Below are 56,699 nucleotides of genomic sequence, written 5' to 3'. Positions count from 1 at the left end.
CCCTGGCCTTCAGGCGTGGAGGGAGAGGCACGACGGCGGCGCCCGGGTCGCGTGCCCAGGCGCCGGATTCATGGGTTAGAGTATTAACGTCCAGAAATGGACTGGGCCGGAAGGTGCCGACGCTCTGCGTTTGGACCTCCGGTTGGGGCCTTTAGCTCAGTTGGTAGAGCATCGGACTTTTAATCCGTGGGTCGTGGGTTCGAACCCCACAGGGCCCACCCGCGAACGTGGTAATCCCCCGGCAGCCGCTCTGGTTGCCGGGGGATTTCTGCATTCCGGGACTACATGCCGGCAACCCGCGGCCCAGCGGAGGCCGGCAGCCACGCGGCACCCGCGGCAACGTCCGTGAAGCGCCGGCCGATCAGGGCGTACCCCGCCGGGTCCGGATGCAGCCGGTCCGGCAGGTGGGCGGCGTCGGCGGCGCCGAAGAGTTCCAGCCCGTCCACGTAGTGGAGGTTGCCGTCGTCGGCCTGCCGCTGCGCCACGGCGCCGGCGATGATGTCCCGGGCATCCTGCAGGGTGAGCAGCCCGTCGTTGGGCCGGCGGGGAAGGTCCGTGGCCAGGAAGGCGCCGTCCACCAGCCGGGACGGGCCCGGTCCCTGCTCGTGCTCCGGGCAGTGAATGGGGGAGATCAGCACCAGCGGCGTCTCCGGGTGGCCGTCCCGGATGGTGTCCAGGAACCCGTGCAGGGCCGGGGCGAAGGTCCGGCGCCGCAGGCTGGCGCTGTTGATGATGTTGATGCCCACCTTCAGTGTGATGAGCCCGGCAGGCTGGTCCCGGATGGTCCGCGCCACGAACTGGTCGAGGTGTGCGGAGCCGGCCAGCCCCAGGTTGAACAGGTCCAGGCCCAGGTTCCGGGCGGCGATCACCGGCCACACGCCCAGTGGCGTGTCCGCATGCGAGGCCTGGCTGATGGAACTGCCGTAATGGACCCATCGCGGTTCCCGGCGTGGCGCCGGCCGCAGCGGCTCCCCGGCGCGGACAGCATGGATCCTGAGCCGGCCGCGGTGCGGCAGCCACACGGAAACGGTCCGGCGGCGGCGGGGGCCGGGGAGCTCGAACCGCAGCACTGAGGGGGCGCCCGGCGTCAGGACCGGAGGGCGGTCGGGAAAGGTTTCCACCACGTCCCCGTCGCTGACCAGGCGGCTTTCCTCGAACCCGTCCGGGCCGGTGACGCTGATGGCTGCGGGCTGCAGCGGACGCCACCGCCAGGCGGCGGACTCCCGGATGAAGGTGGCCTCGATTTCCAGCCAGGCCGCCTCCGTCTCAAAGTCGAGCCGGACCCCGGAGGCTGTGGAATTGGCGTTGTGCAGGGCAACGTCGCCACCGAACTGCGCCTGCGCCCAGGCCGGCAGCCGGCGGATCACGGTCCCCCCGGGCCCGTGGCTGACGTCCAGGGCGCCGCGGACCGCCGCTGCCGCGGCGGCGGGGGACAGGTCGGAGCTCACGCGCGGCCCCGCAAGATGGCGACGATGGCTTAGCTCCCCTGCCCGGCGCGGTACACGTGGACCAGCGCATTGGCGTGGCCGTGGCCCATGCCGTGCACGGACTTCAGCCAGGCCACCTGTTCCGCGTGCTTGAGCCCGGCCACGGCATCCAGCGCCGCCAGCCAATGCTCAGCAGGCTGGCCGTACTTGGCTTCAATGGAAGGGAAGTAGGACCGCGGGCCCTTGACGTTTTCGCTCATCCAGCCATTCCAGCACGGTCCGGCGGGGCGCGGGGAGCACCACGCCCCGCCGGCACCGGCAGAATAGGCACATGGCAAACAGCAGCAAGGGCAGGATGCCGCGTCTCGAGGACGTGGCTGACATCGCCGGGGTTTCGCACCAGACCGTCTCGCGGGTGGTCAACAACCACCCCAACGTCAGCAGCGCCACGCGGGAAAAGGTGGAAGCGGCAATAGCCCAGCTGGGCTACCGGCGGAACACGGCCGCCCGGAGCCTGGTCACCCGGCGCTCGCAGACCATCGGGGTGCTGGCCAGCGAGCTGTCCCAGTACGGTCCGGCCAACACGCTGCTGGGGGTGGAGCAGGCCGCCCGGGACGCCGGATATTTTGTCAGCATCGCCGCGCTGCGGGAGGTGGGCCGGGAGGCCATTTCCGACGCCGTGAACCACTTTATGGACCAGGCAGTGGATGGCATTGTGGTCCTGGTGCCGCACGCGGATACCCTGCTGACGCTGGAGGAACTGAACCTGCCCGTCCCGGTGGTGGCCGTAGGATCCGCGGGCAGCGGCGCGGTGAGCGGCGCCATGGTGGACCAGCGCCGGGGCGCCAGGATCGCCGTCGAGCATCTTATTGCGCAGGGGCACCGGCGGATCGGCCACTTGTCGGGGCCGCCGGACTGGACGGATGGGTCCGAACGCGCGGAAGGCTGGCGGGATGCCCTGCGCGACGCCGGCCTGCCGGACAATCTCCTGCTGGAGGGGGACTGGAGTGCCGGCAGCGGTTACGGGATCGGCCGGACCCTCGCTGCCGGGCTCACGGCGACGGCCCTTTTTGTGGGGAACGACCAGATGGCGCTGGGCCTGCTGCGTGCCTTCGCGGAGGCCGGGGTGAAAGTGCCCGACGACGTCTCCGTGGTGGGCTTCGACGACCAGCCCGAAGCGGGGTACTTCACGCCGCCGCTGTCCACCGTCCGGCAGGACTTCGAGGAACTGGGCCGGCGCTGCATCGACGCCATGCTGAAGGAGATCGAAGCCGGCGCCGGCGTCAGCTCCATCGTGGTGACCCCCGAGCTGGTGCTGCGGGCCAGCACGGCACCTCCCGCCTGACCCGTTCCGGCAGCCCTGCCGCTGAAATTCCCCACCTTTGAGGCGGCCGACGGCGTGTCCCGGCGACCCGCCGTCGTCACCGGGGTGCCAGGCGGCAAAGGTGGGCAGATTCAGCGCCACCGGGCGCCCGATGCCCTTGACTCACATCTTGTTAGCGCTCACAATAGTTTCAGGCCGCGAAGTGGCGGCAGCAACTGAAGGAATCTTCTTATGGACGCTGTGGAAGGCCGGGACGCTTACGTCGTCGGCGTGGATTATGGGACCCTTTCGGGCCGCGCCGTGGTGGTCCGCGTGCGGGACGGCAAGGAACTGGGCAGCGGTGTATTCGACTACCCGCACGCGGTGGTCACCGACGCCCTGCCCGCAAGCACCGGCGGATCCGCCAGGCTTCCCGGCGAGTGGGCCCTCCAGGTCCCCAACGACTACCGCGATGTCCTGCGCAACGCCGTCCCGGCAGCCGTGGCCGACGCCGGGATCGATCCGGCCGCCGTCGTCGGAATCGCCACTGACTTCACTGCCTGCACCATGGTGCCCACCAAGGCCGATGGCACGCCCCTGAACGAGGTGGCCGGTTTCGCCAACCGGCCACACGCCTACGTGAAGCTCTGGCGGCACCACGCGGCCCAGCCCCAGGCGGACCGGATCAACCAGCTCGCCGCGGAACGCGGCGAGGCCTGGCTGCCGCGCTACGGCGGACTGATTTCCTCGGAATGGGAATTCGCCAAGGGCCTGCAGCTGCTGGAAGAGGACCCCGGGGCCTACGCCGAGATGGACCACTGGGTGGAAGCCGCCGACTGGATCGTATGGCAGCTCTGCGGCCAGTACGTCCGCAACGCCTGCACCGCCGGCTACAAGGGGATCTACCAGGACGGCCGCTACCCCTCCGGGGACTTCCTGGCCGCCCTCAACCCCGGGTTCGAGGACTTCGTCAGCACCAAACTCGAACACACCATTGGCCGGCTGGGTGACGCCGCCGGCTACCTCACCGCCGAAGCTGCGGCCTGGACCGGACTGCCGGAAGGCATCGCCGTGGCCGTGGGCAACGTTGACGCCCACGTCACCGCGCCCGCAGCCAGGGCCGTTGACCCGGGCCAGCTGGTGGCCATCATGGGTACCTCCACCTGCCACGTGATGAACGGCACCGAACTCCGCGAAGTACCCGGCATGTGCGGGGTGGTGGACGGCGGCATAGTGGACGGGCTCTGGGGCTACGAGGCAGGCCAGTCCGGCGTTGGCGACATCTTCGGCTGGTTCACCAAGCACGGCGTCCCGCCGGCCTACCACCAGGCCGCCGCGAAGGCCGGCCTGGGCATCCACGAATACCTCACCGAACTGGCCGCCGCACAGGCCATCGGCGGGCACGGGCTGATCGCCCTCGACTGGCACTCCGGCAACCGCTCGGTCCTGGTGGACCACGAACTCTCCGGCATCGTGGTGGGCCAGACCCTCGCCACCAAGCCCGAGGACACCTACCGGGCACTTCTTGAAGCCACGGCCTTCGGCACCCGCACCATCGTGGACGCCTTCCGGGACTCCGGAGTACCCGTCAAGGAGTTCATCGTGGCCGGCGGCCTGCTGAAGAACCGGCTCCTGATGCAGATCTACTCCGACGTCACCGGCCTGCAGCTCTCCACCATCGGCTCCACCCAGGGCCCGGCCCTCGGCTCAGCCATCCACGCCGCCGTGGCTGCCGGAAAGTACCCGGACATCCGCGTGGCCGCCGCCGCCATGGGCGCCGAACCCGGCGAGGTGTACACCCCGATCCCGGAAAACGTGGCTGCCTACGATGAGCTGTTCCAGGAATACCGGACCCTGCACGATTACTTCGGCCGCGGCACCAACAACGTGATGCACCGGCTCAAGGCCATCCAGCGGCGGGCTGCCGGCCCGCTCCCGGCAGCCGGGGCGGACACTGAGGAAGTTGCCGGGGTGAACGCATGAGCGCCGCCGGAATCCTGGACGCCATTGCCAAAGTCCGCGCCGACGTCTGCACCCTGCACGCCGAGCTGACCCGGTACCAGCTGGTGGTCTGGACGGCGGGGAACGTCTCCGCGCGGGTCCCCGGCGAGGACCTGATGGTCATTAAGCCTTCCGGCGTCTCCTACGACGGGCTGGCCCCCGAGCTGATGGTGGTCACCGACCTTTACGGGGTGCCCGTGGCTGGCAACGCCGGGGCGGAATGGGGCAACCCGGCGCTGTCGCCGTCGTCGGACACGGCAGCGCATGCCTACGTCTACCGGCACATGCCGGAGGTGGGCGGCGTGGTCCACACCCACTCCACCTACGCCACCGCCTGGGCCGCCCGCGGCGAGGCGATCCCGTGCGTACTCACCATGATGGGTGACGAGTTCGGCGGGTCCATCCCGGTGGGCCCGTTCGCGCTGATCGGCGACGACTCGATCGGGCAAGGCATCGTGGAGACCCTCCGCGGCTCCAGCTCCCCGGCCGTGCTGATGCAGAACCATGGCCCGTTCACCATCGGCAAGGACGCCACCTCGGCCGTGAAGGCAGCCGTGATGTGCGAGGAAGTGGCACGCACCGTGCACATCTCGCGGCAGCTCGGCGAGCCGGTGTCCATCGACCAGGGCCACATCGACTCCCTTTACGCCCGCTACCAGAACGTTTACGGCCAGTAGTGGCCCGGCACCAACTTCCAGGAGAATCCATGTCCAACGCAGCAAGCACCTCCCTCAACGGCTTTGAGGTCTGGTTCCTCACCGGCAGCCAGCACCTCTACGGCGAGGATGTCCTCAAGCAGGTGGCGGCCCAGTCCCAGGAGATCGCCAACCAGCTCAACGCCAGCTCTTCGGTGCCGGTGCGGATCGTCTGGAAACCGGTCCTGACCGATTCCGACGCCATCCGCCGGACCGCGCTGGAGGCCAATTCGAACGATTCGGTCATCGGCGTCACCGCCTGGATGCACACGTTCAGCCCCGCCAAGATGTGGATCCAGGGCCTGGACCTGCTCCGCAAGCCGCTGCTGCACCTCCACACGCAGGCCAACCGGGACCTGCCCTGGGCGGACATTGACTTCGACTTCATGAACCTCAACCAGGCCGCCCACGGCGACCGCGAGTTCGGCTACATCCAGTCCCGCCTGGGCATCGCCCGCAAGACCGTGGTGGGGCACGTCTCCAACCCCGAGGTGTCCCGGCAGGTGGGGTCCTGGCAGCGCGCCGCCGCCGGCTGGGCCGCCGTCCGCACCCTCAAGCTCACCCGCTTCGGCGACAACATGCGCAACGTCGCCGTCACCGAAGGCGACAAGACCGAGGCCGAGCTGCGCTTCGGCGTCTCGGTCAACACCTGGTCCGTCAACGAACTCGCCGACGCCGTCCACGGGGCAGCGGAGGCCGACGTCGACGCCCTGGTGACGGAATACGAGGAGCTTTACGATGTGGTCCCGGAACTCCGCGCAGGCGCGGCCCGGCACGACTCGCTCCGCTACGGTGCGAGGATCGAACTTGGGCTGCGCAGCTTCCTGGAAGCCAACGGGTCCGCGGCGTTCACCACGTCCTTTGAGGACCTGGGCGCCCTCCGCCAACTGCCCGGCCTGGCCGTCCAGCGGCTGATGGCCGCAGGCTACGGCTTCGGCGCCGAGGGTGACTGGAAGACAGCCATCCTGGTCCGCGCCGCCAAGGTGATGGGCGGGGACCTCCCCGGCGGAGCCTCCCTGATGGAGGACTACACCTACCACCTGGAGCCGGGCTCGGAGAAGATCCTCGGCGCGCACATGCTGGAGGTCTGCCCGTCGCTGACCGCTGCCAAGCCCCGCCTGGAAATCCACCCGCTGGGCATCGGCGGCAAGGAAGATCCCGTCCGCCTGGTGTTCGACGCCGATGCCTCCGCCGGCGTCGTCGTCGCCCTGTCCGACATGCGCGACCGGTTCCGCCTGGTGGCCAACGCCGTGGACGTGGTGCCGCTGGACCAGCCCCTGCCCAACCTGCCCGTCGCCCGTGCCCTCTGGAAGCCCCAGCCGGACTTCGCCACCTCCGCCGTGGCCTGGCTCACGGCCGGCGCCGCGCACCACACGGTGCTGTCCACGCAGGTAGGGATGGACGTGTTTGAGGACTTCGCCGAAATCGCCAAGACCGAGCTGTTGACCATCGATGAGGACACCACCATCCGCCAGTTCAAGAAGGACCTGAACTGGAACGCCGCGTACTACAAGCTCGCCGGCGGGCTTTAGGGTCCGGTTTCGGCCCGGACGCCTAGCACCTCACCGGTGTGAGAGCGTCCGGGTGTCCGGCCAGTCGGCCAGGATCTCCGCGGCCACCATGGCTCCGGCGTTGTGCAGGTCGAGGGCCAGCTGCAGGCTCCTGCCGGCAAGGACCGCAAACGCGCGCGCCGCCGCAATCGCCGGCAGGGGAAACGCGGCGGGATCCGGCACAAAGAAAACCAAGGCGGCCGAAGCGCCCGGCCTGAGCCTGAGCCGGACCGCCAGCATGCTGCCGAACCCCGCCCCGGCCAGGCGGGTGGAGTAGCCGGGCCAGCGGATGTCGGCGGCACCCTGCAGGACCACCACCGGCGGCCCACCGGCCAGGACCTCCGCCACCGGCCCCTCGCCCGTTCCCGTTCCGGCGGCGGTGGCGGGAACGCCCCGGTCCAGCAGCGCCGCGGCCCTGGCTGACGTGCCGTGGCGGGCAACCGGACGGCCGGACCCGCTTACCACCAGTCCGCAGTCGAGCGCCGTCACGGACGCGGGATGAGCGGAAGATCCACCACCAATTTCCAGGATCACGGCGCGGGCAGCAGCCGCCACCAGCAGCTCGATGGAGCCGGTTAGATCATCGGCATCCGCCACCGGGTCCAGGAGCGCTTCCATGCGCTGGACGTCCGTGACGGTTGGGGCCGGACGAAAAAGAGGGCCGGCGACGGCTGGGGGAGAAGCCTCGGTCTCAAAGGCTTCCTCGTCGCCGGCCCCGTTCAGTACCCGGGCCAGATGGTCCGGGAAATCTGCGCGTACGTAGTGAGTCTGAATGGACCCCACACCCCCTCGTGAGCCAAGTACTCAGGCTGGGGAAACATCCCTGCCCTGAGATAGAACCTAATGCGGTATCCGGCGCCGGTGAATGGGTAAGCGGTACTCGACTTTGCTGCGGGGGACTACTTGGTCCGTGCTCCGCCGGGCAGTGCTTGACTCCGCGCCGGGGACCGTCAACAATATTTCTATAACGTTGTAAAACACAGACAAGGAAGTTTTTTCGTGACCACAGCAGACCAGTCCGCAGCGAAGATCACCATGGATCCCGCGTTCGCGGTGGGACCCGTCCGGCGGCGTACCTTCGGATCCTTCGTCGAACACCTGGGCCGGTGCGTCTACACCGGCATCTTCGAACCGGAGCACCCCACGGCGGACGAGGACGGCTTCCGCGGCGATGTCCTGGACCTGACCCGCGAGCTGGGCGTCTCCACCATCCGCTACCCCGGCGGAAACTTTGTCTCCGGCTACCGCTGGGAAGACGGCGTGGGCCCGGCCGGCCAGCGTCCCGTGCGGCTGGACCTGGCCTGGCACTCCACGGACCCCAACCTGGTGGGTGTGGACGAATTCGCCAAGTGGTCCGCCAAGGCCGGCGTTGAACCCATGATGGCCGTCAACCTGGGTACCCGGGGGACCCAGGAAGCCCTGGACCTGCTCGAATACTGCAACATCGACGGCGGAACGGACTTCTCCGAACAGCGCCGGAGCAACGGCGCCCCGGAGGGTTACGGCATCAAAATGTGGTGCCTGGGCAACGAAATGGACGGTCCCTGGCAGATCGGACACAAAAACGCGCAGGAATACGGCCGGCTGGCGGCCGACACGGCCCGCGGCATGCGAATGATCGACCCGGACCTGGAACTGGTTGCCTGCGGCAGCTCAGGCCCCACCATGGACACGTTCGGCGAATGGGAGCGGGTGGTGCTCACTGAAACCTACGACGTAGTGGACCTGATCTCCGCCCACATGTACTTCGAGGACTTCGGCGACCTGCAGGAACACCTGGCCTCCGGGCACCGGATGGAAACCTTCATCCGCGACATCGTCAGCCACATCGACCACGTGAAGTCGGTCCGGAAGTCCAGCCGCCAGGTCAACATCTCCTTCGACGAGTGGAACGTCTGGCACATGAGCCGCGACGAATCCAAGGTCCCCACCGGCAAGGACTGGCCCGTCGCCCCCGTCCTCCTGGAGGACACCTACACCGTGGCCGACGCCGTGGTGGTAGGCGACCTGCTGATCACCCTGCTCCGCAACACGGACCGCGTCCACTCGGCCAGCCTGGCCCAGCTGGTCAACGTCATCGCCCCCATCATGACCGAGCCGGGCGGCCGCGCCTGGAAGCAGACCACGTTCCACCCGTTTGCGCTGACGTCCCGGCACGCAGCCGGCACCGTGCTGCAGCTCGCCGTCGAATCCCCGCTGGTCAGCGGCGGAAAAACGGCCGACTTTGCCGCCGTCTCAGCCGTTGCCACCTACGACGCGGACAAGGGCGAGGCGGTGGTGTTCGCCGTCAACCGCTCCGCCACTGACGCGCTCAGCCTGGACGCCGTTGTGTCCGCGCTGGGGAACGTGAGCGTGGTGGAGGCGCTGACCTACACCAACAAGGACCCGTACTGGCAGGCCACCGCTGACGATTCCACCTCGGTGCTGCCCGCGGAAAACGTCACGGTCAAGGCCGACGGCGGCCGGCTCACGGCAGAGCTGCCCGCCGTGTCCTGGTCCATGATCAGGCTGTCCGTGGGTTCCTGACCCGGCACTGCACGGCCCGGCGCAGGCGTCCTCATGACGACGGCGGCCGCAGGTGGGAGGATGGACGGCATGGAGCTGCACATCACGGGGGATCCCGCCGCGGACAAGTTGTTGAGTGAGGACGCTTTTGCGTTGCTGACCGGAATGCTGCTGGACCAGCAGGTCACCATGGAATCCGCGTTTGCCGGGCCGGAAAAGATCCGGACCCGCCTGGGCTCGGTGGAACCGGCGGCCATCGCCGCCCACAACCCTGAGGCTTTTGTGGAGCTCTTCAAGGAACGCCCGGCTGTGCACCGGTTCCCCGGCTCCATGGCCGGCCGCGTCCAGGCGCTGGCGGAAGCCGTGCAGGGCGAGTGGGGCGGGGACGCCACCAATATCTGGACCCAGGACGGTCCCGACGGCGCAGAGGTGCTCCGACGGCTCAAGGCGCTGCCCGGATTCGGTGAGCAGAAAGCGCGGATCTTCCTGGCGCTGCTGGGTAAACAGTGCGGGCTTTCGGCGGCCGGGTGGCAGGAGGCTGCGGGCCATTACGGTGAGGCAGGTTCCTACCTTTCCGTGGCTGACATTGTGGATCCGGAATCCCTGGTCAAAGTCAGGGCCAGCAAGCAGGCCGCCAAGGCCGCAGCGAAGGCCGCCAAAGCCTGAGGACAGTGCCCGGGATGGGTGCCGGGCTGCCACTGTTGCGGCGGATTCGGTGCGGGCCCGCCGGTTCTGCAACGATGTATCCGGAACGCGGCAGGATCACACGAAGGAGCCCTTGATGGCGGTCACCATGAACGACGTTGCACGGGCGGCCGGTGTTTCGCTGAAAACTGTCTCCAACGTGTTGAACGACTACGAGTTCATCAGGCCCGCCACGAAGCAGCGGGTCGAGGATGCCATTGCCGAGCTGGGCTACGAAGCCAACCTCACCGCCCGGAGCCTGCGCTCCGGTAAGACCTCCATGCTGGGCCTGGTCCTGTCCGACCTTTCCGCGCCGTACTACGCGGAGCTGGCCTCCCGGCTGATGACGGCAGCCTCCCGGCGCGGCTACCGCGTCCTTGTGGAGCAGTCGGGCGCCGGGCAGGCCGCGGAACGCAAGGCCCTGCAGGGCCCCTTCCGGCAACTGACGGACGGCCTGTTGTTCACGCCGCTGGCGATGGACGCGGACGACATCTCCGCCCGGGTGGGCACCAAGCCCCTGGTGATGCTGGGCGAGCACGTGGTGGATCCGCGCTTTGACCTCGTGACCATGAAGAACCAGGAAGCCGCCGCCGCCCTCACCCGGCACCTGCTGGCGGGCGGCCGCCGCCGGATCGCCGTCCTCGGGGCACACGCGGACGAGACTGCCGGCGGTGGCGGGCTGCGGCTGACCGGCTACCGGGAAGCCCTCGCCGAGGCGGGTGTCCCCTTCGACCCCGCGCTTGTCACCAAGGGCGACTGGCGCCGCGACGCCGGGGCAGCCGCCGTGGCAGGCCTGCTGGATGCCGGGGTGGAGTTCGACGCCGTGTTCGGGCTGAACGATGCACTGGCCCTCGGCGCCATGCACGAACTGCTGATCCGGGGCGTGCGGGTGCCGCAGGATGTTGCGGTGGCAGGCTTCGACGACATCGACGAGGCCCGCTTCGCGTCACCCTCCCTGACCACCGTCTCGCCCGGCATGGACGAGATCGCCGAGCGGTCCATCAGCCTGCTGCTGGACCGGATCGGCGGGACCGAAACGGCGGCGTCCGGAGTCCACGTCGAGGCTGCGTTCGAGCTGAAGATCCGGGAATCTGCGCCCTAGCCGGGCCCTGGAGAGCGGCCCATTACACGCCTGAAACGTCCCCGAAACCTTTGACACTTAGTGTGGTGCCACCCACAGGCCGTTGAAGGGAAGTCCATGCATCTGATGCCGCGTGAGCAGGAGAAGCTCCTGATCGTGGTGGCCGCTGACCTGGCCCGGCGGCGCCAGGGCCGCGGACTCAAGCTCAACCATCCCGAAGCCGTGGCCATCATCAGCTACGAGCTGATCGAAGGGGCCCGGGACGGCCGCACGGTGGCCGACCTGATGAGCTACGGCACCACACTGCTGCGCCGGGAGGACGTGATGGAAGGTGTCCCGGAGATGATCCATGACGTGCAGATCGAGGCCACCTTCCCGGACGGCACCAAACTGGTCACCGTCCACGACCCCATCCGCTGAAGGGCACCGCCATGATTCCAGGAGAGTACATCCTCCGGCCTGAGCCGGTCACAGCAAACGCCGGCCGGGATGCGGTGGAGGCGCAGGTGGTCAACACCGGCGACCGGCCGGTCCAGGTTGGCTCGCACTTCCACTTCGCCGAAGCCAACGCCGCCCTCACCTTCGACCGCACGGCAGCATACGGCCGCCGCCTGGACATCCCCGCCGGCACCGCCGCACGGTTCGAACCCGGGGACTCCCGGACCGTCCGGCTGATCGCCCTGGCCGGCGCACGCGAGGTGTTCGGGCTCAGCAACGCCGTCAACGGCCCGCTCGACGGCGGCCGGCCCGGAACCGTGAAGGAACCCGCATGAGCTTCGAGATTCCCCGCCGGCAATACGCCGACCTGTACGGGCCCACCACCGGCGACCGGATCCGCCTGGCGGACACCGAACTGTTCCTCGAAATCGAGCAGGACCGCACCGTTTACGGCGAGGAGGTGGTGTTTGGCGGCGGGAAAGTGATCCGCGACGGCATGGGCCAGAACGGCCAGGCCACCCGCGATGAGGACGTCCCGGACACCGTGATCACCAACGCCGTGATCCTGGACAGCACCGGAATCTACAAAGCGGATATTGCCCTCAAGGACGGCCACATCCTCAAAATCGGCAAAGCCGGCAACCCGCAGATCACGGACGGCGTGGACATTGTGATCGGCGCCAGCACCGAGATCATCGCCGGGGAACGGAAAATCCTCACCGCCGGCGGCGTGGACACCCACATCCACTTCATCTCCCCGGACCAGGTCCCCACCGCCCTCACCAGCGGCGTGACCACCATGATCGGCGGGGGCACCGGCCCGGCCGAAGGCACCAAAGCCACCACCGTGACCCCCGGTAAATGGCACATCCAGCGGATGCTGCAGGCGTCGGAGGGACTGCCCATCAACATCGGGCTGTTCGGCAAAGGCCACGCGTCCGCCGTCGAACCCCTCGCCGAGCAGATCCGGGCCGGCGCGATCGGGCTGAAAGTCCACGAGGACTGGGGCTCCACCACATCCTCCATCGACATGTCACTCACCGTTGCGGACCAGTACGACGTCCAGGTGGCCATCCACACCGACACCCTGAACGAATGCGGGTTTGTGGAGGACACCATCCGGGCCATCGGCGGCCGGGTCATCCACACCTTCCACACCGAAGGCGCCGGCGGCGGCCACGCCCCCGACATCATTAAAATCGCCGGCATGCCCAACGTCCTGCCCGCCTCCACCAACCCCACCCTGCCGTACACCCGCAACACCATCGAAGAGCACCTGGACATGCTGATGGTGTGCCACCACCTGAACCCGGACATCCCGGAGGACGTGGCCTTCGCCGATTCCCGCATCCGCGCCGAAACCATTGCCGCCGAGGACGTGCTGCAGGACCTGGGCGTCTTCGCCATCACCTCCTCCGACTCGCAGGCCATGGGCCGGGTGGGCGAGGTGATCACCCGCACCTGGCAGGTGGCGGACAAGATGAAAAAGCAGCGCGGCGTGCTCAAGGACCCCGCCGGCGGAGTCCACGGCGCCGCTGCGGGCCTGGGCGCGGAAAGCGACAACTTCCGGCTCAAGCGTTACGTGGCGAAATACACCATCAACCCCGCCATCGCCCAGGGCATCGCCGACTCCGTGGGTTCCGTGGAGGAAGGCAAATTCGCTGACCTGGTCCTGTGGGATCCAGCATTTTTCGGCGTCAAACCTGAACTGGTCCTCAAAGGCGGGCAGATTGCCTATGCCCTGATGGGTGACGCCAACGCCTCCATCCCCACCCCTCAGCCGCGCACCATGCGGCCCATGTTTGCCACCTTCGGGAAAGCCCTGCAGCAGTCCTCCATCACCTTCCTGTCCCAGGCCGCCATCGACGCCGGCGTCCCCGCGGAGCTGGGCCTGGAAAAGGTCATCCGGCCGGTCTCCGGCATCCGCACCCTCACCAAAGCCGACCTCAAGTACAACGACGCCACCCCCGACATCCAGGTGGACCCGGAAACGTACCAGGTGACGGTCGACGGCGAGGACGTCACCTGCGAGCCCTCCGACGTGCTGCCCATGGCGCAGCGATACTTCCTCTTCTAACCCCGGGAGCCCCCGCATGATCATCGAAAAAGTCCTCGGCAACCTGCACGAACTCCCCGACCCACACACCTACGCCGGCCTCCACCACGAAAAAGTGGTGCTGCCCAGCGCACAGCTGGTCAAACGCATCCAGCGCGCCACCACCGACCACGGCAAGGAACTCGGCATCCGGCTGCCCTCCGGATCCGGGGACCTGCGCGACGGCGACATCCTGCACGTCTCCGGCAACAACCTGATTGTTGTCTCCGTCCTGCCCACCGACGTGCTGGTCATCGCACCCCGCACCCTCCACGAGATGGGCGTGGTGGCCCATTCCCTGGGCAACCGCCACCTCCAGGCCCAGTTCTTCGACTCGACCTCCGACTACGCGGCCGAGGTCATGGTGTGCGCCTACGACCACACCGTCGAGGACTACCTGCTCCACGTCGGCGTGCCCTACTCCCGGCAGGAACGCGTTCTGCCCGTGCCATTCCGCCATGCTGAGCACAGTCACTAGGTTCGGCGCCTTGTTGGGTGCGCTACGGGGTGTGGGGGGCTGTGCTGCTTCGGCGGGAGATAGGGGCCGTGCCCGTCCCCAGCCGCTCCCAACCCTCGCAAGCTCGGGTCGGGGCCCTCGCGGCAGTGGGCCCCCCGCGGTGCCCGCCACGCCGCGGCCCCTATCTCCCGCCTCCGCCGATCCGATTGGTCACCCATCGCCGGGGTACCCATCGTGACTTATCAGCTGGCTCTGCAGCAGCTTACTGACTCTGCGCTTCCTACTGGGGCTTTTGCCCACTCACTGGGGTTTGAGAGCTATGTCGACGCCGGGCTGGTTGCTGATGAGGCTTCTTTTGGGGCCTGGCTGGGGGCGTTTATTTCACAGTCGCTGACTTATTCCGATGGGTTGGCCATCCGGTTTTTGTATGAGGGGTGGAATGTTGCGGAGTTGGATTCGCTGTTGTCCGCTTCGCTGCTGCCGCGGCAGGTCCGGGAGGCCAGCGCCAAGATGGGCGGCCGGCTTCTGGAAATCGGCGGCGAAATCTTTCCTTCCGCTGAACTGGCGCTGTACCGGGACCTGGTGGGCGGCGGCCGCGCGGTGGGGCACCAGCCGCTGGCGTTCGCCGTCGTCGCCCGCTCCCTGGACGTGCCGCTGGCGGAGGCGCTGGCCGCCTACCTTTTCGCCACGGTGACGTCGCTGACGCAAAATGCCGTCCGCGCCATCCCGCTGGGCCAGAACGCCGGGCAGCGGCTCCTGCGGGAGGCGGCCGACGGCGTTGCTGCCGCCGTCGAACGCGTCAAGCACCTCACACCTGACGACTTCGGCGCCGTCAGTCCCGGCCTGGAAATTTTTCAAATGCGGCACGAGCGTCAACGTGCCCGGATGTTCATGAGCTAGCAGGAGGAAACCCATGAGTGAACCCATCAAAATCGGCATCGGCGGACCGGTGGGCGCCGGCAAAACCCAGCTGGTGGAGCGCCTCACCCGGCACATGAGCGGCGACATTTCCATGGCCGCCATCACCAACGACATCTACACCATCGAGGACGCCAAAATCCTGGCCGCCAACGGCATCCTCCCCGTGGACCGCATCATCGGCGTGGAAACCGGCGGCTGCCCCCACACCGCCATCCGCGAAGACACCTCCATGAACACCGCGGCCATCGAGGAGCTCAAGGCCCGCCACCCCGACCTGCAGGTCATCTTCGTTGAATCCGGCGGTGACAACCTCTCCGCCACCTTCAGCCCCGAACTGGTGGACTTCTCGATCTACATCATCGACGTGGCCCAGGGCGAAAAGATCCCCCGCAAAGCCGGCCAGGGCATGATCAAGTCCGACCTCTTCATCATCAACAAAACCGACCTGGCCCCCCACGTCGGCGCGGACCTCAACGTCATGGAGCGGGACTCCCGCGAGTTCCGCGGCGCCAAACCCTTCTGCTTCACCAACCTCAAAACCGACGAAGGCCTGGACGCCGTCATCGAATGGGTGCGGCGCGACGTCCTGATGCTCGACCTCGCGACATGAGCACCGGCAGTTCCGTCGTTGACTCACCTTGGGCGGCGCCCGCGGATGAAGGGCGCCGTGCCCGCTCCGCGGTGCCCGCCACGCCGCGGCCCCCTTCATCCGCGGCCGCTAAGCGCCCGGCGAGGGGTCAACTGGAGCTGGGCATCGAGATGCGCGGAGGAAGGTCGATCGCGTCCAGTCAGTACCATCGAGGTGCTCTTCGCGTGTTGCGGCCGCATTACCTTGATGGCTCCGGGCAGGTTTGCTACGTCGTTGTGAATCCTGGTGGGGCTTACCTTGGGGCTGACCTATTTTTGCTGGATGTTGAGGTCCGGGCCGGGGCTGATCTTTTGCTGACCACTCAGTCGGCTACCAAGGTTTACCGGACTCCCGGGTCGTTTGCCGAGCAGCGGATGGCCGTGCGGCTGGGGGAGGGCGCCAGGCTGGAGCTGATGCCGGACCAGCTGATCGCCTACCGCGAGGCCAGCTACCGGCAACATTCCGCGTTTACGGTCCGGCCGTCGTCGGCCCTGGTGATGGCCGAGGTGGTGACCCCTGGCTGGTCGCCGGACGGCGCCGCGTTCGGCTACGAGGAAGTCCGGCTCCGGAACGAGGTGCGGGTCCTGGCTGACGACGGCGGCTTGGAGCTTCTGCTGCTCGATAACCTGTTGATCCAGCCGCCGGCACGCGACGTCACGGGCCTGGGCTTTATGGAAGGCTTCAGCCATCTGGGCTCCCTGGTGGTGGTGGACGCACGGGTTGACCAGGCGCTCGCCGACGAGCTGCACCTGCGCACCGCCGGGTTCGACGCCTTGGCCGGTGTCTCACTCACCCGGACCGTGGCGGGAACCACGGGCCTGGTGCTGCGGGCCTTGTCTGACAGTACCGGTGAGCTCAACCGGCTGCTCGCTGCCTGCACCAACCTGCTCCGTGCGCGCTGGCACGGACAGGAACCCCTGAACCTGAGGAAGCACTGATGACCGCCATGACCCACCTCGCCACCTTCTACCGCGAGCGGGAAGCCCTGCCCATCCGGACCCGGCTGATGTTTACCTTCGGCGCCGTGGCCCTGCTTCATGTTGCCGCCGTTGTGCTGTTGCTGGTGGGCGGCGGCGGCGCGCCCGGCGGGCAGGTCCTCACCTTGGGCCTGCTGCTCACCGCCTACCTGGCCGGCGTCAAGCACAGCTACGACTGGGACCACCTGGCTGCGATCGACAACTCCACCCGCAAGTTCGTGGCGCAGCGCCAGGACCCGGTCAGTGTCGGCTTCGCGTTCAGCCTGGGACACAGCTCGGTGGTTACCCTTGCGGGGATCCTGGTAATCGCGGGCGCCGCCGCGGTGGGCGAATCCATGCAGGAGGGGACAACCGGCAACCTGGTGCTCGGGTTGATCGGGAGCGGCGTCTCGGGCCTGTTCCTGCTGGCCATGGGCCTGTTCAACGGATCAGCGTTCACCCGCTCCGCGCGCGCCTACCGCAGGGCCCGGGCCGGGGGCGCCATCGAGGCGCGCGACCTGGAGCCCGCGGGCCTCGTGGCGAAGCTCCTGGCCCGGCCGCTGGCCAGGGTGCGGCGGCCACGGAACATCTACGTGATCGGATTCCTGTTCGGGCTGGGGTTCGACACCGCCACGACCATCGGGTTGCTGATGATGACCACTGCCGCGTCCCTGGCCGGGGTACCACCCATCGCCCTGCTGGCCCTGCCGCTCGCTTTCACGGCCGCGATGACCCTCTGCGACTCCCTCAACGGAGTGGCGATGATGCGGATGTACCGGTCCGCGCTTGATGACCCGCAGCGCAAACTGGGTTTCAACGCCGCGGTGACCGGCATTTCAGCCGTCTCGGCCCTGTTCATCGCCGTGATCACGCTGGGCGGCTTCTTCGACGCCGCGTTTGCCCTGGACGATCCGCTGACCGGATGGCTGGGGTCGATCGACCTGGGCGAAGCGGGCCTGCTCCTGGTGGCCCTGCTGCTGGCCGTGTGGGCTGCGGCGGCGTTGCTGGGCCGCTCCGGAAACTCCCCGGCCGCCGGGCTCAGGCCGCCATCCCATCCTTGACCTGGGAGCGGTGCTGCCGGGTGGCCGCTGCCTGCCGGGGTGCCGACCGGCGCAACGTGACCCGGCCGCCGTCAGGCACTGTCGCATCCGCCACCAGGTGCACGCCGTGCCCGATCAGCACTCCAGCGCCGATCCGGGAGTGGCTGCCCACGTGTGCCCGGTTCCCGACAATCGACCCCTGGCCCACACGGACGCCGGCGCCCACCACGGCCCGGTCGCCGATCTCAGCGTCCCGGCCGATCCAGCTGCCGGCGCCGATCCTGGCGCCCGATCCCACGCGGGCGCCCTGCTCCACATAGGCCATGGCGCCGATGTGCGCGCTTTCGGCCACCATCGCGCCGGGCGCAACAAGCCCGCCGCCGTTGGCATGCCGGGCGTACCGGGTGATCTTGCCGGCGTCGTCTTCCACTGATTCAAATTTGGCGTTCATGTACTTCCTTGTCCATTCAATGGCGTACCAGACTCTCAGTTAACGGTCCGGAACCGTGAAGGATTCCCGGGACGGCAACGTTTTCCGGTGTCCGGCCCCACGGCGGGGGGTCTGTGTTTCCTGCGACGGGCTTCCTAGACTGGAGCCATGATCACTGTTGCCGGAAGCGTTGAAACCAAACTGTCCGCGGATAAGGCCTTTGCCTTCCTGAGCGAGTTCGAGAACACCAGCCAGTGGGACCCCAGCACGCCGGTCATGGACAAGCTGACACCCGGCCCGGTGGCAGTGGGCCACAAGTACCACGCAGAGGCCGAGTTCCGGGGAAAACGGCAGTCACTCGAGTACGTTGTGATTGAACTTTCCGCAGGCCATATCAAGCTCCGCGGCCACAACAAGACCGTCACCGCACTGGACACCATCGAGGTCCGGCCCGCCGGCACCGGGTCCGTGGTGGACTACAAGGCCGAGTTCAGCATCAACGGCCCGGCCAAAATCATCCAGCCACTCCTGAAACCGGCATTTATGTCGCTCCGGGACCCGGCGCTGGACGGAATCCGGGACAAACTCAACTCACTGGCCGGTGCCTGAGTCCCGCTGAGCCGGGCCGGTTAACCGCCGGGCCGCTTAACCTTCCAGTTGCCCGGCGGTCGCCGCCTCGAAAAATTCGCGGATCTCCCGGCGCGGGTCGATCGCCACGCTCACGTCGGCATCCAGGACCACGGTGGCGCGCTGGGCGCCGTATTCCGGCCACTCCGCTCCGGGCAGCACCGGGATCCCCGTCGCGGCGAAGGCTGCCCACGCGGAGCTCATCGTGTCGCCAAGGGCCTGCGGTGCCGTGCCCCTGGTGAGGAATGCCGACTCCGGTGAGTTGAGGTGCCGGAACACAAAGGCGATCTCCAACGCATGGCAGGAGCCCAGCCGGCCGCCCATGGCAGGGCTGGGCCAGGTAAACAGGTACGCATGGTTCCGGCCAGGGACAGTGCCGGCCGCAGCACTGCCGGCCCACTCCTCCCGGGCGGCCAGCAGGCGGTTGCTGGGCTGGCGGTACACCGAGTCCGCGATGGCAGCCTCCAGCAGCACCTTCCCGTCGGATGCTGGTGCAGCGCCGGGGGCCGCGGCATGGACCCGGCCCAGCGCTTCGGCGTAGCCCGCGGCATGGGCACGCGGGATTCCCGCGCCGGCCAGAACGGATGCCACCCGATCAGTGAACGCGGGTCCGGCCGGGTTGTCGGGCCGCAGTTGCACACTGAAGGAGCCTTCATTCAGGTTGGTCCCGATCAGCAGGTCAACCCCGCCGTTCAGCCCGGCCCGGACCGCCTCCAGCGGCGGCCGCGGCAGGGCCGGCGTGCCCACCGTGGGCTGGAACGGCAACGGCACGGCATATGACGACGCTGCCGTGCGCTGCACCAGCTTTTCCTGCGCGGCAAGGAGCTCCGCCACCGGAAAATCCAGCAGTCCGGCAGCGGACCCGCTGTCCAGGCCGCACAAGGACAGGAATTCCGTGGTGAGCCGCGCGGAATCCGCCGGGGTGCGGTACCGCTCGGCCGTGCCGCTCTGCATCACGGCCCGCCGGAAAAGACCGTCCGACGCCGGCATGCCCAGCACGGTGCCGATGGCTGCGGCGCCCGCGGACTCGCCAAAGACGGTCACGTTCTGCGGGTCGCCGCCGAAACCGGCAATGTTCCGGCGCACCCAGCGCAGCGCTGCCAGGATGTCCAGCAGGCCAACGTGGGACGAATCGGCGTACTCAGGGCCCAACAGCTCCGGCAGATGCAGGAAACCCAGCGCACCCAGCCGGTAGTTGACGGCCACCACAACGGCACCCGCGGCGGCAGCCAGGGCGCCGCCGTCGTACATGGCATCGCTGTTGGCGCCGCTGAGGTAAGCGCCGCCGTGGACCCACACCAGCACTGGTCGGTCAGACCCGGCCCCGGATTCCGGCGTCCACACGTTGAGGTTGAGGCAGTCCTCGCTCCAACGCCTGGGCGTGGAGCCCGGCGGTGCCTGCAGGTCGGGGTTCTGCGGCGCGGCGGGGCCGGGGCCGGCAGCGTCCCTGATGCCCGGCCAGGCAGGGGCGGGAACAGGCGGACGGAAACGCTGCCCGCCGGTGGGCGCGGCGTAGGGAATTCCGAGGAACCGGTGGACCAGGGTGCCGTCCACAGTGGCGGTGGTGCCTTGGACAGTTCCCTGCTGCGTGTGGGCAAGCTTCATGGGTGCCACGTTACGGGGTGGCCGCGGGTAGGGTGGAGTCACCGTTTGGCAGTGAGCGGCCATAGTGATGTGGCTTTCCTTAAAGACGGAGGGGAAAAATTCTTGGCTGACGCCGAATGCCCGGACAGCGGGCTGTTTGCTGCTGTGGCGGCGCATGTGCAGGACCTGGTCCTTGCCGACACCGATGCCGAGGGCCTCCTCGCAGCTGTCGCCGGTCATGCGGCCACCGCGCTGGGGACCCCGGAGTGCGGCCTCTGGTGCGGGATCAGCCTGGCCCGCCCCAAGAAGCCCCTGGTGGTGGTGGGAAGCGATCCGCGCGCCCGGCTCCTGATGCTCCTGGAAGGCAGGAACGGCGACGGGCCGGGGGTGGACGCGGACCGTTCAGGCGCCGGCGTCCTGAGCCCGGACCTGTCCCTGGAAGAGCGGTGGCCCGATTATGCCGGCGCGGCCCGCCGGCAGGGGATCGCTTCTGTCCTCTGCCTGCCACTGCAGCTCGACGACGACGCCACCGGCTTGGTCAGCATCTACAGCAGGCGCCGGGATGGGTTCGCCGACGGCGGCTTTGAGCGGGCCGAAGGTTTTGTGGCCCAGGCATCCAAGGGCCTCACCCTGGCGCTGCGGATGACCAAACTGCGCGAGACCCGTGACGGCATGAGCGCCGCCATGAAGTCCCGCACCGTGATTGACCTTGCCACCGGCGCCATCATGGCCCAGAACAAGTGCGACCAGGATTCGGCGTTCCGGGTGCTGCTGAACGCCTCCAACAGCCGCAACCTGAAACTCCGGGACGTTGCGGGAGCGGTCATCACCTCAGTGGCAGGTGAAGGCCGGGTCATTACCTACTTCGACGAGTAGGGATCCTGGAAATCCGTGGGGCGGCCGGCCAACGGGAAATCGCTGAGCGGCACCCTGCCCAGCAGGCTGTTGGCTGCGCAGTGCTCGTTGATGGCCTGCGCCAGGGCGTCCCTGTCCTTGGCGGGCAGCTTCAGGTTCCCCGCCAGGTAGGACCGGAGGTCCTGTTCCGGGGCATCGCCACCCAACGCGATGTATTCCAGCCAAAGGTGCGTCGGATCCAGGCCGTGTTCGGTGATGACACCGCCGGTCAGTACCTGCTGGTCCGCCTCATCCATGGTCCCGTCCTCAGTCTTGGAAAGTATAGATCGCAAGGCATTCGGAGCGGACGGGCCGATGGATGGGTGGACTTCCAAACTTTTTTCAGACCGGCTGCGATACTTGGTCCTGGGCCATCCGGCCCAGCCAGCGCGCGCTTTCCTTGGGGGTGCGTTGCTGGGTGGTCCGGTCCACGGCAATGAGGCCGAACTTGGGCCCGTACCCGAAAATCCATTCGTAGTTATCAAACGCTGACCAGGCGATATACCCTCGGACATCGATCCCGTCCGCGAGGCAGGACGCTACCCCGGCCACCGCGGTTTCTAGGTATGCCACCCTCTGGGCGTCGTCATCGGTGGAGAGCCCGTTCTCCGTGACGATCACGGGAACCCCTGCCACCCGGGCAGCCTCCCGGATGGTGGCTTCGAGAGCCTGCGGATAAATTTCCTCACCGCTTTGGTTGGTCGGGGCGCCGGCCGGAGCCGGCGCCAGGCCCCCGGCGCTGAATACCGTCCGCCCGTAGGTCTGGATCCCCACAAAGTCGTCGCCCCGCGAGGCCAGCAGGAAGCGTTCGTTGACGTCCCGGCGCACCTGGTCGGCCCGTTCGGCGCCGCCGTCCACGGACTGGATGTCCGAGTTGGCAAGGGTCCAGCCCACCAGCAGGTCCGGCCGGTGGGCCTTGATGGCGGCCGTTCCGGCCCGGTGCGCGGCGACGCCCACCTCGAAGGCCGCCTCAGAGGCTGCGAACTGGAAGTAGGAGACCTGCTCCGCCGGGATGCCCAGCTTTTCGCCGGCAGAGACCCACATGGGCAGGGAACCGCGCTGCCCGGGGGCTGCCACGGGAAGGCCGAAGTTGGCCAGGAGGGGGCCGAGGTTGGGTTCGTTCAGGGTGCAGGCCACGCCGATCAAATCACCCAGGTGGGCCATGACCCGGTCGCAGTAGCGGGCAAAGAGTTCAGGGGTGCGGGAGTCCTCCCAGCCACCGGCCTGCAGCAGCCACCGGGGGGAGGTGAAGTGGTGGAACGTGACCACCGGTGTGAGGCCGTGCTCGTGGCAGGCCAGCAGGACCCGCCGGTAGTGCTCCAGTTCCGCGACGGAAAAGAGCCCTTCGGCGGGTTCAATCCGGGCCCATTCCAGTGAGAAGCGGTAGCTGGTGAAGCCCAGCCCGGCGATCAGGGCGATGTCCTCACGGTAGCGGTGGTAGTGGTCGATCGCATCGCCGGACGGCTCCGCGAAGGACGTTCCCGGCAGGTGTTCCAGGAACCAGGCGTCGCTGTTGACGTTGCCGCCGTCCACCTGGTGGCCGGCGGTGGCTACGCCCCAGAGGAAGTCCTGCGGGAACTGGGATTGGGTGGCCATGTTGATCCTTTCGTAAGGGGCGCCCGCTGACGGGCGCCGGGCGTCGCTGCCCTTTTATCCATCCTCCGGCCCGGCGTGACCGGCGCCACAATACATTTTCAATCAATGACATTCTCATGTCCGCGGGAATTCGCTGCGGCTGATCCTTGAGGGGAGCCAGGCAGCTGCCGGCACACCACATGTTTACTTTCTCCGTTGTCCAACACGAATGCGAAGGCGCACCAATGAGACTTCAGACCACCAAGAGCCGGGGGAGCGCCGCCGTCCTGGCCGGCGCCCTGCTGATGGGTTCCCTGGCTGCCTGTGGCGGCGGCACCCAGACTGCCAACACGGCCGTTGACAAAACCACCCTGACCATCGGCGTGGAGAGCGACTCCGCGTCGTTCGGCTACGACCCCATCCGGGTGGCTGACGCCCAGCGTCAGTTTATGGAAGGACTTTACGACACCCTCCTGGACCTGCAGCCGGACGGCTCCGCCGGCCCCGGCCTGGCGTCCGCCTTCGCCTACAACGCGGACAGCACGGTGCTGACGCTGACCCTCAAGGAAGGTGTCACCTTCACCGACGGCTCCACCCTGGACGCCGCCCTGGTCAAGGCAAACCTGGACCGCCGCACGGACGCCGCGTTGAGCACCTACTCAGCCATCGCCAAGGGCGGGGCGCAGGAAATCAGCAGTGTCGACGTCGTCAGCCCCACCCAGGTGGCCATCACCTTCGCCAAGGCCCAGCCGGGCTTCGAGAAGAACCTGACCTCCACCATGGGCATGATCGTTGGCAAGACGGGCGTGGCCGACTCCGCCAGCTTGGCCACCAAGCCGGACGGCTCCGGCCCCTACACCCTTGATGCCAGCACAGTTAAGGGCAACAAGTACGTGCTGGTCAAAAACGACAAAAATGCCGACGCCGCCGATTACGCCTACAACAAGATCGTCTTCAGCGTCATCCTGGACCCGCAGGCCCGCGCCAACGCACTGGTCTCCGGCCAGGCCGACGTCGCCCAGCTGACCTCTCCCACGGTGGACTTCGCCAAGTCCAAGGGCGTGGGGGTGTCGCAGATCGGCGGCACCGTCCAGACCATGATTTCCTTCGACAAGACCGGCAAGACTGCTCCCGCCTTCGCGGAGGAGAAAGTCCGGCAGGCCATTCAGTACGCCATCAACCGCAAAGCCCTGGTGGACGCGCTCCACAAGGGTGACGTCCCGGCCTGGAACGCTTTGCCCAAGGATTCCGCCGGCTTCACCACGGAGCTGGATACCCGGTTTGCCTACTCCCCGGAAAAGGCCAAGAGCCTGCTCGCGGAAGCCGGCTACGCCAACGGCTTCGAGTTCACCATCATCGCCGGCGCCCAGACCCAGACCGACCTGCAGGCCATCCAGAAGGACCTCGCTGCCGTGGGCATCACCATGAACGTGAAGATGGCCGCCTCCACGGACGAGGCATTCGCCGCCGTCGCCACCACCCCGCTGGGCTACGCGCCGCTGACCTGGGACAACCCGCTGGGCCTGATGTACGGGGCCATCCTGAACGGCTTCACCAACGTCCAGAAGGCCACCGATGACCAGCTGTCCGCCGCCACCGGAGAGGTTGCCGCTGCCAAGGACGACGCTGCCCGGAAGACGGCACTGACCAAGCTCAACACCCGCCTGGTGGAGTCCGGCTGGATGATCCCGCTGTTCGAGTCCCTCTCCAATTGGGGCTACAACACCAAGAAGGTCTCGGAAGTGGAGTTCGCAGGCTCCAACTCCTACCCGCTGCTCTCGTCCTTCAAGCCCACCAACTGACACAACCCCGCCGGGCGCGGCTTCTGCGGAAGCCGCGCCCGGCCTGACCAACGGAGGTCACCATGGCATTGTTCGTCGCCAAGCGCCTGTTGATGGCGCTGGCCACCGTGCTGGTGGTTGCGGTACTGGCATTCCTGCTGGTGCACGCGATGCCCGGCAGTCCCGGAGCGGTTTCGCTGGGCGCCGGCGCCTCACAGGAAGCCATCGATGAGGTGAACCAGCGCCTCGGCTGGTCCGATCCATTGTTCAGCCAGTTCTTCCGCTGGCTGGGGGACGCGGTTCAGGGCAACCTGGGCACCTCGCTGATTGACGGCCGGTCCGTCAGTGCGGACCTGGCGTCCCGCCTGCCGGTCACCGCTTCCCTCGCCGCCGGCGCCACACTGCTCAGCGCCGTCCTGGGCATCGCTTTGGGCGTCACAGCCGCCGTCCGCGGCGGCCTGCTGGACCAGCTGATCGGCGGGTTTGTAGGGCTCCTCGTGGCCCTGCCGGCGTTCTGGATCGGCATCATCTTTGTGTACCTCTTCGCCGTCCAGTCCTCAGTCTTCCCCGCCACCGGCTACGTCCCGTTCGAGGTTTCCCCGCAGGACTGGGCGCTGTCCCTGGCCCTGCCGGTCATCACCCTGGCCGTGGGCGGGGCGGCGTTCATCGCCCGGCAGACCCGGGCCTCCATGCTCGAGGCGCTGCAGCAGGAACACATCCGGACGCTCCGCGCCACGGCCACGCCCACCTGGAAAATCCTCTATGTCCACGCTTTGCGCTACGCCTCGCTGCCCATCGTGGCCGGGATCGCGCTGCAGTTCATCGGCCTGTTCGGCGGTTCGGTCATCGCCGAGCAGCTGTTCGCCATGCCGGGCCTGGGCCAGGCCGTCCAGACCTCCGTCAGCACCCACGACGCCCCCGCCGTGCAAGGCGTGGTGGTGATCGCCACCGTGGTGGTGGTCGCCGTCAACCTGGTGCTGGAACTCGCCACCAAGTTCCTCGACCCGAAGTTGCGTGCCTCATGATCCCCAACGTTGCCCCCGCCCCAGCAGATTCCACCGCGACGCCGGCCCTTGCCCCGGCGGGCACCCCCGGAAAGGCAGCCCTCACCAGGTTCTCCCGGCACCGGCTTTTCGCCTCGCCGGGCGCCGTGGCCGGGCTCATCTGGCTGGCCGCCATAGTGGCCGCCTCCCTGACGGCGCCGCTCTGGCTGCCGTTCCGGACCGAGGACCAGGATTTCACCGCCGTCCTGTCCGGCCCCACCGCCGCGCACTGGCTGGGCACCGACGAACTGGGCCGCGACATCCTCAGCCGCATTTTCGCTGCCGCCGCCGGCACCCTGGGGACCTCAATGATCACGGTGCTGGTGGGCGTCGGCCTCGGGACCATCCTTGCCATGGCCGCGGCCGGGGCGGGCGACCGCGCCGAGGCGGTCATCAGCCGCGTCACGGAAGTCATGATGTCCCTGCCGGGAACCGTCATCATCCTGGCAGTGATCGGCGCCGTGGGCACCAACATCCCCCTCATCATGGCCATCCTGGGTGTCCTGATCTCCGCCGGCATCTACCGGGTGATGCTGGGCCAGGCGAAGTCCCTGCAGTCCCAGCTCTATGTGGATGCCGCCAAGGTGGACGGCATGGGTGCCCTGGGCATCAGCCTCCGCCACGTGTTCCCGGGCCTGGTCAACACCATTGTGGTCCAGGCCGCGCTGATCTTCGCCGTCGGCATGCTCATCCAGGCAGGCCTGGCGTTCATCGGCTTTGGCCCGCCCATCCCCGAGCCCAGCTGGGGCGGCATGATCCAGGGCGCTTCCCAGCACGTCTACGACGCGCCGTGGATGATGGTCCCCACCGGCGTGGTGCTGGCACTGACAGTACTGGCCGCCAACGCGATCGGCAACGCCCTGGGCAAGGCGCCCAACGCGGCCGCCTCCCACCTGCCCTCCGCCGCAGCGCGCCGTCAACGGGCCAAGGCAGTGTCCGCCGCGGGCGCCGCCGACGCGCCGGACGGCCTGGCGAAGGGCCTGCTCAGCGTCCGCAACCTCTCCGTAGGTGTGGACAACGGTGTCCGCCTGGTCACGGACGTCTCCTTCGACGTCGAGCAGGGCACCGTCCTGGGCCTGGTGGGCGAATCCGGTTGCGGCAAAACCATGACCGCGCTGGCGCTCCTGGGCCTGCTGCCCTCCGGCGTATCTGCAGCCGATGGCCGGATCCTTTGGAACGGCATGAACCTTGCCGCCGCCACGGACAAGGAAATGGAAGGCATCCGCGGCCGGGACATCGCCCTGATCTCGCAGGAACCCATGCGGGCGCTGGACCCCATGTTCACGGTGGGCTACCAGCTCACCGCCACCATCCGGCGGCTCCGGGGCATGGGCCGGAACGCTTCCCGCGCCGAAGCCCTCAGCCTGCTGGAGAAGGTGGGCATCGTGGACGCCGCCGGGATCCTGAAAACCTACCCGCACCAGATCAGCGGCGGCATGGCCCAGCGCGTTGCAATCGCCCTGGCCCTGGCCGGGAAACCCCGGCTGCTGGTGGCAGACGAGCCCACCACCGCCCTGGACGTCACCGTCCAGGCCGAGATTCTCTCCCTGCTCCGGGGCCTGGTCAAGGAAACGGGGATGTCCGTGGTGATGGTGACGCACGACCTTGGTGTGGTGGCGGACATCTGCGACCAGGTGGCAGTGATGTACGCCGGCCAGGTGGTGGAAAACGGCCGGACGGCCGACATCCTCGATGACCCGCGGCACCCGTACACCCTCGCGCTGCTCGCCGCCGACCCGCACGCCAACCACACGGACATGCCCGAGCGCCTCGCCACGATTCAAGGCCAGGTCCCGCAGCCCAAGGACTGGCCCTCCGGCTGCCGCTTCGCGGCCCGCTGCCAGTTTGCCGGCTCGGCGTGCCTGGCTCCGGTTCCGCTGCTGTCCTCCGGAACCGGCTCGGGCCTGGTCCGGTGCGTCAAGGCGGACGAACTTGCCGTCGAAGGCCTGGACTGGGTGGCCACCGACGTGGCACCCCACCGGCTGCTGGACCTGACCCCGGAACAGCTGAACGTCACCGAAAAGGACCTGGCATGAGCATTGAAACACCGGCCCGGCCCGGCACCACCACGGCGCCCATGCTGGCGGTCAAGGACCTTGTGGTCCGCTACGGCCGCGGCCGGAAAGCCGCGGCTTCCCCCGCGGCCGTGGACGGCGTCAGCTTCGACATCGCGCCCGGCGAAACCGTGGGCCTGGTGGGGGAGTCCGGCTCCGGAAAGTCCACCATCGGCAAAGCCATCCTGGGCCTGCAGAAGGTCTCCGGCGGATCCATCGCCTACCAGGGCACGGACATCACGGCCGCCGGGCCCGGCCAGCGCCGCGCGCTTGGCGGGGAACTCCGGGCCGTCTTCCAGGACCCCAACTCGTCCCTGAACCCGCGCAACACCGTGGGCGCTTCCCTGATGGAACCACTCAAGCTCCGCGGCGCCGCAGCGGCGGAGGCCCGGAGCAAGGCGGAAGACATGCTGGAACGTGTTGGCCTGCCGCGGGACGCGGTGGACCGGTACCCCAGCCAGTTTTCCGGCGGCCAGCGCCAGCGGATCTCCGTGGCCCGGGCCCTGATCTGCGATCCCAAGCTGGTGGTCTGCGATGAGGCCGTCAGCGCGCTGGACCTTTCCACCCAGGCCCAGGTGCTGAACCTGCTCGCGGACCTCAGGGACGAGCGGGGCCTGAGCTACCTCTTTATTGCCCACGACATCGCCGTGGTCCGGTTCCTCGCCGAACGGGTGGTGGTCCTCTACCGCGGCCAGGTGATGGAAAACGGCCCCGCCGATGAGGTCACCGGCAACCCGCGGCACCCCTTCACGCAGGCGCTTGTGGCGGCTTCGCCCGTACCCCGCCCCGCCGAACAGGCCGCCCGCCGCGAGGCTCGCGAATCCCTGGGCATCCGGACCGGCGCCGCAGCCACCCCAGCCCCCGGCGGGTGCCCGTTCCGGCTGCGCTGCCCCCTCGCCACGGATCTTTGCCGCGACGAACGCCCTGCCCTGCGCCGGGTGGGCGGCGCGGACGTAGCATGCCACTATGCCTGAACACCTTTTTCCACCCGCACTTTCAGAACGGATCCCCATGACTTCGACCCCGTGGCAGGCTGCCATGATCACGCCCACCCAGGAGTTCGACGGCGCCCCGCGGCTCCGGAAGGAGTTCGCCCTGGACACGGGCCACGGCGCCGTGGCCTCAGCCACCCTGCGGGCCACCGCCTTCGGCGTCTACGAGGCTTTCATCAACGGCAGCCCGGTGGGGGATGACGTCCTGAGCCCGGGCTGGAGCTCCTACGAATGGCGGCTCCGCTACCGCAGCTACGACGTCACTGCCCTGCTGGGACAGGAGAGCGTCCTCGGCGTGGAACTGGGGAACGGCTGGTACCGCGGCCGGCTGGCCTGGCATGGCGAGTCCAACCTGTACGGCAGTGAGCTGGGGTTTTTCGGCCAGCTGGACATCACCTTCGCGGACGGCCACGTCCAGACCGTCGCCTCCGATGACACCTGGCAGGCAGGCCCGTCCGCCACGACGTTCAACGACCTTTACGACGGGCAGGTTGTGGACGCCCGACGGGTCCAGCCAGGCTGGTCGGCTCCCGGGTTCGCGGCGCAGCCCGACGGCGGGTGGGCCGGGGTGCGGACCCTGGCGTTCGACGCCGGCCGGCTGGCAACGCCGGTTGGCCCGCCCGTGGTGCGTACCGGCGTCGTCCGCCCTGTGGAAATCCTTACCTCACCCACCGGCAAAACGCTGGTGGACTTCGGCCAGAACCTGGTGGGCTGGCTGAGGTTCACCGTCCAGGGCGAGGCCGGCGCCGCGATCACCCTGCGGCACGCAGAGGTCCTCGAAGACGGTGAACTGGGGGTCCGGCCGCTCCGCTCAGCGAAGGCGGCGGACACGTTGATCCTCTCCGGTGGCAGCGACTTCTTCGAGCCCACCAAAACATTCCACGGGTTCCGCTACGCCGAGGTCACGGGCTGGCCCGGCACCCTCACCACGGATTCGCTCGAAGCGGTGGTGGTGCACTCGGAGCTGGAGCGGATCGGTGAGTTCGAATGCTCCAACCCGCTGGTGAACCAGCTGCACAGCAACATCGTGTGGGGGCTGCGCGGGAACTTCCTCGACCTGCCCACCGACTGCCCGCAGCGGGACGAACGGCTTGGCTGGACCGGCGACATCGGTGTGTTCGCCCCCACCGCCGCGTTCCTCTACGACGTGCAGGGCTTCCTGCAGGACTGGCTGCTGGACCTCGCCGCGGAGCAGGAAGCCGCGGACGGGCTGGTCCCCATCACCGTACCTGACGCGCTGAAGTACTGCCCGCAGCCGCCCGAATTCCCCAAACCCGAGTCCTCCGCCCTGTGGAGCGAAGCGTCAGTCTGGGTGCCGTGGGCGCTGTGGGAAGCCTACGGCGACCTCGGCGTGCTGCGGAACCAGTACGCCTCGATGGCCTCGCACACCCGCCGGGTGGAAACGCTGCTGTCCCCCGAAGGGCTGTGGGACCAGGGCTTCCAGTTCGGCGACTGGCTGGACCCGGACGCCGCGCCGGACCAGCCGTGGGCTGCCAAGGCCGACACCGGTGTGGTGGCTACCGCCTGCCTGTACCGGACGGCCCGGATCACTGCGGAAACGGCCCGGCTGCTGGGCAAACCGGAGGAATCGGAGTACTTCGAAGCGCTCGCGGCCCGCGTGCAGAGGTCGTTCGCCAAGTACTACGTGGCCGCTGACGGCACCATCCACAGCGACTGCAGCACCGTGTACGCGTTGGCCATCGCGTTCGACGTGCTGGAAACCCCGGAACTGCGCGACTTCGCCGGCAACCGCCTGGCCCAGCTGGTCCGGAAGAACGGCTACCGCGTGTCCACCGGATTCGCCGGGACGCCGTTCATCACCCACGCGCTCACGGACACCGGCCACCTGGAAGACGCGTACCGGCTCCTCCTGGAGGAGCAGTGCCCGTCCTGGCTGTACCCCGTGACCATGGGTGCCACCACGGTGTGGGAACGCTGGGATTCGATGCTTCCGGACGGATCCATCAACCCCGGCGAGATGACCAGCTTCAACCACTACGCCCTGGGGGCCGTGGCGGATTGGATGCACAAGGTGGTGGGCGGCATCAGGCCGCTGGAGCCGGGCTACGCCAGGATCCTCATTGCCCCGCAGCCCGGCGCCGGCATCGACTGGGCCCGGACCAGCCTCGCGACGCCCGCGGGGCAGGTCCGGGTTGATTGGCGGATGGTGGACGGCCGGCTGGCCGTGGAGGCCACCGTCCCGGCCGGCGTGAGCGCCGACGTCGACCTGCCGGGCCGGGAACGGTTCACCGTCCAGGGCGGCAGCCACGTGTTTTAGCCCTTGACGGCGCCCTGCGTGACACCTTCCATGACCCAGCGCTGGCAGAACAGGTAGACGATGATGGCCGGCGCCATGGCCATCAGGTACGACGCGAAGGACACGTTGTAGTTGTTGCTGAACTGCGTCTGGAAGATGCTCTGCACCACTGGGAGGGTCTGCAGGGCGGGGTCCGAGGTGATCAGCGACGGCATCATGAAGTCGTTCCAGGAGGCCAGGAAGGCGAAGATCCCCACGGTGGCGCTCATGGGCGCCAGCAGCGGGAAAATGAGCTGCCAGAACGTCTGCCAGGTGCTGGCGCCGTCGATCCTGGCGCTTTCCTCCAGTTCCGCCGGGATGGAACGGAGGAACGCCGTGAACAGCAGGATGCTGAAGCTGAGCTGGAACATGATGTGCAGCAGGACCACGCCGGCGGGGTTGTCCAAGCCCACCAGGCCGGTCAGCTGGATCTGGGGGAGCGCCACCACGGGGAACGGGATGAACATCGCAGCCAGAAGGTAGAAAAACGAATACCGGAACAGTTTGCGGTCCCAGTTCCGGGAAATGGCGAACGAGGCGAGGGCGCCCAGGATGACGGTACCGGCGACGGTGCCGGCCGTGATGAGGACGGTGACGGCGAAGGCTGCAGGGAAGTTGGTCAGGTTCCAGGCGGTGGTGAAGCCTTCGAGGCTGAACGGTGCGGGCAGGGAGAAAGCGTTGCCGTCCACTGCCTGCGCCTGGGTTTTGAACGCCATGGAGATGGTCACGTACAGCGGCACCACAACGGTCAGCGCGCATAGCACCAGGATGGTGGTCAGTGGCCAGTTGGCCTTGTCGCCCCGGCTCCGGGGTGACGCTGCGGCGCGGCGGGGTGCCTTGGTGCCGGCGGCCGTCGCGGTTTCGGCGCCCTCGATGGCGGGGGTGTTGAGGATGGTCATCAGAGCGCGTTCCTTCCGCGGGTGATCCGGAGCTGGAGCAGGGAAATGGCCACCACGATGATGAAGAACATGGCGGCGTTGGCCATTTGGTAGGCGTAGTCGCCGCCGGTGAACCCGGTGACGATGGTCATGGGGATGCTCCGGGTGGCGGTGCCGGGGCCGCCGTTGGTGAGACCCACAATCACGTCATAGGCGTTAAGGAAGTTCTTGAAGCCCAGCAGGACGTTGATCACGATATAGCCGGCCACGAGGGGCAGCGTGATCCGGACCAGCTGCGCGAACTTGCCGGCGCCGTCCAGGTCGGCGGCCTCATAAACGTCGCCGGGGATTGCCAGGAGGCCGGCGATGTAGATCAGCAGCGTTCCGGGAATGGCCTGCCAGGTGGTGACCAGGACGACGCCGATCCAGGCCAACTCAGGATTGGCCAGGATGCTTTCACTCAGCCAGCCCACGCCGGCCGCCTGCCCCAGTTCCGGCAGCGAGTTGGAGAACAGGAAGTTGAAGACGTAGGCGATGATGATGCCGGAGATGACCATGGGGATCACGAAGACCGCGCGCAGGCTGGTCTTCAGCCTGATCTTGGCGGTGAGCCCCACCGCCAGGAGGAAGGCCAGGACGTTCACCAGGACCACCGTCACGGCCGCGAAACCGAAGGTGAACAGGTAGCTGGCCAGGACGGCGGGGTCGGAGAACAGGGCAACGTAGTTGATCAGGCCTACAAAGTCCCAGTCGCCGAACCCGATGGAGTTGGTGAAGCTGAAGAAGATGCCGATGATGGCCGGCAATGTGATGGAGAGGGTGAAGAGCACCAGGCTCGGGACGAGGAACGCGTAGTAGATCTTCTCCACTTTGCGTTTGGGGCGGGGGGTAAGTGTTGTTGCTGTCATCGCCTGTTCTTTCTGTCCGTCAGCGGCGGAGCGCCAGGCGCGCCCAGTCCGCGTCCAGGGTGCTCAGGGCTTGGGTGGCATCGCCGCCAAGGGCGATTCCCTGGATGTAGTTCTCGGTGGGAATGGTGAGCGGGATGGCCTTGGAGGGTCCCTGGTAGAAGTCCCCGGCCTCGAAATAGTCCCTCATTCCGGTGATGCGGGGGTCCGTGGCCGGTGCAGCGTCGGTGGTGGTGCCGTAGCCCAGTTGGGCAGCGTTGTATTTGTCCATCACGTCCTGCCGGAACAGGTAGCTGAGGAATTTCCGGGCTGCATCCTTGTGCCTGGATGCCTCGGGGATCCAGGCGGCGAGGTCGATGTTGACCCGCACCTCCAGGTCCTCCGGGTTTTCCGTCATGGGCAGCGGGAACGTGCCCAGTTCCAGGGACGGGGCGGTCTTGGCGATCTCACCGAAAGCCCACGGGCCCTGCAGGTACATGGCCGACTCACCCTTGGCGAACGCCAGGTTACCGTCGCCGTACCCCTTGCTGGCGGCGTCGGCGTTTGTGTAGTTGTCGATTAACTGCTTCATGCGGCTGACCGGCTCCTTGAAGTCCTTCTGGAAGGAGGCAGGGCTGTCCGGCCCAACCTCCGTGCCCAGTTCGTTCATGGCCTTGTAGAAGTCCGCCACGTCCACTTCGCCGCCTACGGTGTAATCGAACCAGCCCTGCGCCGCGGTCCAGGGGTCCTTGAACGTTCCATAGAAGGGGGTGATGCCGGCGGCCTTGAGCTTCTCGCAGGCAGCCGTAAGCTCCGCGGACGTGGTGGGGACTTCGATGCCCTGTTCCTTGAAGATCTGCTTGTTGTAGATCACCGATGCCGCCATCACGGAGTACGGCAGCACGCTGGTCCGGCCGGGGTAGGAGGCGTACTGGGTCACCAGGTCCTGGACTTCGGGGAGGATCCGGCCTGCTTCGGGCATGTCGCTGAGGTCGCTGAGGGCGCCCCGCTCCATAAAGCGGGCCATTTCCATGTTGTAGTTCAGCAGGCCCAGATCCGGCGGGTTTCCCCGGAGGAAGCCTGCCTGCAGGTTGGAGGACGAATCGAGGACGATCTCGACGTCGTCGTTGGCGGCGTTGTACTCCTTGATGAGTTCGCGGAAGTACGGGATTGCCTCGGGTTTGGAGAGGTGGAACCTCACGGTTTCCGGGGCGTCCGCGCTGCTGCAGGCGGAGAGGCCTGTTCCGAGCATCAGGACGCCCAGGAGTGGGGCGAGGATTTTTGCGCTACGGCGTCGGGGCACGGGGAGGATCCTTTCGGGGGCCGGTGTCGGCTCAGGTGTTGTTTCGGCTATTAGATTTAGCTTGCGAATCAACTGTCCTGCGACAATGATGCAGTACAGAACTGACGCGGTCAAGGATTGGCAGTGATGACGGACACAGGAATTGCCGCCCCGCGCGCCAGCCTGCAGGCAATGCTGAATTTTGTGTGGGCGGCGGAAGCCTTCGTGAGTACGGACGCGATGGCGGCCACGGGACTGACGCGTTCCACAGCCATCGAGGCGTTGGACGGGCTAATCAGCCTTGGCCTCCTTGAGGAGCTTCCCAATGCCCGCGCCACCGGTGAATACAGCAAGGGCAGGCCGTCGCGGCGGTTCGCCTTCCGCCCCGGGGCTGCCGTGGTGGTGGGCCTGGACGCGGGCCGGACCCACCTCACCACCACCATCGCCGACCTTTCGGGAAACCCCCTGGCGCGGCAGACCGTCCGGCTTGACGTTGACAGCGGCGCCGCGGAACGGCGGGTGGCCGTGGTGTCCGCCATCGATGCGGCCCTGCTCGAGGCCGGCCGGGAACGCAACGAGGTCCTTGCGGCCGGCGTCGGCGTCCCGGCGCCGGTGGATGCCGTTGGCGCATCGCCGCGCCAGGAGGGCGGCTTCTGGCAGCGGATGAATCCCGGCCTGCAGCAGCTGCTGGAGGAGTGGGTGCCTATTGTCCGGATCGAGAACGACGCATCGCTGGCCGCCATCGCCGAGGGCAGCGTGGGAGCGGCCGTCGGGCTGCGGCATTTTGTGGTGTTGCTCGCCGGGGACCGGCTGGGCGCGGGAGTAGTGGTGGATGGCCGCCTGCTGAAGGGCAAGCACGGCGGTGTGGGCGAGATGATGGCCTTCGACTACGTTTTTGGGGTTGAGTCGGTGGTGGGGATCGGCCTGCAGCTGGCCGACTGGGTCCGCGAAGCCAAGGCGGCCGGCGATCTTCCGCCCGGACATCCCCTGGCGCCGGTGGCAGCCGCGGACCTTACGGGCCGGATGGTCCTGGACCTTGCCCGATCCGGGGATGCCTGGACGCGGGCCCTGGTGGAGCGCGCGGGAGCGCTCCTCGCCCGGGTAACCGGCGTTTTTGGCAGCCTGTACGACCCGGAGCGGGTGATTGTGGCCGGGGCGGTGGTGGAGGGTCTGGATGAGGTGCTGGCCGTGGCGCAGGACTTGCTCCCCGGGGAAATCAACCTGCCGGCCCCGGAGCTGCTGCTGTCCGCGCTCGGCGCCACGTCCGTGGCCACCGGGGCCGTGCACGCAGCCCTCGAAGCGGCCCGCAGTGACGTCCTGCGATTGGGGCGCCCGGTCGCTTCCGCCCGGCCGCCCGGTGCGATGAACTAGGAGGACGCGCCGGCGGCCGGAACGCAATGTTCCGGCCGCCGGACTTCGTGTTGACGTGCCGCCTGGGCTTAGGCGTGCGCTGATTCCTGAAGGTATTCCTCATCTTCGGCGACGTTTGAGTTCCGGCCCAGGGCCAGGCCCACCATGGTGAGGACACAGGCCACCGTCAGGTAGATGGCCACGGGCAGCCAGCTGTTGTAGGCGCCCATCAGGAGGGTGAACATAAATGGCGCCACGGCGCCGCCGATGATTCCGGCAAAGGTGTACGCCAGCGAGCTGCCGGTGGAGCGGAGGCGCGGGCTGAACTGTTCCACCACGAACGCGGCCTGCGGGCCGTACATAAAGGAGTGGAACACCAGGCCCAGCACGGTGCCGATGATCAGGACCGTAGCGGACTTTCCCTCAAGGGCTATGAAAAAGACGAAGGCCCAGACGGAGGCGCCCACCGCGGCGATGCCGTAGACGAGGCGACGGTTGATCCGGTCTGAGACCGCGCCGGCCAGGGGCATGGTGAAGAGCTGGACGGCCGATCCGATCAGGACGGCCACCAAAACCTGGCCGCGGTCGAAGCCGAGCTTCTGGATGCCGTAGGTGAGTGTGAAAACGGTGCACAGGGCGTAGAGCACGTCCGGGCCGATGCGGCTGAGGATGGCTGCGGCGAGGGGCCGGCGCTGGGTGCGGAGGACTTCCTTGATGGGGGCGTTGGGCTTTTCGCCGCGGGCTTCGAGGGCCTTGAAAACGGGGGTGTCTTCCAGCCGCAGCCGGATCCAGAGTCCGAAGGCCACCAAAACTGCGGAGACCAGGAACGCAATCCGCCAGCCGTAATCCACGAAAGCTTCCTCGGACAGCATCAACGTCAGTACCGCCAGGGCGCCGTTGGCCATCAGGTTGCCGGCGGGCGGGCCGATCTGGGCGGCGGAGGCCCAGAAACCACGACGACGGGGATCACCGAATTCGCTGGACAGCAGCACGGCGCTGCCCCATTCGCCGCCCACGCCGACTCCCTGGGCGAAGCGGAGCAGCACCAGTGCGATCGGTGCGGCGATGCCGATGGTGCCGTAGGCGGGCAGCAGGCCGATCAGGAACGTGGCCACGCCGATCAGCATCAGTGTGATGACCAGGACCTTTTTCCGGCCGATCTCGTCACCCAGGCGGCCGAAGATGATGCCGCCGACGGGCCGGGAAATGTAGCCCACGGCGTAGGTGGAGAAAGCGAGGAGGGTGCCCGTAAGGGGATCTGCGGCGGGAAAGAAGATGAGCGGGAAAACGATGGCGGCCGCTGCCGAGTAGACGGCGAAATCGTAGAATTCAAGCGCGGTGCCCGTAAGGCTGGCGGCGAAGGCTTTGTACATATCCTTGCGGCGCACCACGGGGGCTGTGGTCTCAGGCGCCGGGGCTGGGTTGGTGGCCATGGGTGTCCTCCAGGGTGGATGCGTTGCTGCGGACCGCCGGGGCGGGAAGGGTGCCTGCGCCGCGGGCCGGGGAGTGCCGAGGGGCAGCGGTGGGGCGTTCCCGGCGGAGTACGGCTGCCGGGCAGTGCTGGTCAGGTTGTTGAACAATCTGAGGTTGTTGAACAATCTAATGTGAAGTGGGCCACTACGTCAAGGGGGTGGCTCCTGGCAGTGGGCGGCGCTCCGGCACGTCACGCGAAGCCTTCGGGCCGGGAACAGCAAATGCCCATGCGTGCAGGACGACTTGGCCCCGCCTTAAGGCCGAGGCGAATCCACCCGCCCCCGTTAGCCGTGACTGTTCACGTGGCGGCGATCAGGCGCGCACCTGTAGGCCGATGGGCTTATCCGACTTGCCGCCCAGTCACAAAAGCGATGTACCCGTTGCCTGAAGGCCTCAGGTTTTCGGGGCACTCCGAGCCCGCTGCTCGCCGCCCCAGCGTTCCAGTGCGTTGATCGCCTCGCGCAGGGTGAGGCCCTTATCGGTCAACGCGTAGGCCCGCGTGTTGTGCCGAAGGGGTAGGCGGGACAATAGGCCGGCGGCCTCGAGCTCACGCAGGCGGGTCGCAAGCATGTTGGTTGGCACTCCCAGGTCGCGCTGCAGATCGCCGTAGCGCTGCGGCCCGTCGAGCAGCCGCTCCACGATAAGCAGGGCCCACCGCGCTCCGACGACGTCGAGGGCCGCGGCGAGGTCGCTCACGCGGTCGGATCGACGTCCGGCTTCATCCAAAACGGCGAATAGTGGTAGCCGTCGGGGTCGTCGAACTGGCGCTGGTACATGAAGGGGTAGTCGTCGGTGTCGCCGATCCGCCCGCCGGCGGCGCCGGCGCGTTCGATGAGCCTGTCCACTGCCTCCCGGCTGCCGAGGTCGAAGGAGACGGTGACCTTCGAGGGGGTGTCCGGCCCGCCGACCAGCTCTTCGGCGCCACCGACGCTCGCGTACATCTCGCGGCTGCCGAGCATGACGTACTGCTCGGGCGCGATCGCGAAGCAGGACACGTTGTGGTCTGACATCTCGGTGTTGAGGTTCCAGCCAAGGGCGGTATAAAAGGCTGTGGAGCGCTCGACGTTCTCAACCGGGCAGGTGATGAAAAGGCTCATGACGCCATACTTGCATTTTGCAAGTATGGCGTCAAGACCCAGCCGCACTTTGCAACTTGCAACCGTAGCAGCCGGGCAGCCGTCGGCAACTATCAGCCCTGGCCGCGGAAGCTGCCCTCCGCTGACGGATCGGAGGAGAAAAGGCGAACCTCCGCTTTTGTCCCTCCGCGCACGGTGAGCAGGGTCGAGTCCCGCCATATTTCCCGGGCGCACCTATAGGCAACGCAACGGTTCCGGGGCGTGCTCTCAGCGCGCGGGGATCTCCGGGTACTGCTCCCGCGCGGCCCACGCGCTGCTCGTGGATATATTCCCCCGGATCGCCCACCGGCCCACGGCAGCGGCAGCCCCCACGGTTGCCCACAAACCCAGCAACCCCGGGTGCCAGCCCAGTCCCAGCAACCCGCCCAGCCCCCAAAAGACCAGGGTGGGCGCGGCAAAAAATGCACCGACATGGATCCACTGGCGCCGCACGGGACGGAGCAGGAAGGCCAATACCCACGCGAGCGGAGCGCCCGCCAAAAGGGCGGTCCCATAACCGTAAAAGAGCGCCAGCGGCACGACTCCCCAGCCTGTCCACGCGTCGGTCCCGGAGCGGAAGGCTGTGACCACGTGGGATATGGCGATGATGGTGGCCAACAGGCCCACCCACAGAGTGGTGGTGATCAGCCAGCCCTTGATGAAGGCAGGCGCCTGCAGGACCACCTGCTCTTTCGCCGGCCCCGGCACGTCCTCCCACGTCATGCCCCTAGCCTAGTGCCGGGCTTCAGCCTTCCGAATGGGTCCGCACGTCTGCGCTGGCTTCCGCCTTGTAACCCAGGTTCCTGGAGACGGCCCTGGCTGCCGCGCGCACCGCCGGGGCCAGGACGTTCGGGGGTGTGGCACCGTCCGGCACCACAATGGACAGCGCCGCCACCACGGTGCCTTGGGCGTCGAAGACCGGCGAGGCCACCGACACCGTGGTGGACGGCAAGGTCCGGCGGATCATGGCAATGCCCGTCCGGCGCACGTCGGACAATGTCCGGCGAACCTGCCCCTCCGGCATAACCGCCACGCCGGGTTCGAGTTCAGGTGGTTTGCGCAGCATGGTTTCCTGGAACTGCTGGTCAGCGCCGGCCAGCAGCACCAGCCCGATGGCCGTGGTCCGCAGCGGGGCCCGCCCGCCAACCCGGTAGGCCACCTCGGTAGCATCCTTTCCGGACAGCCGCTCGATCAGCACCGCCTGTTCGTTGTCCCGCACTGCCAGCAGCACGTGGTGCCGGGTGACCTCAAAAAGGTCCTCCAGGTAAGGCAAAGCGATTTCGCGTACCCCGTGCCCCCGCGGCGACAGGGATGCCACTTCCCAAAGCCTGACCCCCACAACGTACCGGCCGTCGTCGAGCCTCTCCAGCGCGCCCCACGCCACCAGGCGGGCGATCAGCCGCAGCGCTGTGGGGGCCGGCATGTCCGCGTGGCGCGCCAGCTCCGACAGTGTCAGCGCCCGGCGCCGGTCCGAAAAGACAGCGAGCAGGCTCAGGGCGCGGTCCACCACCGGTTCGCCCTGCTTGGGCCGCTTGCCGCGGGCGGGAGGAGCGTCTGAATCCGGAGGGACTGCCATGGCCGCCTTCGATGCTGGGGGATACGTGAGCTGTCCCACAATACTATTCCAACCAATGAAAGCTCCCTGTGGTGAAGATGCTGCGGGAACGGAAGCTGGAACTCCCAGCACCCCACGCCCAGGAGCCTGCCGCATGACCGCCACCAGTCTCGACGCCGACGTCGAACACGCCCTTTCCACGCTGCCGCTTGAAGACAAGGTTGCGCTGATCAGCGGCGACGGGCTCTGGTCCACCCGCGCGGACGCCCGGCTGGGACTGCCGCGGGTGATCGTGTCGGACGGTCCCGTGGGCGTGCGCGGGCACAGGGAGAACGAACAGCACGGCTCGGCCAACTTCCCGTCCGGAACCGGGCTGGCGGCGTCGTGGGACCGGAACCTCCTGGAGCGCATCGGACGCCAGCTCGCCGCCGAAGCCCGCCGCGCGGAGGTGGATGTGGTCCTGGGCCCCACCATCAACCTGCACCGTTCACCCCTGGCCGGCCGCAACTTCGAGTGCTATTCGGAGGATCCGCTGCTGACCGGCGACCTGGCCGCCGCGTACGTGACCGGCATCCAGTCCCTGGGGATCGGTGCCTGCCCGAAGCATTTTGTAGCCAACGAGGCCGAAACTGACCGGACGAAAGTGAACAACGTGCTCGCGGCCCGAACCCTTCGCGAGGCCTACCTGGCGCCGTTCGAAAATGTGGTCCGGAACGCGCGGCCGTGGATGGTCATGGCCGCGTACAACGGCGTCAACGGTGCGCCCATGACCGAGAACGCGCTGGTGGCGGAGCCGCTGAAGGGGGAGTGGGGCTTCGACGGTGCCGTGGTCTCCGACTGGCACGCCGTGTATTCCACCACCGGATCGGCGCTTGCGGCCACGGACCTGGCCATGCCCGGACCGGAGAAGCTGTGGGGTGCGGCGCTGGTTGAGGCCGTCCGGGGCGGGCAGGTCGCGGAGGCGGAGATCGACCGGAAAATCCGCCGCCTGCTGACGCTGGGCCGCAGGGTCACCGCCGGCCGGAACCAAGCGATTAACCCGTCCGACGCCGGTCCGCTGGCCCGGGCGACCGCCGCTGCAGGGACGGTCCTGCTGGAGAACCGGGACGGCATGCTGCCCTTGCGGCCGGCAGGGCCCACCTCGATCGCACTGATCGGGCCGGCAGCACTGGACCCCCGCACGCAGGGCGGCGGCAGCGCCTCGGTGTATCCCGACTACACGGTTCCACCCGCGGCAGGGCTCCGGAACGCGCTGGGCGAAGGCGTCCGGGTCACCACCACGCAGGGTGCCTGGCTCGCCGATGGCCTCCGCGAACCCCGGCCCGGTGAGTGCACCTTTGATGGCGCACCCGTGCAGCTGCGCTGGCTGGACGCTGCCGGTGCCGTCCTGGAAACGCAGGCAGGCCGGCTGACCACGCTGACGCGGGGCCGGACCGGCGTCCCCGCCGGGGCGGCCGCCGTCGAACTTTCCACCCTGTTCACCCCGCACCTGTCCGGGAGCTGGCAACTCGGCTACAAGGGGATCGGCCTGGGCGAGGTGACGGTGGACGGCGTTCCCGTAGCCACCGCCGATTCCAGGGACCGTGCCGGCAACCTCGAGGAGGTGCTCATTGGCGCCCCTGACGTCAGCGGCCCCGTTGAACTGACGGCGGGCACGGCCATCCACGTGGCCCTCCGCTTCACCTGGGCCGGCGACTTTATGCTGTTCCGCGTGGGGCTGGGTGTGGCCGAGCCCCGCCTCTCGCAGGACGCGGAAATTGCCGCCGCCGTGCAGGCCGCCCGGGAGGCTGAGGTGGCCGTGGTGATGGTGGGGACTTCCGGCGCCGTGGAAAGTGAGGGCTTCGACAGGACCTCCCTCCGGCTTCCCGGCGCCCAGGATGAATTGGTGGCCGCGGTGATTGCAGCCAATCCGCGCACCGTGGTGGTGGTAAATGCGGGCGCCCCGGTGGAAATGCCCTGGCGCCATGACGCGGCGGCGGTGCTGCTGGTCTGGTTCCCGGGCATGGAAATGGGCAACGCCCTGGCGGATGTTCTGCTGGGCGCAGTGGAGCCCGGCGGGCACCTGCCCACCACCTGGCCCGCGCTGCTGGCGGACGCGCCCGTCACCACTACCGCCCCCCGGGACGGCGAACTGGCTTATACGGAAGGAGTGCACCTGGGCCATCGCGGCTGGGCCCGGCAGGAGCCAGCCCCCGCGTACTGGTTCGGCCATGGGCTGTCCTACACCACGTTCGCCGTGTCCGCCTTTTCGCTGCGGCACGCGGGCGCCGGTGTTTCCGCTGTCCTCACCGTTAAGAACACCGGCACCAGGGCCGGCAAATACGTGGCGCAGGTTTACGCCTCGGCGCCCGGCTCCGAGGTTGACCGGCCGGCGTTCTGGCTGGCCGGTTTCGGGACCGTTCAGCTCGCCGCCGGGGAATCGGCCGACCTTGAGGTGCTCCTGCCCGTCCGGAGTTTCGAGTACTGGGACGAGGAAACGGGCTGGGTGCTGGAACCGACCCTGTTCCAGCTGGCCCCGGCCTCCGACGCCGGTCAGGCCGCCGGCGCCCTGGCCGGACCTCTGGCCGCCCACTGGGACGGGGCCATCGCATGACCCGCCCACTGGGACGGGGACCATCACATGACCCGCCCGCCCGCGCTGCGTGGCGTTGCACGAAGCACCGTGCCGCGCCCGCCCCGGCGCCTCGCCCTGGTTTTAGACCCGGCACCCAGCCTTTCGTTGCCGCCGCCGGCGGCAACCGGACCACAGCACCCGCAAGGAGCACCCCATGACGCACAGCGACACGGCTGTCCAGCCGTCCTTGAATGACCCGTCCTTGAATGACCCGGCCCTGAATGACCCGGCCCGCCCCGGCGGGGCCCCGGTCCCGCCGTTCGCCGTCTTTGACGCCCCCGGAATCCCGGTGGAGGTGTCGGACGTTTCCGCGGTGCACAGCGAAGTGACCTACGCCCGCATCCTCGGCTTCCGGTCCCTGAAAATGGACATCTGGCTGCCCCGGCACGCCACCGGCCCTGTACCGCTGGTGCTGTGGGTGCACGGCGGCGCCTTCCAACTGGGGGACCGGCGGGAACTGCCGCCCACGTTCGCCCCGGACTCGGTGTTCCGGCTGCTCAACGAGGCAGGCCTTGCCTGCGCCACGGTGGACTACCGGCACAGCCTCGAAGCACCGTTCCCTGCCCAGCTCCACGACCTCAAAGCCGCCGTCCGGTACCTCCGCGCCTTCGCCGGGGACCTGGGGGTGGATCCCGGCCGGTTCGGCGCCTGGGGCGAATCCGCCGGTGGGCACCTGGTGGCGCTGCTGGGCCTCACCGGCGACCGGGAGGACCTGCACGGCGGCCTTGGTGCGCAGGGGCACTCAAGCGCCGTGCACGCCGTCGTCGATTTTTACGGCGTCTCCTCGCTGGTGGACATCCCGCCCATGAACATGCCGGCCGGAATGTTCCCGGCGGCCCTGACCGCTGCCGTGCCGCCGGGCATGTCCCTGCAGCCCGAACAGATGCTGGTGGGCGGCTCCGCCGACCCGGCACTGCTGGCCGCTGCCAGCCCGGTCAGCTACGTGACCGCGGATGCAGCGCCGTTCCTGTTGGTCCACGGCGACAGTGACGGCCTGGTGCCGCATTCCCAGACGGACCTCCTGGCGGCTGCGCTCGCCGGCGCCGGGGTGGAGCACGAGGTGGTCACGGTCCAGGGTGGTGACCACTGCTTCTTCGGCGCCGAGGACCAGTTGGACGCCATCCTGGCCAACGCGGTGTCCTACTTCTCCCGGAAGCTCGGCCGGCAGTGACGGTGCCTGAGCCGTCGCGCCAACCGGAGACTGACACCGGCCCGGCGCCCGATGCAGGCTTCGCCCAATACCTGGCCTCGCCGGCCGGGCCCCTGGTCCTGGACTCCGGCGCGCTGCGGCTGGCCGGGCCGGACGTCCCCATCCGCACAGTCACCGCCGAAGGCAGGCACGGCCCCGTCAACATCCGGATCTACGGCCATCCTGCCGGCTCCGGCGCCGCTGGGCTGGTGTGGCTGCACGGCGGCGGGTTCGTCAGCGGCACCGTGGACATGCCGGAATCCGACTACCTCGCCCGGGTTTTAGCGGCGGCCGGCACCCCGGTGCTGTCAGTGGATTACCGGCTGGCACGCGATGGTGTGTGCTTCCCCGTCCCCCATGATGACGCCCTGGCCGGCTGGTTCTGGGCGCGCCGGAACGCCGAAAGCCTGGGTCTGGACCCCGGACTCCTATGCCTGGGCGGCGCCGGCGCCGGTGGCAACCTGGCGGTCGGGGCTGCGCTGTACCTGGTGGATGCAGGCAAACCGCTGCCCGCCAAGCTCCTGCTCGCGTACCCCTTCCTGCATCCGGACCTGCCCGCCCCGGCCGGCGGGCTGGCCGCGGACGTGATGGCCGGGCTGCCGCGCCAACTGCGGTTCACCCTGGAGGACTGCATCCGGACCGCCGAGAACTACGTGGGCGGACCGGTGAGCATGGCACCGTCCTACGCGATGCCCGGCTACGCGGACCCCGCGGGACTTCCACCCACCGCGCTGCTTGCCTGCGAGTTTGACGACGCCCGCGGCTCCGCCGAGGTGTTTGCCGCCGCCTTGGAACAGGCAGGCGTTCCAGTTTCCTACTTCCTGGCCCGCGGCGCCGTCCATGGCCACCTCAACCATGCGGCAGGTCTCCCCGAAGGTAGACCGGCGCTGGATTTCCTGGCTGCGGAACTGGCCCTGGCGGGCGCAGCGTGAGCCAGTCCGCGGCCGGCACCCCCGTGATCCCGGGGTTCTTTCCCGACCCCACCGTCTGCCGGGTGGGCGGGGACTACTACCTGGCCTCCTCAAGCTTCGAATACTTTCCCGGGGCGCCTGTCTTCCACAGCCGTGACCTCGTGGCGTGGGAGCAGGTGGGCAACATCCTGACCCGCCGCACCCAGTTCGCCGCGGGTGACCGCCGTGGGTCCGGCGGGATCTTCGGTTCAACGCTCCGCCACCACAACGGGCAGTTTTGGTTCATCACCACAAACATGAGCGACTTCGGCGGCGGCCACCTGCTGTTCCGTGCCACAGACCCGGCAGGGCCCTGGAGCGAGCCTGTCCAGATTGCCGGGACGCTGGGGATCGACCCGGACATCGCCTGGGACCAGGCGGGAAACTGCTACCTCACCTGGGTGGGTTTTGGCCCGGGTCCCGAAGCGTCGGGCATCGTCCAGGCCCGCCTCGACACTGCCGGCGGGCACCTGCTCGAAGCTCCCCGGAAGGTCTGGCAGGGCACCGGGCTGGCGTTCCCCGAAGGTCCGCACCTCTACCAGGTGGGGGACTGGTGGTACCTGATGCTGGCCGAAGGCGGCACCGAGCGGGGCCACGCGGTGTCCATCAGCCGCAGTACCTCACCTGCCGGGCCGTTCGAAGCCTGTCCCGGCAACCCCATCCTGAGCCACCGCAGCCTTGACACCCCGGTGCAGAACACCGGGCATGCGGACCTTGTGCAAAAGCCGGACGGGACCTGGGCTGCGGTGTACCTGGGCGTCCGGACCGGCGGGTCCAGCCCGGGATACCACGTCCTGGGCCGGGAAACGTTCCTTTCCGGCGTCACCTGGCAGGACGGTTGGCCCGGTTTCGACCAGGCCGGCTACCAGGTTCCGGCGTCGGACCATTCGTTTGTGGAGGACTTCGCCGCACCGGAACTGCACCCGCGCTGGGTATCACCGGGCGACGAACCGGCAGCGTTCACATCCCGCCCGGCGGCGGACGGCGGCCTGGAATTGGCTGCCGGCGGGCCGGACAGCCCGCGACTGCTGGCAACCCGCCTCCGGGATGCGGACTGGACCTGCCGGGCCGCGTTCCGTGCCGTCGATGCCGGCGCCGAACTGGTGCTGCGGATCGACAGCAGGCACTGGTACGCGGTCCGGCTGGGGCAGGGCCTGGTGCAGGCCGTCGCCCGGATCGGGCCCCTCACGCAGGAACTCGCGACGGCGGCCCCCCACCCGGGTGAAGCCGTGCAGTTGGAGATAAGCTCCGCGCCGCCCGCCCGGGCCGGGCAGCCCGGCCAAAACGTTGGACCCGACGAGGTGGTCCTCGGCTTCCGGCAGGCAGGACACCTCACCGAGCTGGCCAGGCTGGATGGCCGCTATCTTTCCACCGAGGTGGCCGGCGGCTTCACGGGCAGGGTCATTGGTGTGTCCGCGCTGGGCGGGCCGGCGGTTCTTGACCGGTTCGAGTATCTGTCCGCGGCTGCTGCGCCCGGAACCTGATCCACTGGCCTGCAGCCGGTGGGGTGCCGGCTGCCTGCCTGCAGGCAGCCGGTGGCGTGCTTCGTGACCGGATGCCGTCACGAACTGGCGGCCGGTGCCCGGCAGTGGCACCATAATTTGATGCTTGAGGCAACTAAATCCCCGTCCCGACCCGAAGAGGGACCCCTGAACCCCGCGTTGGCGGCCGAAGCCAGAATCGCCAGGATCGCGGTCACCGTGTTCCCCCTCCTGGTGGTGGCCGCCGGCCTGGCCGGGTTTTTTGCCCCGGGGGCCTTCAAGCCCATGGCGCCCAGTGTCCCGTACCTGCTGGGCATCATCATGTTCTGCATGGGCCTCACCCTGACGCCGCCGGACTTCGCTGCGGTGATCCGCCGCCCCTGGGCCGTGGCGCTGGGGATCGTGGCCCACTACGTGATCATGCCGGGTGCCGGCTGGCTGATTGCCACGGCCCTGAACCTGAGCCCCGAACTTGCGGTGGGCCTGATCCTGGTGGGCTGCGCACCGTCCGGCACCGCCTCGAATGTGATGGCTTTCCTCGCCAAGGGCGATGTGGCGCTTTCGGTGGCCGTGGCGTCGGTGTCCACCCTCATCGCCCCGATCGTCACCCCGCTGCTGGTCTTGTTCCTGGCCGGCTCCTACCTCCAGATCGATGCCGGCAGCATGGTCCTGGATATCCTGAAGACGGTGCTGCTACCGGTGGTCGCCGGGCTGCTGGCCCGGTTGCTGCTCAGGAAAGCCGTGGCGAAGGTCCTCCCCGCACTGCCCTGGGCGTCCGCCGTCGTAATTTCACTGATTGTTGCCATTGTGGTGGCGGGCAGCGCGGACAAGATCGTGGCCGCGGGCGGGATCGTGTTCCTTGCTGTGGTGCTGCATAACGGCTTCGGACTGGGGCTGGGCTACCTCGCCGGCAAGGTGGGCAGGCTCGATGCGCGGGCCCGCCGCGCCCTGGCGTTCGAGGTGGGAATGCAGAACTCCGGCCTCGCCGCCACGCTTGCCACCGCCCATTTCGGGGCCCTGGCCGCCCTGCCATCCGCCGTCTTCTCGCTGTGGCACAACGTTTCCGGCGCTGTTGTGGCTGCCTGGCTGGCGCGGCGTCCGCTGCCGGACCCGCAGGCCTGACCAAACAACGGACGACGGCGGCCTGCGCCGGCGGTGCCGACGCTGCGGGAAGGATAACTCCAGGGTAGGGGCGAGGGTTGTGCTCTGACCATGTGGTGGCAGGCCAAGCCCCGACCGTTCCGCGGACCTGCGGCTTAAGGGCAGAGCCGGACCAGGGCTTCGTGCAGGGCGGATTTCAGCCGCCATAAAGACGCCTGGAAACACGCCCTGGCCCAGAACGAAGGCTGGCGAGAGCAGCTCCCCGTGAAGGGCCGCTACCGGCGCGGCTCACTGTTCATCCGCTAGGCTCGATTTTGGTCCGCTGGGGGCCCTTGACTCTGTTATGGGGGCATAACCATCGTGGGAACTGTTAGTAGATCAACAACGTGGACAGGCCTGCGCCTGGTTCCGCCAGCGCTGCTTTTTGGGCTGCTGCTGGGGCTGGCGGGATGCACTTACGCGGGCGCGCCAACCCAGGAGGAACCGGCCACCGTCCGGGCCACGAACGCTGCAGTTGCGTCTTCCGCCGCTACGCCTGCCCTGGGTGGAGAAACCGTGCGGGACTCGTTTGGCAACGCGGACTTCTACACCACCGTCCCAGGCGATACCCTCGCGGCGGTGGCGAAGACGTACGGGCTATCCGAGGCGAAGGTCGCCGGCTTCAACGGACTCCAGCCCGGAACTCCCCTCGCTCCGGGGACACGGCTCCGGCTAATTCCGGCCGGTCCCATGCCGGGCGCCCAGGGCACTGCCACGATTGACGCAAACGGCATTCCAACGGGATACACGATAGAGCCCGAAGACAGCTTGGCGGGCATCACCTACAGGTTCAATCTGACCGCTGAGCAGTTGGCGGAAGCGAACAAGGTCCCGTTCACCTACGAAAAGGGGAACGTCTTTTTCATCCAGGCCGGCAAGGTCATCCAGCTGCAGAAGAATCCCGTGGACAGCCGCTCAGGGGCCGGTACAGGGGTCACCAACTCGTTCGGCCAAACGGTCTTCTACACCACGGCAGACGGTGACTCATTCGACAGCCTGGGTTACAAGTTTCGCTCGAGCACGGCACAGATCCTGATGTACAACCACTCGCTGTCCGTGGATCAGCCCATCCCTGCCGGTACGAAGCTTCGATTGATACCCGGCGAACTGAAGATCGAGGGCGCTCAGGGGACGTCCACCTCTGACGCCCAGGGCATTCCACTGACATACACCACCGCGCCGGGAGACATCGAACGCCAAGTTTCGTTCCGCTTCGGCGTGACTGACCTGCGCTCGGCCAATCATCCCAGCACAGGCACGGCCGGGGCCTGGTATGACTTCTCAGACCTGCCCAACGGCGAACTTGCGCCCGGGCAGACCATCAGTGTGGCGCTGGACAAGCCCATTAACAAACCCGGCCCCTGACGTTCGCCCGTTTGCAGTGGGCGCCCTGGGGAAGCGTCCAAATCGGGGTAACGCGGGCGCCGCCCAGTAACCAGCTACTGGGGCTCCGGGTCCCTCATATCAGCGGCCCTTCTCTCATCGGCGCTGAGGATGCCGTCACGAACAGCCGTTCTAATCACGAGGTAGAGAACATAGAAAAAGACGGCTGCAACCACCGCCGAGAGGATAACGAGATTCAGCGGACCAGCATCCATAATTTTCCCCCCAAGGATGTTCACATTCGTTCAGACCAGAATTAGCTTAGCGACAAGCGGGCTGACAGTAGCGTCAAAGCAACCAGGTGAGTGCCCGTTGAAGAATCTCCTCACCTGCATTTGGAAAGCGGCAACCGAGGCCTCGCTGCCTGCTCGGTAACCTAGGTAGAGGACAAAAAGGGGGCATTGTGGACGAAAATATTCAGGACCGACGGCGGATCGTCCGGGATTTCGGGGTCCGCATATCGATTCCCGCCGTGCTTTTCGCCGGGTTGCTTGTCTTTCTCATCTCCTCCCTACCGCTTGGTGTGCTTCCGCCTGCAGTGTTGGTCGTAGGAGCTGCTCTCCTGATCGGGGGCACCATCGGATTCTTCACGGGCGTTCGCGGGCCGCACTGGCCGATCTACGCTTCGATCTTGACCGGAACGGCGGTACTTCTCCTGCTGCCCGACCCCTGGCAGGGGCTCGCTCTCCTGCCGATCCCTGCATCGGCAGTCGCCTACGCGTTGGGTAAGGAGATCGCGTTCTTCCGGCTAAACCTTGGGCAAGCTGTTTCGCTGGCCGGCAAGTGACACTCTCGCGTCCATGGGCCCGGTAAGACGCCCATTGCTCGTACGTTGAAATGAGAAGGAATGGAACCTGCTGTAGGCATTTTTATGGTTATTGGTGTGGTCGGAATGATCTACGCAACGATGGCACATTACAAAAACCGGAAGTAGCACCCGCATCTGCTTGCTTGGCGCGTCCCCACGCTGGCTAATCGTGAGCTGTTGTCAATCGAGTGAGAGATGGGGGTAATACCGGTTTGCTTGAACCGTTCAATTGGGCCGCACAATGACAGCAGCGTCCGGTAAGGATCCCTGAACGGACGCCGGAGCGTGCGTTGATCCACCGGCTTACGGCCCACAGTCCAGTCGTGTACACATGGAACATGGGACTAGAGGTTCAAGAATCCGACCGGGAAAACTGTCTGTTCTGCGGCATCGTTGAGCGCGACACTGGAGACCAAATTTTCTTTGCCGACAATGATGTGGTGGCTTTTCTCGATATCGCTCCAGCGACTCGAGGACATACCCTGGTCGTGCCCCGCATACACGCGGCCAACGTGTTCGATGTGGGAGGTGATGAATTTTCAGCCACAATGCGAGGCGTCTGGAGCGTTGCCAGCATCCTCAAGCGACAGCTGAATCCCCAAGGAATGACCCTGATTCAGAGCAGCGGCGAGGCGGCCTGGCAGGACGTTTCTCACCTGCATGTGCACCTCATTCCTCGATATCAAGGAGACGGTCTCGTCCGCCCTTGGGGGCAGGTTCCGAGCCAGCCGGAGGCGGTTGGACAGACAGCTGATTCCCGCGCTCTAACAGGGGAATTGCGCCGAGCAAGCGGCTACGAGGAGTAACCGCTTGCTGCTGAAGGATTGTCCACGGGAAAGGTCCAGTCCCATGCTGGTTTGTGCCACCTGGACAGCCGTCATGCGGCCGGGCTGAAACACTGGAGCTATGGACATGCCTCTCGCCCGTGACTCTGGACATGTGGACCAAAAGAACATCTGTAACGTCGCCCGAGCCTTCGTGGAGGAAAACCATCCTGAAGCATGTGCCTCGATTCTCGGCGGAAGCGCTGCGGCGGGAACAGCAACGTCGACCTCGGATCTCGACATCGCACTGCTGTATCCGACCGGTCACTCCAACTACGCCCAGACCACCCGGTACCGGGGCTGGCTGGTAGAAACCTTCGTACATACACCGGAGAGCCTCCAGTTCTGGTACCGCAAGGAAGCCCAGGATCGTAGACCGGTGATAGCAGCGATATGCGCGAAGGGACTGTTTCTAACAGACGACGGAAGCGGTGCTGCTTGGCAAGAGGGAGCTCAAGCTGAAATGGCCCGAGGGCCTGAACCGCTCACAGACCAAGAACGAGATTCCCGTCGCTACAACCTCAGCGCTCTTGTAGACGACCTCGAAGGCAGCGAGTCGGCAGCGGAAGATCTCATACTGACTGCAGAGGTGCTCCGCGAGGCGGCCGATCTGTTGCTCCTCGAGAACGGGAACTGGCTCGGCGCCGGTAAATGGGTCATTCGCAGGCTCGCCCAGAGTGACCATCACTTGGCGGTCCGCCTGCTGGCATGGGCGAGGGACCCGAACCGCGACCCACAGAATCTCATAGCTCTCGCAAAGGAGGTACTCGGCATATCAGGTGGGTACCTCCAAGAAGGCTTTGTTCGAGGCGCCCTCTGACGAGACTCCCCAAATCATCCTCGCTGCCAATCCACATGGATGCCGGCCAGGGGCGCACAATTGCCTTGGAGCTAGGACGTGCTGAGGCGAAAGGTCACACGCGACAGCTCGGCGTCTTGGGGCATGGTTGGATAGTGCGACTGGAGGCCGGCAGCGTGATCGGCATCGAGGTCGATCAAACGGATCCGCTCCACTGAGAGAACCTCGCCCTCAGCGTGGGCAAAATCAGGGTGGTCCTCGAAGACGAATGTCGCAGGTCCCACCGTGATCGGGTCATCCCAGCGGATGGTTGTAGTCTTCTCGCCTGACATCACGGCGTCGTGATACCGCTTGTTGAATCGAACAATTCGTCGCTCATTAGCATCTGGGAAGAAGTACGTGTCCGGCAGGAGTTTGCGAACCGGCCGGACGACCGGACCGGATTCTGCCGGTACTGCGACCAGTATGTCGGGATGGTGATCGAGGAGCACCTGCCGGCATCGTCCGCACGGGGGGATAAGACCGCGCCCCCTGTCGCCAGCCGCTGCTATCGTGAGCAGTTGCTTCGCCCCTGCGGTTGCCGCAACGCCCAGGGCGACCAGCTCGGCGCACGGGCCACCGTTGAAGTGGTAGACGTTCACTGCCTGGTGAATGTTTCCGTCAATATCCATCGTGACCGCGGCGACGGTGTGATTGTCGCTCGCCCCGAGGGTTCGCGCTAAGGCCTCTGCGGCATCGATGACACGGCGCTCAGGTTCAAGTGGTTCCACAACTGATCACGCTAACAGGCGCGGTCCTGAGGAGCGGATGGATAGAAGCATTTACAGGAATTCTGGACGCCCGGTACAGATCCCCTTGCGGGCTGCCCGATGCGCCAAACAGCGCGGTGAAAACGCCGCCATTTACTGCTAAAAGCCACATCGGGGGCGGAACCAGAGTGATTAGAGGCTCGCGACCTTTTTAGGTGACAGGAGAAAATGTTTGGCCGCCGCCCATTCTGACCGGGGGCAGGGCCTTTACCCAACCGTGAAGGCCCGGTCCGGACAACCTCTTTCATTGAGTGAAACCAACGGGCGCCGGCAAGGCGCTGATGCCGCAAAGTTGAGTCAGGACGTGGCCCGCAACACAGGGCCCGCAGGACAGGACGGCGCGGTACACACATGGAGTCGACGACGACGGCAGGCCGGGTCATCAAGGGCCTTGAGTTTGCCCGTCCCGAGGGGGCGGCGCCGCTGCTGCTGGACCTTCACCTTCCGGCGGAGGCGCAGATCGGCGGCAGCAGCCCTGCCATCGTCCACTTCCACGGCGGGGGTTGGCGGACCGGCGAACGGTCCTCCCTGGGCCCGTCAGTGGACGGCACCGGCATCAACCCGATCGGCGCCCTGGTGGCGGCCGGTTTTGTGGTGGCCTCCGCGGACTACCGCCTCAGCGGAACCGCCGTCTTCCCCGCCCAGCTGCAGGACGCCAAAGCCGCCGTTCGCTGGCTGCGGACCAACGCCGCCGCCTATGGTGTGGACCCGGACCGGATCTACGCCTGGGGTGACTCCGCCGGCGGGCACCTGGCGAGCCTCGTCGCGCTCACTGCGGACGCCAACACCACCGCTGCAGACCGGGTCGCTGCCGTCGCCGCGTGGTACCCGCCCACCGATTTGGTGAAGATGGGCAGCCAGGCCCTGCCTGACGCCGTGGCCAGTGCCGACGATCCAGGCTCCCGCGAGGCGCTCCTGCTCGGCGCCCAACCCGCCGACGCGCCGGAGAAAGCCGCTGCAGCCAGCCCGCTCAGCTACGTCCATCGCGACGCCCCGCCGTTTTTCCTGGCCCACGGAACCGCCGACAGGTTCGTTCCGGCCGCCCAGTCCGCCAGCCTCGCCGACGCGCTGGAAGCCGCGGGCGCCGCCGTCGAACTCCTCCTGATCGACGGGGCCGACCACATGTGGGGCGGACCCGACGGATCCACCGCCGCAGCCGCCCAGGCCACCGCCGCCACCGTTGACTTTTTCCGCCGCCAGGCGACCCACCACTGAACCAGCACGGCCGGCGCCCCGCCCGGCCACACCTGAAAGGCCCCCCATGCATTTCATCGGCATCACCCACCTCGGCACGCCCTGGGCCGCGGCCCTGGCCGGCGCCCGCGTCCTTCCCCTTGCCCCGGTGGCCGACTTCTGGGCCGACCCCACGGGTTGGCAGGACAAGGCCGCCTCCCTGGTGACGGACACGGAAGCGGCCGACGGCGGCACTTTCCTTGAGCGCGCAGGCGTCACCGAAGTGCCTCTGGTCCCGGCCTCTGCCAGGGTCATCTGCGTGGGCCTGAACTACAAAGCCCATGTCGCCGAGGGCAGCTACAAGAACCAGGACCTGCCGCCGTATCCCACCCTGTTCGGGCGCTGGACGGCTTCCCTGTCCGTGGGCAACGTCCCTGTCCCGGTCCCCACCGGCGAAGCAGGCCTGGACTGGGAGGGTGAAGTCGCGGCGTACATCGGCCAGCGGGTGGAGTCCGTGGACGAGGAAACAGCTGCCGGCGCCGTTTTCGGCTACTCCACCTTCAACGACATCACCTCCCGGACCGCCCAGAAGCTCACCTCACAGTGGACCCTTGGCAAAAACGGCGACTTCAGCGGCCCGCTGGGCCCGCTGGTGAGCCGCGATGAGGTGGGCGACCTGCGGGACGGCCTCCAGGTCCGCACCCGCGTCAACGGTGTGGAGGCCCAGAACGGCAACACCCGGGACATGATCTTCTCCGTGCCGGCCATCATCGCCCTGATCAGCCAAACGTTCACCCTGCATCCGGGCGATGTCATAGCCACCGGAACGCCGGAGGGTGTGGGCTATGCCCGCACACCGCAGTGGCTGCTCCAGCCCGGCGACACCGTCGAAGTGGAAATCGACAAGCTCGGCACCCTCACCACCCCCGTGGGCGACGTGTCCCTGCGGAGCCGTGCCTGATGGCTGACACGCCCATTGCCACCCCGGCCGGCCGGGCCGCCGTGGCCGGGCTGCCGGGGGAGGTGCAGGTCCTCATTTCCGGCGGCGGCCCCAGCGGACTCTTCCTGGCCCTGGACCTTGCCGGCCGCGGCATCCCCAGCCTGGTGATCGAGCCCCGGGACGCCGTGGACCACACCCGGCCCCGGGCCAAAACCACCAACGCCCGCACCATGACGCACCTGCGCCGCCTGGGCCTGGCGGACGCCGTCCGCGCCGCCGCGCCGCTTCCCGTGGGGTACTCCCAGGATGTCGCGTTCTGCACCGGCCTCACCGGGCCCGCCGCCCATGAGCTGCGCCGGTTCCGCAACGCCTTCCAGCTGGTCCCCGGCCGGTACGGCCCGCAGCCTGAGGCGGGCCAGCAGATCCCGCAGCCTGCACTTGAGGAAGTCCTGCGCGCCGCAGCCGGCCGGCATCCGCTGATCACCCTGGCCTACGGCCTCACAGTGCAGCATGTCGAGGGGGCGCACGCGCCGCACTCCGTGCTGGTCGCGACCCCTGCAGGTGAGCAACGAACCGTCGTGGCCAACTACGTCATCGGGGCCGACGGCGGCACCTCCGCAGTACGCCGCAGCCTGGGGATCCGTCTGGCGGGCGGGTCCGCGGCGCTGTCCAACATCAGCGTCCTGTTCCACTCCAGGCAGCTGGCCGGCGCCGTGGCGCTGGAACCGGCAGTCCATTACTGGGTGGTGGGTCAGGACGCCTCGGGCATGGTGGGTCCCATGGACCTGGCCAACACGTGGTGGGCCATTGTCCAGGGCGTGGATCCCGACGTTTCGGTGGACAACGCCGCCGCGGAAAAACTGGTCCATTCCCTGGTCGGCGCCGAAGTGGACGTGGAAGTCCTGGCCACCGACGCCTGGACGGCCCGGATGCTCCTGGCACCGGACTACAGCCGCGGCAACATCTTCCTGGTGGGCGACGCCGCCCACCTGAACCCGCCCTGGGGCGGCCACGGCTTCAACACCTGCATCGGCGACGCCGCCAACCTCGCCTGGAAACTGGCCGCCTCGATCAACGGCTGGGCCGGGCCCGGCCTCCTGGCCAGCTACGGCGCTGAACGCCGCCCGGTTGCTGCCCGGACCATCAGCGATGCCGCCGCCAACGGTCAGGCCCTGGCGTACCACTTCGCTGATCCGGCCCTCGCGGCGGCGGGCCCGGCCGGGGATGCCGCCCGTGCCGCAGCCCACCAGGCCCTCGCCGTGAAGCAGAGCGAGTTTGATTCCCTGGGCCTGGTGCTGGGCTACTCGTACGCGGGCTCGCCGGTGGTGGTCCCGGATGGCCTGCCCATCCCGCCGGAGGACCCCATCAGCTATGTCCCATCCGCCAATCCCGGCGCGCTGCTGCCGCACACCTGGCTGGCCGATGCCACCTCGGTGTACAGCAGCCTGGGCACCGGCTTCACCTTGCTGGCCGACGCCGGCACCTTGGCCGGGGTGCCGGAAACCGACGTTTTCGCCCCGGTCCTGGCAGCGGCCGCCCGGCAGGGCATTCCGGTGACCGTTGCCGCCGTCGGCCCGTCCGACGACGGGACCACCATGGCCGAACTCTGGGGCGCGGGCGCGGTGCTGGTCCGGCCCGACCAGCACGTGGCCTGGCGCGGGAACGCCGCAGAAGCCGCCGCGGCCGCCCTGTCCGTCGCGGCCGGTTTGAACGCCGACGCCGCTGCAACATCCCCCAACGACTCCAGGAGTGCCCGTGTCGACGCCGTCCTTCCGTGATTTCCTGTACGCCCCGAACCACCCACGGGTGGCGGCCATCAGGGGGCTGGACGCCCGCGGGTACGCCGAGGCGGCCACGCGGGATTCCTTCGCCGGGCCCATGATCGAGGGCTGGAAAAAGCTCTACCCCCGGCCGTTCCGCGGGATCACCAGTGACGGCGTGATGCAAGAAGGCCTGTTTCCGTTGGCCCCCGCCCGGCCCGGCGAAGAGGCGCCCACCGCGCAGATGGTGGCAGCGGCCGGGAAACTCCTGGCCGTGGTGAGTGATCAGCAGGCCGGGAAGCTCCGCTACGCCGTGGACGCGGTGGAGTGGCAGAGCTGGGCCAACCCCGAGTTTATGCAGCACGATACCGGGCTCCGGCTGGACGAACTGGACGCCCCCGTCCGGGATGCCGCACTGGCCCTGGTGGAAGCCACGCTCAGCCCGGAAGGCTTCGAGTTGGTGCGCGGGCTGATGCGGATCAACGGCTTCCTGGGCGACCTGGTGGAGCTGCCCCTGCTGATGAACGAGTTCAGCTACAACTTCTCCCTCTTCGGCGAACCGTCCGGGACGGAGCCGTGGGGGTGGCAGCTTTTTGGCCACCACGCGGCCGTGAACGCTTTGGTGGCAGGCACCCAGCTGGTCATCTCGCCGGTGTTCCTCGGCGCCGAACCGGACCTGATCGACGCCGGCCCGCACCGCGGCGTCCAGGTGTTCAAGGAGCGGATCGGGCTGGCCCGGCAGCTGATGGAAGCCTTGCCCGCTGAGCTACGCGACGCGGCCACGGTCTATGCGGCCATGGTTGACCCTGCCATGCCTGAGGGCCGGCTCCACTCCGGCGACGAGCGGCACCTTGGCGGCTGCTTCCAGGACAACCGGGTGATCCCGTACGAGGGGATCAAGGTCTCCGCCATGCCCACCGAAGCCCTCGAAGTGCTGGATGCCCTGGTGGCGGATTTCCTGGTGTACCTGCCGGCCGGGCCGCGTGCCGCCCGGCTCCGGGAGATCCGCAGTCATTACAGTGAGACCTTCTTCAGCTGGATCGGCGGCTGGGAGGGTGCGGAGGCGTTTTACCTGCGCGTGCAGAGTCCGGTGGTAATCCTGGAGCTTGACCATCACACCGGGGTGTTCCTGGACAATGACGAGCCGGCGCCATTCCACATGCACACGGTGGTCCGCACCCCCAACGGAAACGACTACGGCCGCGGGCTGGTCAAGCAGGCCCTGACCCCTTAAA

The 56,699-nt window shown here is 67.7% G+C and carries 53 protein-coding genes and 1 tRNA gene; 37 read left to right on the top strand and 17 right to left on the bottom strand.

Going from position 1 to position 56,699, the window contains the following annotated elements:
- Positions 1-145: 145 nt before the first annotated feature.
- A tRNA-Lys gene (locus ASF72_RS19260) sits at positions 146-218 on the top strand.
- Between the two features lie 63 nt (positions 219-281).
- Here the strand turns inward: ASF72_RS19260 and ASF72_RS19255 are convergent.
- Both ASF72_RS19255 and ASF72_RS19250 read right to left on the bottom strand, forming a co-directional pair.
- Positions 282-1,448 carry an SGNH/GDSL hydrolase family protein gene (locus ASF72_RS19255; protein WP_056601609.1) on the bottom strand — a complete coding sequence of 389 codons (1,167 nt, stop codon included), beginning with the start codon at positions 1,446-1,448 and terminating at the stop codon, positions 282-284.
- Between the two features lie 29 nt (positions 1,449-1,477).
- The gene (locus ASF72_RS19250; RefSeq protein ID WP_056601606.1) at positions 1,478-1,687 is read right to left on the bottom strand and encodes a DUF4287 domain-containing protein; all 210 of its coding nucleotides are present in this window, start codon (positions 1,685-1,687) and stop codon (positions 1,478-1,480) included.
- A 71-nt stretch (positions 1,688-1,758) separates the two neighbouring features.
- Here ASF72_RS19250 and ASF72_RS19245 point away from each other — a divergent pair, with 71 nt between their 5' ends.
- The 4 genes from ASF72_RS19245 to araA all read left to right on the top strand — a co-directional run bounded on the left by ASF72_RS19245 (position 1,759) and on the right by araA (position 6,958).
- Positions 1,759-2,772 carry a LacI family DNA-binding transcriptional regulator gene (locus ASF72_RS19245; protein ID WP_056601603.1) on the top strand — a complete coding sequence of 338 codons (1,014 nt, stop codon included), beginning with the start codon at positions 1,759-1,761 and terminating at the stop codon, positions 2,770-2,772.
- A 210-nt stretch (positions 2,773-2,982) separates the two neighbouring features.
- Positions 2,983-4,713 (top strand): ribulokinase, encoded by a 1,731-nt coding sequence (araB, locus tag ASF72_RS19240; RefSeq protein WP_056601600.1) that lies wholly within the window; start codon positions 2,983-2,985, stop codon positions 4,711-4,713.
- Positions 4,710-5,408 (top strand): L-ribulose-5-phosphate 4-epimerase, encoded by a 699-nt coding sequence (locus ASF72_RS19235; protein ID WP_050684203.1) that lies wholly within the window; start codon positions 4,710-4,712, stop codon positions 5,406-5,408. Before araB ends, ASF72_RS19235 begins: the two co-directional genes overlap by 4 nt.
- A 29-nt stretch (positions 5,409-5,437) precedes the next feature.
- Positions 5,438-6,958, top strand: a complete 1,521-nt coding sequence (gene araA / locus ASF72_RS19230) for an L-arabinose isomerase (protein WP_056601598.1) — start codon at positions 5,438-5,440, stop codon at positions 6,956-6,958.
- 30 nt (positions 6,959-6,988) lie between these two features.
- On the opposite strand, the gene ASF72_RS19225 is transcribed toward araA, so the two are convergent.
- A complete protein-coding gene (locus ASF72_RS19225) occupies positions 6,989-7,594 on the bottom strand; it encodes a hypothetical protein (RefSeq protein WP_056601595.1) in 606 nt (201 codons plus the stop codon).
- Between the two features lie 417 nt (positions 7,595-8,011).
- On the opposite strand from ASF72_RS19225, the gene arfA reads away from it, so the two are divergent.
- The 11 genes from arfA (at position 8,012) to ASF72_RS19170 (ending at position 17,802) form a co-directional block, all read left to right on the top strand.
- Positions 8,012-9,502 carry an arabinosylfuranosidase ArfA gene (gene arfA, locus ASF72_RS19220; RefSeq protein ID WP_056601767.1) on the top strand — a complete coding sequence of 497 codons (1,491 nt, stop codon included), beginning with the start codon at positions 8,012-8,014 and terminating at the stop codon, positions 9,500-9,502.
- A 60-nt stretch (positions 9,503-9,562) separates the two neighbouring features.
- A complete protein-coding gene (locus ASF72_RS19215) occupies positions 9,563-10,147 on the top strand; it encodes an HhH-GPD-type base excision DNA repair protein (RefSeq protein WP_050684206.1) in 585 nt (194 codons plus the stop codon).
- A gap of 115 nt (positions 10,148-10,262) precedes the next feature.
- Positions 10,263-11,267, top strand: a complete 1,005-nt coding sequence (locus ASF72_RS19210) for a LacI family DNA-binding transcriptional regulator (RefSeq protein WP_056601592.1) — start codon at positions 10,263-10,265, stop codon at positions 11,265-11,267.
- Positions 11,268-11,363: 96 nt separating this feature from the next.
- Positions 11,364-11,666, top strand: coding sequence for an urease subunit gamma (locus ASF72_RS19205; protein ID WP_050684208.1), 303 nt, complete (start codon positions 11,364-11,366; stop codon positions 11,664-11,666).
- Between the two features lie 11 nt (positions 11,667-11,677).
- Positions 11,678-12,019 (top strand): urease subunit beta, encoded by a 342-nt coding sequence (locus ASF72_RS19200; protein WP_050684209.1) that lies wholly within the window; start codon positions 11,678-11,680, stop codon positions 12,017-12,019.
- On the top strand, positions 12,016-13,761 hold the full coding sequence (gene ureC, locus ASF72_RS19195; protein WP_056601590.1) for an urease subunit alpha: 1,746 nt from the start codon (positions 12,016-12,018) through the stop codon (positions 13,759-13,761). Before ASF72_RS19200 ends, ureC begins: the two co-directional genes overlap by 4 nt.
- Positions 13,762-13,777: 16 nt before the next feature.
- The gene (ureE, locus tag ASF72_RS19190; protein WP_050684211.1) at positions 13,778-14,257 is read left to right on the top strand and encodes an urease accessory protein UreE; all 480 of its coding nucleotides are present in this window, start codon (positions 13,778-13,780) and stop codon (positions 14,255-14,257) included.
- Positions 14,258-14,467: 210 nt separating this feature from the next.
- Positions 14,468-15,136, top strand: a complete 669-nt coding sequence (locus ASF72_RS19185) for an urease accessory protein UreF (protein WP_056601587.1) — start codon at positions 14,468-14,470, stop codon at positions 15,134-15,136.
- A 13-nt stretch (positions 15,137-15,149) separates the two neighbouring features.
- Positions 15,150-15,767 carry an urease accessory protein UreG gene (gene ureG, locus ASF72_RS19180; protein ID WP_050684213.1) on the top strand — a complete coding sequence of 206 codons (618 nt, stop codon included), beginning with the start codon at positions 15,150-15,152 and terminating at the stop codon, positions 15,765-15,767.
- A complete protein-coding gene (locus ASF72_RS19175) occupies positions 15,764-16,723 on the top strand; it encodes an urease accessory protein UreD (RefSeq protein ID WP_082484588.1) in 960 nt (319 codons plus the stop codon). The genes ureG and ASF72_RS19175 overlap by 4 nt, the downstream gene beginning before the upstream one ends.
- Positions 16,723-17,802 (top strand): HoxN/HupN/NixA family nickel/cobalt transporter, encoded by a 1,080-nt coding sequence (locus ASF72_RS19170; RefSeq protein WP_056601581.1) that lies wholly within the window; start codon positions 16,723-16,725, stop codon positions 17,800-17,802. Before ASF72_RS19175 ends, ASF72_RS19170 begins: the two co-directional genes overlap by 1 nt.
- Here the strand turns inward: ASF72_RS19170 and ASF72_RS19165 are convergent.
- Complete coding sequence (locus tag ASF72_RS19165; RefSeq protein ID WP_050684215.1) at positions 17,780-18,232, bottom strand: DapH/DapD/GlmU-related protein; 453 nt, start codon at positions 18,230-18,232, stop codon at positions 17,780-17,782. The genes ASF72_RS19170 and ASF72_RS19165 overlap by 23 nt on opposite strands.
- Positions 18,233-18,379: 147 nt before the next feature.
- On the opposite strand from ASF72_RS19165, the gene ASF72_RS19160 reads away from it, so the two are divergent.
- Entirely contained in the window at positions 18,380-18,820 is a 441-nt protein-coding gene (locus ASF72_RS19160; protein ID WP_056601578.1) for an SRPBCC family protein, read from the top strand.
- A 36-nt stretch (positions 18,821-18,856) separates the two neighbouring features.
- Here the strand turns inward: ASF72_RS19160 and ASF72_RS19155 are convergent, their stop codons facing one another.
- Entirely contained in the window at positions 18,857-20,443 is a 1,587-nt protein-coding gene (locus ASF72_RS19155) for a carboxylesterase/lipase family protein (RefSeq protein WP_056601575.1), read from the bottom strand.
- Between the two features lie 102 nt (positions 20,444-20,545).
- Here ASF72_RS19155 and ASF72_RS19150 point away from each other — a divergent pair, with 102 nt between their 5' ends.
- Entirely contained in the window at positions 20,546-21,298 is a 753-nt protein-coding gene (locus ASF72_RS19150) for a GAF and ANTAR domain-containing protein (protein ID WP_050684275.1), read from the top strand.
- Here ASF72_RS19150 and ASF72_RS19145 read toward each other — a convergent pair.
- Both ASF72_RS19145 and ASF72_RS19140 read right to left on the bottom strand, forming a co-directional pair.
- Positions 21,283-21,573, bottom strand: a complete 291-nt coding sequence (locus tag ASF72_RS19145) for a hypothetical protein (protein ID WP_056601572.1) — start codon at positions 21,571-21,573, stop codon at positions 21,283-21,285. The genes ASF72_RS19150 and ASF72_RS19145 overlap by 16 nt on opposite strands.
- 85 nt (positions 21,574-21,658) lie before the next feature.
- Entirely contained in the window at positions 21,659-22,912 is a 1,254-nt protein-coding gene (locus tag ASF72_RS19140) for a glycoside hydrolase family 1 protein (RefSeq protein ID WP_056601569.1), read from the bottom strand.
- A 224-nt stretch (positions 22,913-23,136) separates the two neighbouring features.
- Between ASF72_RS19140 and ASF72_RS19135 the strand changes: the two genes are divergently transcribed.
- From ASF72_RS19135 to ASF72_RS19115, 5 genes are all read left to right on the top strand, one after another.
- Complete coding sequence (locus ASF72_RS19135) at positions 23,137-24,693, top strand: ABC transporter substrate-binding protein (protein ID WP_056601567.1); 1,557 nt, start codon at positions 23,137-23,139, stop codon at positions 24,691-24,693.
- A 62-nt stretch (positions 24,694-24,755) separates the two neighbouring features.
- A complete protein-coding gene (locus ASF72_RS19130; protein WP_056601564.1) occupies positions 24,756-25,697 on the top strand; it encodes an ABC transporter permease in 942 nt (313 codons plus the stop codon).
- Entirely contained in the window at positions 25,694-27,751 is a 2,058-nt protein-coding gene (locus ASF72_RS19125; RefSeq protein ID WP_056601561.1) for a dipeptide/oligopeptide/nickel ABC transporter permease/ATP-binding protein, read from the top strand. The genes ASF72_RS19130 and ASF72_RS19125 overlap by 4 nt, the downstream gene beginning before the upstream one ends.
- Positions 27,748-28,743, top strand: a complete 996-nt coding sequence (locus tag ASF72_RS19120; protein ID WP_056601558.1) for an oligopeptide/dipeptide ABC transporter ATP-binding protein — start codon at positions 27,748-27,750, stop codon at positions 28,741-28,743. Before ASF72_RS19125 ends, ASF72_RS19120 begins: the two co-directional genes overlap by 4 nt.
- 37 nt (positions 28,744-28,780) lie before the next feature.
- The gene (locus tag ASF72_RS19115; RefSeq protein WP_056601555.1) at positions 28,781-31,039 is read left to right on the top strand and encodes a glycoside hydrolase family 78 protein; all 2,259 of its coding nucleotides are present in this window, start codon (positions 28,781-28,783) and stop codon (positions 31,037-31,039) included.
- Here ASF72_RS19115 and ASF72_RS19110 read toward each other — a convergent pair.
- From ASF72_RS19110 to ASF72_RS19100, 3 genes are read right to left on the bottom strand one after another with little or no spacing between them, the layout of a single operon-like run.
- Positions 31,036-31,956, bottom strand: coding sequence for a carbohydrate ABC transporter permease (locus tag ASF72_RS19110; protein ID WP_056601552.1), 921 nt, complete (start codon positions 31,954-31,956; stop codon positions 31,036-31,038). The two genes, ASF72_RS19115 and ASF72_RS19110, sit on opposite strands and share 4 nt — an antisense overlap.
- The gene (locus ASF72_RS19105) at positions 31,956-32,843 is read right to left on the bottom strand and encodes a carbohydrate ABC transporter permease (RefSeq protein ID WP_056601549.1); all 888 of its coding nucleotides are present in this window, start codon (positions 32,841-32,843) and stop codon (positions 31,956-31,958) included. Before ASF72_RS19105 ends, ASF72_RS19110 begins: the two co-directional genes overlap by 1 nt.
- Positions 32,844-32,862: 19 nt before the next feature.
- A complete protein-coding gene (locus ASF72_RS19100) occupies positions 32,863-34,071 on the bottom strand; it encodes an ABC transporter substrate-binding protein (RefSeq protein ID WP_056601766.1) in 1,209 nt (402 codons plus the stop codon).
- Between the two features lie 177 nt (positions 34,072-34,248).
- Between ASF72_RS19100 and ASF72_RS19095 the strand changes: the two genes are divergently transcribed.
- On the top strand, positions 34,249-35,472 hold the full coding sequence (locus ASF72_RS19095; RefSeq protein ID WP_056601547.1) for an ROK family protein: 1,224 nt from the start codon (positions 34,249-34,251) through the stop codon (positions 35,470-35,472).
- Positions 35,473-35,540: 68 nt separating this feature from the next.
- Here the strand turns inward: ASF72_RS19095 and ASF72_RS19090 are convergent, their stop codons facing one another.
- From ASF72_RS19090 to ASF72_RS19070, 5 genes are all read right to left on the bottom strand, one after another.
- Entirely contained in the window at positions 35,541-36,884 is a 1,344-nt protein-coding gene (locus tag ASF72_RS19090) for an MFS transporter (protein ID WP_056601544.1), read from the bottom strand.
- Positions 36,885-37,317: 433 nt separating this feature from the next.
- Positions 37,318-37,620 (bottom strand): winged helix-turn-helix transcriptional regulator, encoded by a 303-nt coding sequence (locus ASF72_RS19085; protein ID WP_056601540.1) that lies wholly within the window; start codon positions 37,618-37,620, stop codon positions 37,318-37,320.
- Positions 37,617-38,021 (bottom strand): VOC family protein, encoded by a 405-nt coding sequence (locus ASF72_RS19080; protein WP_056601537.1) that lies wholly within the window; start codon positions 38,019-38,021, stop codon positions 37,617-37,619. Before ASF72_RS19080 ends, ASF72_RS19085 begins: the two co-directional genes overlap by 4 nt.
- 246 nt (positions 38,022-38,267) lie before the next feature.
- Positions 38,268-38,762, bottom strand: coding sequence for a hypothetical protein (locus ASF72_RS19075; RefSeq protein ID WP_056601535.1), 495 nt, complete (start codon positions 38,760-38,762; stop codon positions 38,268-38,270).
- A gap of 22 nt (positions 38,763-38,784) precedes the next feature.
- Positions 38,785-39,615: an IclR family transcriptional regulator gene (locus ASF72_RS19070; protein ID WP_082178172.1), complete on the bottom strand. Its 831-nt coding sequence runs from the start codon at positions 39,613-39,615 to the stop codon at positions 38,785-38,787.
- A 133-nt stretch (positions 39,616-39,748) separates the two neighbouring features.
- On the opposite strand from ASF72_RS19070, the gene ASF72_RS19065 reads away from it, so the two are divergent.
- The 6 genes from ASF72_RS19065 to ASF72_RS19040 all read left to right on the top strand — a co-directional run bounded on the left by ASF72_RS19065 (position 39,749) and on the right by ASF72_RS19040 (position 48,333).
- Complete coding sequence (locus ASF72_RS19065; RefSeq protein ID WP_082484586.1) at positions 39,749-42,187, top strand: beta-glucosidase family protein; 2,439 nt, start codon at positions 39,749-39,751, stop codon at positions 42,185-42,187.
- A 175-nt stretch (positions 42,188-42,362) separates the two neighbouring features.
- On the top strand, positions 42,363-43,379 hold the full coding sequence (locus ASF72_RS19060) for an alpha/beta hydrolase (protein ID WP_056601532.1): 1,017 nt from the start codon (positions 42,363-42,365) through the stop codon (positions 43,377-43,379).
- On the top strand, positions 43,376-44,329 hold the full coding sequence (locus ASF72_RS19055; protein WP_056601529.1) for an alpha/beta hydrolase fold domain-containing protein: 954 nt from the start codon (positions 43,376-43,378) through the stop codon (positions 44,327-44,329). The genes ASF72_RS19060 and ASF72_RS19055 overlap by 4 nt, the downstream gene beginning before the upstream one ends.
- Positions 44,326-45,831 (top strand): glycoside hydrolase family 43 protein, encoded by a 1,506-nt coding sequence (locus ASF72_RS19050; protein WP_056601526.1) that lies wholly within the window; start codon positions 44,326-44,328, stop codon positions 45,829-45,831. Before ASF72_RS19055 ends, ASF72_RS19050 begins: the two co-directional genes overlap by 4 nt.
- Positions 45,832-45,951: 120 nt before the next feature.
- Positions 45,952-46,950 (top strand): bile acid:sodium symporter family protein, encoded by a 999-nt coding sequence (locus ASF72_RS19045; protein ID WP_056601524.1) that lies wholly within the window; start codon positions 45,952-45,954, stop codon positions 46,948-46,950.
- A 534-nt stretch (positions 46,951-47,484) separates the two neighbouring features.
- Positions 47,485-48,333, top strand: a complete 849-nt coding sequence (locus ASF72_RS19040) for a LysM peptidoglycan-binding domain-containing protein (RefSeq protein ID WP_056601521.1) — start codon at positions 47,485-47,487, stop codon at positions 48,331-48,333.
- A 74-nt stretch (positions 48,334-48,407) separates the two neighbouring features.
- Here the strand turns inward: ASF72_RS19040 and ASF72_RS19035 are convergent, their stop codons facing one another.
- Positions 48,408-48,590 carry a hypothetical protein gene (locus ASF72_RS19035; protein ID WP_050684238.1) on the bottom strand — a complete coding sequence of 61 codons (183 nt, stop codon included), beginning with the start codon at positions 48,588-48,590 and terminating at the stop codon, positions 48,408-48,410.
- Positions 48,591-48,754: 164 nt separating this feature from the next.
- Here ASF72_RS19035 and ASF72_RS19030 point away from each other — a divergent pair, with 164 nt between their 5' ends.
- The 3 genes from ASF72_RS19030 to ASF72_RS19020 all read left to right on the top strand — a co-directional run bounded on the left by ASF72_RS19030 (position 48,755) and on the right by ASF72_RS19020 (position 50,803).
- Entirely contained in the window at positions 48,755-49,138 is a 384-nt protein-coding gene (locus ASF72_RS19030) for a hypothetical protein (RefSeq protein ID WP_056601518.1), read from the top strand.
- A gap of 344 nt (positions 49,139-49,482) precedes the next feature.
- Positions 49,483-49,965: an HIT family protein gene (locus tag ASF72_RS19025; RefSeq protein ID WP_157371083.1), complete on the top strand. Its 483-nt coding sequence runs from the start codon at positions 49,483-49,485 to the stop codon at positions 49,963-49,965.
- Between the two features lie 100 nt (positions 49,966-50,065).
- The gene (locus ASF72_RS19020) at positions 50,066-50,803 is read left to right on the top strand and encodes a nucleotidyltransferase domain-containing protein (protein ID WP_056601512.1); all 738 of its coding nucleotides are present in this window, start codon (positions 50,066-50,068) and stop codon (positions 50,801-50,803) included.
- 71 nt (positions 50,804-50,874) lie between these two features.
- Here ASF72_RS19020 and ASF72_RS19015 read toward each other — a convergent pair whose 3' ends face one another.
- Entirely contained in the window at positions 50,875-51,552 is a 678-nt protein-coding gene (locus tag ASF72_RS19015; RefSeq protein ID WP_082178174.1) for an ASCH domain-containing protein, read from the bottom strand.
- A 390-nt stretch (positions 51,553-51,942) separates the two neighbouring features.
- Between ASF72_RS19015 and ASF72_RS19010 the strand changes: the two genes are divergently transcribed.
- Genes ASF72_RS19010 through ASF72_RS18995 form a run of 4 tightly spaced genes read left to right on the top strand, consistent with a single transcriptional unit; the run spans position 51,943 to position 56,698 of the window.
- The gene (locus tag ASF72_RS19010) at positions 51,943-52,806 is read left to right on the top strand and encodes an alpha/beta hydrolase (RefSeq protein ID WP_056601509.1); all 864 of its coding nucleotides are present in this window, start codon (positions 51,943-51,945) and stop codon (positions 52,804-52,806) included.
- A 46-nt stretch (positions 52,807-52,852) separates the two neighbouring features.
- Positions 52,853-53,725, top strand: a complete 873-nt coding sequence (locus tag ASF72_RS19005; RefSeq protein ID WP_050684243.1) for a fumarylacetoacetate hydrolase family protein — start codon at positions 52,853-52,855, stop codon at positions 53,723-53,725.
- Positions 53,725-55,482, top strand: coding sequence for an FAD-dependent monooxygenase (locus ASF72_RS19000; RefSeq protein ID WP_056601506.1), 1,758 nt, complete (start codon positions 53,725-53,727; stop codon positions 55,480-55,482). Before ASF72_RS19005 ends, ASF72_RS19000 begins: the two co-directional genes overlap by 1 nt.
- On the top strand, positions 55,460-56,698 hold the full coding sequence (locus ASF72_RS18995) for a DUF3500 domain-containing protein (RefSeq protein WP_056601502.1): 1,239 nt from the start codon (positions 55,460-55,462) through the stop codon (positions 56,696-56,698). The genes ASF72_RS19000 and ASF72_RS18995 overlap by 23 nt, the downstream gene beginning before the upstream one ends.
- Position 56,699: the final 1 nt, after the last annotated feature.

Origin of the sequence: Arthrobacter sp. Leaf141, from assembly GCF_001424565.1 — a bacterium.
Lineage (GTDB): Bacteria > Actinomycetota > Actinomycetes > Actinomycetales > Micrococcaceae > Arthrobacter.
This window is presented reverse-complemented; position numbering and strand designations above follow the sequence as displayed.

Coding starts and splice junctions, on each gene's coding strand:
- ureE (WP_050684211.1), top strand. CDS start 13,778: ATGATCATCGAAAAAGTCCTCGGCAACCTGCACGAACTCCCCGACCCA.
- ASF72_RS19175 (WP_082484588.1), top strand. CDS start 15,764: ATGAGCACCGGCAGTTCCGTCGTTGACTCACCTTGGGCGGCGCCCGCG.
- ASF72_RS19170 (WP_056601581.1), top strand. CDS start 16,723: ATGACCGCCATGACCCACCTCGCCACCTTCTACCGCGAGCGGGAAGCC.
- ASF72_RS19105 (WP_056601549.1), bottom strand. CDS start 32,843: ATGACAGCAACAACACTTACCCCCCGCCCCAAACGCAAAGTGGAGAAG.
- ASF72_RS19120 (WP_056601558.1), top strand. CDS start 27,748: ATGAGCATTGAAACACCGGCCCGGCCCGGCACCACCACGGCGCCCATG.
- ASF72_RS19165 (WP_050684215.1), bottom strand. CDS start 18,232: ATGAACGCCAAATTTGAATCAGTGGAAGACGACGCCGGCAAGATCACC.
- ASF72_RS19070 (WP_082178172.1), bottom strand. CDS start 39,615: ATGGCAGTCCCTCCGGATTCAGACGCTCCTCCCGCCCGCGGCAAGCGG.
- ASF72_RS19155 (WP_056601575.1), bottom strand. CDS start 20,443: ATGAAGCTTGCCCACACGCAGCAGGGAACTGTCCAAGGCACCACCGCC.
- ASF72_RS19225 (WP_056601595.1), bottom strand. CDS start 7,594: ATGGAAGCGCTCCTGGACCCGGTGGCGGATGCCGATGATCTAACCGGC.
- ureG (WP_050684213.1), top strand. CDS start 15,150: ATGAGTGAACCCATCAAAATCGGCATCGGCGGACCGGTGGGCGCCGGC.
- ASF72_RS19250 (WP_056601606.1), bottom strand. CDS start 1,687: ATGAGCGAAAACGTCAAGGGCCCGCGGTCCTACTTCCCTTCCATTGAA.
- ASF72_RS19140 (WP_056601569.1), bottom strand. CDS start 22,912: ATGGCCACCCAATCCCAGTTCCCGCAGGACTTCCTCTGGGGCGTAGCC.
- ASF72_RS19095 (WP_056601547.1), top strand. CDS start 34,249: ATGACGGACACAGGAATTGCCGCCCCGCGCGCCAGCCTGCAGGCAATG.
- ASF72_RS19125 (WP_056601561.1), top strand. CDS start 25,694: ATGATCCCCAACGTTGCCCCCGCCCCAGCAGATTCCACCGCGACGCCG.
- ASF72_RS19080 (WP_056601537.1), bottom strand. CDS start 38,021: ATGAGCCTTTTCATCACCTGCCCGGTTGAGAACGTCGAGCGCTCCACA.
- ASF72_RS19205 (WP_050684208.1), top strand. CDS start 11,364: ATGCATCTGATGCCGCGTGAGCAGGAGAAGCTCCTGATCGTGGTGGCC.
- ASF72_RS19130 (WP_056601564.1), top strand. CDS start 24,756: ATGGCATTGTTCGTCGCCAAGCGCCTGTTGATGGCGCTGGCCACCGTG.
- ASF72_RS19115 (WP_056601555.1), top strand. CDS start 28,781: ATGACTTCGACCCCGTGGCAGGCTGCCATGATCACGCCCACCCAGGAG.
- ASF72_RS19145 (WP_056601572.1), bottom strand. CDS start 21,573: ATGGATGAGGCGGACCAGCAGGTACTGACCGGCGGTGTCATCACCGAA.
- ureC (WP_056601590.1), top strand. CDS start 12,016: ATGAGCTTCGAGATTCCCCGCCGGCAATACGCCGACCTGTACGGGCCC.
- ASF72_RS19210 (WP_056601592.1), top strand. CDS start 10,263: ATGGCGGTCACCATGAACGACGTTGCACGGGCGGCCGGTGTTTCGCTG.
- ASF72_RS19020 (WP_056601512.1), top strand. CDS start 50,066: ATGGACATGCCTCTCGCCCGTGACTCTGGACATGTGGACCAAAAGAAC.
- araA (WP_056601598.1), top strand. CDS start 5,438: ATGTCCAACGCAGCAAGCACCTCCCTCAACGGCTTTGAGGTCTGGTTC.
- araB (WP_056601600.1), top strand. CDS start 2,983: ATGGACGCTGTGGAAGGCCGGGACGCTTACGTCGTCGGCGTGGATTAT.
- ASF72_RS19245 (WP_056601603.1), top strand. CDS start 1,759: ATGGCAAACAGCAGCAAGGGCAGGATGCCGCGTCTCGAGGACGTGGCT.
- ASF72_RS19005 (WP_050684243.1), top strand. CDS start 52,853: ATGCATTTCATCGGCATCACCCACCTCGGCACGCCCTGGGCCGCGGCC.
- ASF72_RS19045 (WP_056601524.1), top strand. CDS start 45,952: ATGCTTGAGGCAACTAAATCCCCGTCCCGACCCGAAGAGGGACCCCTG.
- ASF72_RS19160 (WP_056601578.1), top strand. CDS start 18,380: ATGATCACTGTTGCCGGAAGCGTTGAAACCAAACTGTCCGCGGATAAG.
- ASF72_RS19200 (WP_050684209.1), top strand. CDS start 11,678: ATGATTCCAGGAGAGTACATCCTCCGGCCTGAGCCGGTCACAGCAAAC.
- ASF72_RS19010 (WP_056601509.1), top strand. CDS start 51,943: ATGGAGTCGACGACGACGGCAGGCCGGGTCATCAAGGGCCTTGAGTTT.
- ASF72_RS19060 (WP_056601532.1), top strand. CDS start 42,363: ATGACGCACAGCGACACGGCTGTCCAGCCGTCCTTGAATGACCCGTCC.
- ASF72_RS19100 (WP_056601766.1), bottom strand. CDS start 34,071: ATGCTCGGAACAGGCCTCTCCGCCTGCAGCAGCGCGGACGCCCCGGAA.
- ASF72_RS19075 (WP_056601535.1), bottom strand. CDS start 38,762: ATGACGTGGGAGGACGTGCCGGGGCCGGCGAAAGAGCAGGTGGTCCTG.
- ASF72_RS19065 (WP_082484586.1), top strand. CDS start 39,749: ATGACCGCCACCAGTCTCGACGCCGACGTCGAACACGCCCTTTCCACG.
- ASF72_RS19000 (WP_056601506.1), top strand. CDS start 53,725: ATGGCTGACACGCCCATTGCCACCCCGGCCGGCCGGGCCGCCGTGGCC.
- ASF72_RS19235 (WP_050684203.1), top strand. CDS start 4,710: ATGAGCGCCGCCGGAATCCTGGACGCCATTGCCAAAGTCCGCGCCGAC.
- ASF72_RS19110 (WP_056601552.1), bottom strand. CDS start 31,956: ATGACCATCCTCAACACCCCCGCCATCGAGGGCGCCGAAACCGCGACG.
- ASF72_RS19215 (WP_050684206.1), top strand. CDS start 9,563: ATGGACGGCATGGAGCTGCACATCACGGGGGATCCCGCCGCGGACAAG.
- ASF72_RS19135 (WP_056601567.1), top strand. CDS start 23,137: ATGAGACTTCAGACCACCAAGAGCCGGGGGAGCGCCGCCGTCCTGGCC.
- ASF72_RS19090 (WP_056601544.1), bottom strand. CDS start 36,884: ATGGCCACCAACCCAGCCCCGGCGCCTGAGACCACAGCCCCCGTGGTG.
- arfA (WP_056601767.1), top strand. CDS start 8,012: ATGGATCCCGCGTTCGCGGTGGGACCCGTCCGGCGGCGTACCTTCGGA.